Consider the following 45895-nt stretch of genomic DNA (forward strand, 5'->3'; position numbering starts at 1 on the left):
TAAACATGGAAATCTTTTTATCTGGTATCTTGACCAAAATTGGTAGCGGGACAGGGACTTGAACCCCGATTTCACAACCATTATAAATCAGTGCATTGCAGCTTATGATTAATAAAAGGTTTCACCAAAAGGTCGCACTTTAGCAGATAATTGTCAAGATTATTTATATAGAAATATCTTGTAATTACAATGCTATTAGCCCATATGGGGAAAACCATGAGGCTTTATATAAATAACACCTGCCGTAAATTTATAGCATATTTTTGATTGCTGTTAAGGATTTGAACTGGTTTCAAGAGGCTGTATATTCATATGGTAATTTCAAGTAAAATAGCAGTTGCCAATAAATGGCATAATAAAGCCCATACAGAGCAATCTTTATTATTTGATGCCTACGCAAGCAATTGGGTGAACTTGCTTCTCATGGATAAGGTATGAAGGGTTTTCATGCACGTTCAATTGGAAGTATCCTTAACCTCTAGCTAGTATAATAAAACTTCCCGATTATCCCCTTGACGCACGGAGTTGTTGCTAAGTAATAATTTTCTGTTATGTTATTCAACTTATGATAAAATAAAAGTCCCTATTGGCGTAGGGACTTAAAAATTCATTAGTAGGATAATGACATGGAAGATAATAGCAAAAATGCTTTGCCTAAACAAGAAAATATTGGATTTGAATCTATATTAATTAGATATGATGGATTGGACGCAGATAACCATCAAATTGATTTGCATGATTTAGGCGTTTCAGTACAAGGTATTTCTAAAATAATTACCACTATAGCCACTTTTTCAATTACTAAAAATTATAAAAAAGGACAGAGAAATTTAGATTGCCGAGTCGTTGTAGGAGTGCCAAAAGAAAATTGTTACTCTCTGCAAGCCTTTATAGAAGTATTAGACAAAAGCCCTTTCTTGTCTACCGCAGCAGCAGGAATATGTTCTGGGCTTACAGTATTAATATTTCAATACGTCTGGGCTTTATTATCTGGTAGGGACAAGGAAATGGACGTATTACGCACCGCATTAATTGAATCTATGAGTCAGAACGGAAAAAGAGAAGACCGTTTACTTGATATTATTGATAAAATGGCTATGGGGCTACTATCATCGGCAAAACAAGCCGTACAGCCTATAGAACGCTCCTGCAAGACTATAAAATTTGGTAATAAGGAAGGATATTATACTACAGTAGATACTGCTGACAAGAAGGTTATACATAGTGAAGATGTCAGCTTCACGAATCCACAGCCTTATAATGTTTTCATTACTGAATTAGATATGAAAAACTTTACATGCAAAGTGTCTTTAATAGAAGATTTGCATAGAAGATTTAACGCAAAAATTACCGACCCTCAAATTGAACTTCCAAACAATAAATATGTTGTTGCAATGGCTGATAAAAAGGCAATAATTGTAATTGCCAAACAAAGACTTCAAAAAGATATAGTAAAGGAGTTCATAATCAGTGATATTAAAAACGACGCTCAAAGAAGCCTTGAAGAGTGGTAAACTTAACGAGTTCATAAAAGAGCGTAAAGGCTTAACTGGTAATAAAGAGGTTTTCGATAAAGCTATTTCTTCAATGGCAAAGGGAAAGTCCCCAAAAGTTCAGGAAGCATATTCTCTGGAGAAAGACGAGAGTTAAACCTGTATTCAAATTCTGCTGCATATTTATCAAGGTGTTTACCTGAAATGTGAATATGAGTACCGTTAATGCTTGATTTTAGACGTGACCAGAAGCCTTCTAATGTGTTTACATGGCTTCCGTTTACTGAATATTGTTTAGCACCATGATTGCAACGCTTATGCGTATAACCCATGTTATCAAGCCCATTGTAAGGGCGGTATTCATCACTGTGAATAGTTGAGCCTTCCGTTACATTATAAGCTATATGCCCTTTAGAGTCACACCTTTAGTATCAGCAACAACTTTAGTCATAATATCACCATCACGGTCTAACATACCAAAAAGAATAGTTTTGCCTTCTGCCCCACGCCCTCTTTTGCCTTCTCTGTGACCGCCTATGTATGTTACATCAACTTCAATCTCACCATCTAAAGGAGCGTTACCATCAACAAAGCCCATATGTTGCCTTATTTCATGCCCCATACGCCAAGCACATTTATAAGTTACTCCTAATTGTCTTTGAAGCTCTTTAGCTGATACACCGCTTCTAGTTTTTGTGAATAGGTATATAGCAAAAAACCATAGTTGTAGCGATGTTCTCGAACCTTCAAAAAGAGTGCCAGCAGTAGGGTGTATATGATTCCCACATTTGCCACATGAATATACAGGGCGGTTTGCAAGCCTATACCACTTACTTTGAGTGTTACAATTAGAACAAGTATGTTCTTGACCATAACGCACATCAAACAAGTGCTTTAAACAAGTTGTATCATCTGGAAACTGTTTAAAAAATTGCTGTATAGTTGTTGCTTTCATGTTAATATCCTTTCGTTATAAGGATATTATATACTTACTTCTTCCGTGCGTCAAGGGGATAATCGGGTAATATAATAAATGGATTAAGTAAGTTATTCCAGTAATTAATTATATTAGCCTATTAACCAGCTATGAAGCTTACACAAATCTATCTGAATTATGGGTATTCTGATTAGCTCGTAATAAGTAAGATATGTAAGTATTTATATATCCGTCCCATGTGCTTCTTTAATAAAATCCCTTGTTCTTACTCAATCTTGAAACTCTACATCACCAATACTAAATTGCTCACCAAATTTACTTCCTAATTTTTCTGGGTTAAGGTGGTGTTCATAAGCTCTAACACAAGGCTCTATATCAAGCATGTCTAATATAGAAATTTTTACTCCGTCTTCTGTAGTGGTGGGTACAAGTGCTTTATTGCTAGCTATAGCAGCCTCATTATATACCTTATGCCATTCCTCAAAGGAGTTATATGGAAAGTCTACCATCTGAAATACTCCTTCTTTAAGGTTATGATGTACATAAGGAATGCCTTTAGCCTCAATTTTAGCTTTTTTCTCGTTCATTAAATTTAAGGATTGGTTATATAGTTCTCTAAAGTTTGATTCTATAGCTTTCTTTTTATGCCTGCTATACAAATACCAAATTACATAACTTATTAATGCTATGCTAAATAAAGCTTCCAATTTACTATATCTCCATCATTAGGTGTATTAAGGTTAATCCCCTCCAGATTAAGGAGGGGTATGGATAACAAATTATTACAGGATAGCCCTAGAACTTATAATTAAGCCCTACAGTGTACACCATGCTATCATCTGCTACATCATCAAAGTCAGCAGTCTGATAGCGTCCTATGGCTCTGAAATTAAGATTATCATTTATGTTTATTTGTCCACCTAGACCAGCTCTGAAACCAACTTCTGTTTCGTCTGCACTACCTGCACCAACTCCGGGTACGTTAAAGGTAACTTCTGCATTTGTTATCGATAGTCCAGCAGTTCCGATTAGCTCAAACCTTTCTTGTTTATCTATAGGCAAGTATCCAAGAGCATCAAGAGTAAGACCTTGAGAGGTTACATCGGTAGTAAAGTTAGCAGTGGCAACCGTTCCAGTTCCTACTGTACTACCATTAGCTATGTTCTTGCTCTCCTCAATATTATAAAAATATCCAATCTCAAACCCTACATGCTTATGAGGTCTGATACCAGCATGTAAATTAAAGCCGTTTAGAGCGTCTTCTAAGATAATATTTCCATCTACTGATGTTCCACCGCCAAACTTAGTATAGTTGCTGTTATAGTCCAGTGTAGTGCGTTGGTAGTCAATACCTATATAAGGATTAAGCTCCTTTAATGAACCTGCATTTGCTGTAGATACCATTAAACCGCCTATAGCAGTACTGATAAATAATTTCTTTAGATTAGTTTTCATATTGTTAACTCCCGTTATATTAATAAAAATAGTCACCAACTATTATGCTGGTGACTGGGAGTTTTAACACACGGCAAATAGGTCGTGCCCTCTGCTTTTACACAAAGTGCTATTACATGACAGAGGACTCCCAGCCATAGAAACTGAGAGTCCGAATACACGGTTCGGATAACCGCTATTTGCTAGGAGTGTTAAAGCTCCAGAACAGTAACACACTGCTCCGAGAGGGAATTTATAATATGTTGAGGGGTATTACAAGTCAAATGTGTTTGGCGTATATGTATTATTGAGCATAGTAGTCTCTTACAGTGCTATATATAGTATGTTTACTAATTGTATTAAGTTATATTAGTTTATTGCTATTATAGTAATACTGTGAATACTATTAGTATTTATATTCTTATTACACATAGTTATATCTTTATAGTCAATACCTATTAGTATTAATCTAGTATATACATTCAGTAGTTATCTTATGTATGTTTTACATCTGTCTTTATTTCTATCTTTTATCTATTCTATCTATCATCTATTTACTTCTATTATATACTCTTAGTAGTATTATATATGTATATAATATACTACTACTGTATGTACTACTTGTAATTACTTACAAGTTGAAACTGATACTAACTAATTATAAGGTACATAGTATTGTTACTACTTAGTAGTTAAATTAATAACCTGCTGTATTATATATTAAATGCAAAAGATAGATACAATCCACACTTAATCGTTATTTTAAAGTACCTATAGCCAGCTTTTTGTTATTGAGTTTTCTCTTAATATGGCAGTTTATGAAGTGCGTTATTAAGTTGTGATAGCTTGTAGCCTTCCTGTGCATATTTGGCAGTCATTCCCGTTGTTACAGTATGACCGAGTATAGATTGAATCTTGAATAGCTCTACTTCGTTTTGTAATAACCTTGTATTAACGGTATGACGTAAGCAGTGGAAAGACACATTCTTGTTCTTGATTTCCAATGCTGGTAAAAGGCTTTCATTAAAAAACCTGCCTAAATTTCTACCATACCCCTTTTTGCTCCATGATAGCTGATATAGCACACGCTTCTTGCCTTGCTTCTTAAGTTTCTCTACGTATTCAATAAAGCCCAGCTTAATAAGTTTCTCGTGGATAGGTATTTTGCGTTTTGATGTTTTGGTTTTCAGTTCCTTATCGCCATTATCATTTACGTCAATATACCAAATTTCCTCCGTATTCTTAATATCGCTAACTTCTAACTGTGCTATTTCATTAAGCCTTGCACCTGTGTACATAGCTATCAATATGCCCCAGTACTGATATTCCTTTTTTATACGGCTCTTAGGATAGTTATGTAGTTCAGCTAGTATCTTGCTAATGTCTGCATCACTGAAAGGATACCTGACCTCTTGTTGTTTATTCGTAATGTTCGCCTTAATGCTTTTAAAAGGGTTTGTCTCGCAATAGCTTCTACTTTCGCACCATTGGAAAAATAGGCTGTATGCTCCTATGTACTTTTTTATAGTTCCGGTGCTTATTTTTTCTACATCTTTCACCTTACTGGCTTCTAAGATGCTTAATCCTTGTGTTAGTGGGTTTGTATCTCTTCTGGAAGGTAAGTTGTAGATTGTATCTGCTACCTTTCCAGCCCTCTCTTTGTCAATGTCGTTAGTATTAAAGTTGTTTCCTAGAATCTCTTTCAATACCTCAAGGAATGATATAATTTCGTGTCTTCTGCCGTTACCCCAGTTTCTTTCAGTCTTACTAGCCTCTATGAATTTAGGTATTACATCATCAAGTTTATAAAATCCTTTTCTTACTAATGTCTTAGGCTCTCCTCTTAGACCAACATTAAAGGCTCTCTCGTTATACTCATGCAGTTCTTTGTAATAATCTGGAAGATTGCGTTTAACGTACCTATGAAGTGTCTGGAAGTCCTCACTATCTGTTTCTATGTCTATACCTGCATCTTTGATAAATTTCTCTGTATGAGGCTTAGGGTCGTGTTCTAGGCTAAGTAATGCACTGCTCCATTTGTTAATACGATTAGTATAGCATGGTGTTTTATCAATCTCCCTTTTGTATTTGTCTAACTTGTTTCTTAGATAATCACCTACTATCTGCTTGGCTTCTTGGTCGTTCACTAGGCTTTCCTTATGCTGGTTCATAATTTGGCTAGAATGATACTCTAACTTCTTGGCAAGAATCAATGCTTCTTTTGGCTCTCTTGTTCTAAGGGATAGGTAAATATAACTGGTTTGTTCTTTATTGTTAAGTAATGGATAACGAAAGTAATATACTTTATGACGTGATAGAGTAAGGTAGGACGGATTGTACATTGCGACACCTGTTCGATGCACCGCCATTTCTAAATCGCAAGCTATTGATTTTAAAAGGAATGGTGACCCCTACGGGATTCGAACCCGTGTTACCAGGATGAAAACCTGGCGTCCTAACCACTAGACGAAGGGGCCTTTAGCTAGTTGAGGCATGCTTTTTATAGTAAGTTATAGATAAAATCAAGCAAAGAATTGCGTATAGGTGAATTTTTTTGTTTTTTTATATAGAAAATGAAAATGTATTATTAATGTTTCGTTGGCGTGTTTTGGTATCATAAATTGGTATTGTTGAATTAGTATAGCTAAATAGGCATAATGTTATGGAAGGGGTTTGTTTCAGCATGGTAGAAATAAAGATTGCTATATAATTTATACAAAATCTATCAATAGTAAGTATTCCCTTAAAATCGTAAGGGAAATTAACTAATTATTAACTTGAAAATGCAATAATATTAGATTATTAACAGTAGATTTTGAGGAAAAATACATGCATGTTTATAACCCTGAAAGACCGAAGACCTGAGTCTGAGAAGGGATTTACTCTGATTGAGTTATCTATAGTAATAGTAATTATCGGGCTTATCGTTGCAGGAGTGGTTGGCGGGCAGGCTTTGGTTAATCAATCAAAGTTAAGAACAATTATAACAGAGCTTAATCAATTCAAATTCCAAATTAACACTTTTTACCTTGAATATAATGCGTTACCGGGAGATATGCCTAATGCTCATTCTTATTGGCCGAATTGTAATAGCGGTGCCACAGCGGTCCAGTGTAACGGTGATGGAAATGGAAGATAATTTATACACACAATTTAAATGATAACGAAACAGCAAGATTCTGGCAGCATTTAAGTTTATCCGGAATTGTGAGCAGACAGCTTGACGGTACTGCCGTTTTCGATAATTGCGGCGAGGACAGTTGTTATTTCTCTCGGACAGGGAAAGCAAGGTATTGGACCCATAGCAATATTGAACATTATAACAATCGTATACCTACTCTCGATCTTACTAGAGTGTTGATGTATTCAGCCGGACCAAAAGGTTATGATAATTGGTGGGAACCGGCTTATACGGTTCCGGAAGCATACAGCCTAGATGTAAAATTAGATGACGGAATAGCAAATGAAGGTAACTTTATAGCATACCATAATATAGGTGGAGGTCTAACTGTTGATGGGTGTTCGGATAATTATCTATCAACCGGTGGAGCAGATTATGTAGCAGCAAATTTAAGTGATAAGTCTACTAAAAGATGCTCTATAGCTTATGTGATTAAGTAGCAAAATTTTAAAGACGCTCTATCCGCAAAACTGCGGACAGTCCAAGCGATATAAAAAAAGAAGGTGGAATTAATCGTTATCATTTATTATAATGATACGCTTTTTAATATATAATCAATATTTCAATGTCCTCGTTAATCTTCCCGTTAATATCAAAAATAAAACCCGATGATAGCGGTTTGGTAAACGACTTTGAGGCGTTTAAGGCTTTACTTGCCGAATTGATATCATATGAAACGGTTAGTTCCCATAACAAGAATGAGGCGGAATCTACTTGTGAATTAGCAAATGATATAGCAAGTGTATTAAAGAAATTCGGAGCTAAAGTTAATCTTATTGATGCCGATTACCCGCAGGGGGTAAAACAAAATACCCTAATCGCAAGGTTTGGGGCTGAAACTGAGGGGGGAGTTGTTTTTTCAGGGCATATGGACGTTATACCTGCAAGAGGGCAAAACGGCTGGGATTCAGACCCGTTTGTGCTGACGCAAAAAGGTGATAGGCTGATAGGGCGAGGGGCTACCGATATGAAGGGGGCTGTTTGTGCATATATTGCCATGTCGGAAAAGTTACGGTCTATGCAGCTTAAAAAGCCTGTTTACTTTGCCTTTTCGTGGGGGGAGGAAATAGGGTGTTGCGGTAACGATCATTTGCTCGAAGGGTTAGAGAAAATGGGAGCAAAGCCTGATATTGTGGTCGTCGGTGAGCCTACTGACGGGCTGATAATCACCGGTCACAAAGGAGGAGGGCAGCAAAAAGCCGTATTTAAAGGCTCGGCAGGGCATTCGGCTTATCCCAAAGAGGGTGTAAGTGCAATTAAATATGCGGCTAAATTTGTTGAATCACTAACATTGCTGGAAGAAAAATTTGAAAAAGACACAGCATCGCATGATAAGGATTTTTATCCGTCATACCATACTATAAATGTCGGTGTTATAGCAGGAGGGAAGGCGGCTAATGTTATTTGCGACCATGCGGAAGTTTTGTTTAACGCAAGGTTTTTAGCTGGCAGGGCAGATGAACTATTTTGTATGATAAGAGAGCAAGCCGATATTCTTAATAAACAAATGCAGGAAGAGGCGTTGCGGGTTAAAAAAAATAAAAATCTTGATTATGCCCCTAAAGTGGGAGTCGAGCTTATAGATGTTACTATAAATGAAGGGCTTATAAAACAAAATGATAACCCTAAGTTAAAAAGGACGGTGGAAATATTCAATAAAACCGAAGGAAATAATGTTGCTCATAACCCTTTGGCAACAAAGGCTTATTTGACAGATGCAGGCGGCATATCTCATCTTTATAAAAATGATGAAACTTTGGTTATTGTTTGTGGGCCGGGAGGGATATTACAAAACGCACATGCCCCTAATGAATGGATAACGGTTGAGCAGTTTAAAAACTCTCTTAAATTTCCGATGGCGTTGGTTAGGGAGTATTGTTTGTAAGTAGTCGTGAATTTAATTTTGCTGCCCGACAACTGCCTCTTGCAATTTTTCCATTGCACGGTTTTCAATCTGACGTACACGCTCACGGGAAATATCATATTCCTGACTCAAGTCCTCTAAAGTAACGGCAGGCTCGGACATACGGCGTTTCATTATTATATCACGCTCACGCTCGTTTAATGCGTCCATTGCTTTGAAAAGAAGACTTTTTCTGTATTCCAAATCCTGACTTGCGGCAAGAACTATATCATGGCTTTCTTCTTCGTTAGCTACAAAATCTATCATTTCGCCCGAATCTTCCTCATAGCCTAGGGCAGGGGAGTTTAATGACTGGTCACCTTGGGTAAGGCGTGAATCCATCTCCAGAACTTCGCTTTCGGAAACGTCCAAATCGCTTGCTATCTGCTTTACTTCGGAAGGAGTCAGCATATTGTTGTCAAGCTTATCAAGACGGCTTTTCATCTTACGAAGGTTAAAGAATAATTTTTTCTGGGCGGCGGTAGTACCGATTTTTACCAATGACCATGAGTGAAGCACATATTCTTGAATAGATGCCTTAATCCACCACATAGCATAAGTGGAAAGGCGGAAACCTTTTGTGTGATCGAACTTTTTTACTGCTTGCATAAGACCGATATTGCCTTCTGCCACCATATCCATGATGGGAAGACCGTAATTCCTGAAGCCTGAGGCTATTTTTACAACAAGGCGTAAGTGGCTTGTAACAAGCTTGTGAGCTGCTTTAATATCTCCGTCCTCACACCATTTTTTAGCCAAATCCTGCTCCTCGTCTTGAGTCAGGTAGGGGAATTTGCTGATTTGGCTCATATAGCCGGTAAGGGTTGTATCCCCTGATAAAACCGGTAATGTGTTAGCGTTAACCATACAAAAAAACCTCTTATAAAAAAATATAACGTTCTTTTTAAAAATGACTGGAAATTTACAGACACATTATAACAGTTTGCTGTTACTATTTCAAGTCATTTAACAGATTTTCCAATTCTTTCATATCGCTTGGCAAATCACATACTATATTAATATAGTTATTGTTTGAAGGATGTTCAACCCCTACTTGCGAAGAATGTAGTGCCTGACGATTAAAACTTTGTAAAAACCTATATAAATCCTCGCTAAGAGCCTTCATTTTATTGTTATTTTTGTTGCCGTATAGAGGGTCGCCGATAAGCGGGTGTCCTTTATCCGTAAAATGTACACGTATCTGATGGGTTCTGCCGGTTTGCAGGCGACATTCAATCTTGCTGGCAATACTCTGACCGTAAATCTTTTTTACCTCATAATGTGTGACGGCGTGCTTGCCTTTATCCTCTGTCGTGGTCATTTTAAGGCGGTGTTTGGGGTTGCGGTCAATATAGGTTTCTATAGTGCCGCTATAAGGTTTTGGTACGCCCCAGCAAAAAGCGGTATATACACGCTTGGCTGTCCGCTCGGAAATCTGCTTGGATAACTTATTATGGGCGTTATCGGTCTTTGCAACAAGAATCAGACCGCTCGTGTCCTTATCAAGACGATGCACAATGCCGGGGCGTGCAACTCCGCCGACTCCCGATAAGTTATCGCCACAATATGCCATAAGGGCGTTTACCATCGTCTCGTTGTAATTACCCGCACCCGGATGAACCGTAAGACCCGCCTGTTTATTGATTATCAGGAACTCATCATCTTCATATTTTATATCTAATTTTATGTTGTGATTAGGAAGTATGTCGGAAGGCTCGGCAGGCGGTATTTCCATGCTGAAAGTTTCATCTGGTTTGACCTTGTATTTTGCATCGGTTATTACTTTGTCGCCCTTGGTTACGTAACCGTCTTCAATTAAAACCTTAACTCTGCTGCGTGAAAGTTCTATATTATCTGACAGGAACTTATCAAGACGTTTGCCTTTATCGCTTAAACTACTTGTGAATGTTTGTGTAGGTTCTTCCATAAATATATACATACTATAACAAATTTACGCTATTATACCCAATCTGTTACAATGTGCAAATTTAAAGTAGTTTTTTATCTTCCACCCGTTTGTGTCAAAAGTTAATTGAATGTTAATATTTTTCGTTGTATAATTGTGACTTTATTTATATTAGATGATACATAAAATTATTTAGTTAATTAAGGTAATTGTAATGGGAAAAAACAATTCAGCCTCTTTTAATGAAGAGTCAAAGAAGCCAAGCGTTCTTTTAGTTATTGAAGATGAGTTTGCGTCATCATACGGGCGTATAAAAAAAGAAGTGGGCGATAATGTTAGAATCGTAGGTAATGGTGAGAGGAATGTTTCCGATGATGAAATATTAGATGCTATGAAGGAGATGCAGGGAGAGAATAAGGATAACCCTGTTCATGTAATAATATCACAGCATGGTGCAGAAAAATTAAGGGAATCTAAAGGTGATTATAAACAGCATAATACGACAGAAAGAATTTCTAAGATGTGCGAACAAGGTGCGGCATCAGTGGATCTTTTTTCTTGCTATGGCGGAACTTTATTTGAAAATGATGAGCTTGCAGCAAGAGGTGCGGAAAATAATCCTCCGATAACCGTTAGTGCAAACCGTAAGAATACGGCGCCTACAATTGAAAGCGATTTAGAAATCATTGATACAATAAAAGATATAACTGAAGGCAAATCTCTGGCACAAAGGCGTATAGATAGTGTTATGCGTGACACGGAAACCAAGTATTACAGTCGAGGTGACAAAAACACAGGTCCTAAAGTAAGTAAAGAAAATTACGATCAGGAAAAGGAAGTTATAACCGATGATGAAAAATTAAAAAGTGATATTAAGCGTAGGGTGGAACATGCGGCAAAAAGCAGTAACGAACCTTTAGAAAGCGACTTGGTAACAAGTAAGAAAAAGGAGGTAGATGAATATTCTAAAGATGACGTTAATGCTTATAGGAAAAAAGTGTTTCAAACCGCTAGTTGGAGGGGAAATTCAGAGAGGGTTAAGGCTAGCTTAGAAGTAGAAGGAGTTATTGACGTTAATGAAAAAGGCAAAGATGGAATGACGGCAATCCATCGTGCCGCTTTAGAAAATCATTCTGATGTTTTAGATATTTTATTAAGTCAGGAAGGAGCCGATGTTAATGCTAAAAATGATAAAGATTTGACACCTCTGCATTTTGCTGCAGAAGCAGGCAGTGTAGATGCTGCGAGAAAACTAATAGAAAAAGGAGCGGATGTTAATAGTCAGGATTCTAACCTTAAAAATACACCGCTTCACTATGCTTCAAAATCGGCAGGCAATACAATGGAAATCACAGATGTTTTACTTGAAGCGGGTGCGGATATTGATATCAAGAACGCTATAAGAGAGACTCCGAAAGAAACTGCACAAAGAAGAGGCAATGTTGGTGTTCAGCTAAGAATTGAAGGGGCTGAGGAGGCAAGAAGGTATGAAGCGAAGCAATCTTCACCGGCTTCCGAGATTCCTCAATTTACTTTTGAGATGCCAAATTTTGAGCAGTCGGTTTTAAATCAACCGACTGTGGATATAGATGATTTATCTATTGGTGCCGATAGTTTTCTTGCAAATCTGGAAGCCGAGATGAAGGAGCTTGAATTTAATCCTAAAAAAAGCACTCCGGTCAGAGTGGAAAATGGTCATGATGTTGTTAAGGATACAAGCAATATAAGACCGAAAGCCAAAGAGCATATAGAAAAAAACTCATCAAAAATGAGAGATGTTAGTTCACAAGAAAAAGCTGCCAAACCAATCGGTACACAAAATTTGGGAAAGGAAAGCGGTAGAGAGCGTTAATATTTTTCAAGTTATTTCGAACCTAAATTCTTATCTTTATATTCGCAGAAATTTATTATATCACAGCGGTGGCATAGGGGTTTTCGGGCTTCGCAGATATATCTGCCGTGTAGGATTAGCCAGTGGTGGGCGTGTTGCAGCCATTTTGACGGAATTACTTTTAAGAGTTTTGCTCCTGTTGTGTCGGGAGTTTTTGTTTTTACCAGACCAAGGCGGTTACTAACCCTGAAAACGTGAGTATCAACGGCAATTGTGGGCTTGCCGAACGCACAGTTTAGAACTACATCAGCGGTTTTTACGCCGACTCCCGGAAGTGCCTTGAGCGAGTCGAAGTCGTCAGGAACCTGACTATTATGCTTTTCTATCAGCATGTTGCTTAAAGCCATAACGTTTTTTGCCTTTGAATTAAAAAGACCTATTGTCTTGATATATTTCTTCAAGCCTTCCTCGCCTAAGTCTACCATATCCTCTGGCGTTTGTACTGCCTTGAACAAAGATTCAGTAGCCTTATTAACACCTACATCGGTAGCTTGTGCCGATAATACTACCGCTACTAATAACGTGTAATTATTAACGTAATTAAGCTCGGTTTTAGGTTCGGGGGTCTGTTCGGAAAAAACTGAAAATATCTTATCAACGGTTTCTTTTTTCATTTTCGCATATAATATTTTATAAACTTTTTAGAAAATTCTCCATATCTTCAACCGTCTGTACGGAAGAGCTTTCTATATCACTATCGATACGCTTTACCAGTGTGGATAGCACTTTGCCCGCACCGAACTCTACTATTTTATTTATACCTTTTTCCTTCAGTTTTAATACCGATTCACGCCAGCGAACCGTTCCGGTTACCTGTTTTACCAGTAATTTCTTTATATCTTCGGAGTCTATAACTACATCGGCGGTTACATTTGCGATTAACGGGACGTTTGGGCTTTTTAAGTTAACTATACCTAATGCATCTGCCATAATCTTAGCGGCAGGCAGCATTAGTTCACAGTGGAAAGGTGCGCTAACTGCAAGTTTTATAGCTCTCTTAATCCCGTAATTTTGAGCGGCAATTATAGCTTGATCGATTGCTTTTACATCACCGCTAATTACGACCTGTCCGCCTCCGTTGTCATTTGCGGCCTGACATACTCCGTAGCCTGATACTTCCTTTGAGATTTTTGCAGCCTGTTCATAATCAGTGCCTATCAATGCCGCCATACTTCCCTGACCTTCGGGGACTGCATCTGCCATAGCATTGCCTCGTATTCTGAGCAATTTTGCCGTGTCCGAAAGCGATATTGCACCTGCGGCACATAAAGCACTATATTCACCAAGAGAATGACCGGCGACATAATGACACATATCCGAAAGCTTCTTGCCGCTTTGCTTTTCTATAGTTCTTGTTATGGCAATAGATGTAGCCATAAGAGCCGGTTGAGTGTTCCGAGTCATCGTAAGATCTTCGATAGTGCCTTCAAATATCAGGGTTGACAGCTTTTCATTAAGTGCTTCGTCAACTTCTTCAAAAACTTCTCTGGCAGATGCAAAATTGTCTGCAAAATCCTTACCCATACCTACAAATTGAGAACCCTGCCCCGGAAATACGAATGCTTTACTCATTATTTACCTCGTTATAATTTCTTACAGATTCAATGTAATAATAGATTCCGAAACTATTTGCAAACTACTAAATAGAACTTTATAAGAGTGGTTATGTTTAAGGGGACTCTTTTTTTCATTATATTCGTTATTTTAACTACCGTTAATGTGGCGGTGAGTGCAGAATGGGGCGTGGATGAAGATGACATTAAATCTCTGAAAAAATCTATAAAATATATCGAGCAAAAGAAATTTGATTATGCCGTTTATGAGGCAACTAAAACCAAAGATCACGATATTTTCGACCTTGTTCTTTGGATGTCCTATGTAAGAGGCTATGAAGGTCACGGATATGACGAAATAACGGCTTTTGTTTCGAAAAATAATACGTGGCCTAGCCTAAAGATAATACAAAACCGTGCGGAATTCTCTCTCCCTGACGGTCTTCCTCCTGAAAAAGTAGTACGCTATTTTAAAAATGAGGCTCCTGTTACCGGACATGCAATGCGTATATTGGCAGAGGCTAAAATCAAGCTGGGGCATAGTGAAAAGGAAATTAACGAGCTTATCCGGCGTGCTTGGAGGCAGGGGGATTTCGGTTATGATGAAGAAAAGAATTTTATAAAAGACCACTTAAAAAGATTAAGGGCTGAAGATCATCTTGAGAGAATAGACAGGCTGCTATGGGAACATAAGTTATCCGACGCAAAGAAAATAATACGTTATGTCAGCAGTGAATATAAAACATTGTTCACGGCAAGGATATATCTTATCACGAGGAGGAAGGGGGTAGATGCCATTATCGCAAGGATAGATGATAAATTGCAGGATAATTCGGGGCTGTTATATGACAGGATACAATGGCATATGAAGCGTAAAAATTATAACATGGTTTATCAGTATATAAAGCAAGTCAATAAAACCATGCCATATCAGGAAAAATGGTGGAAAATAAAAAACGTTATAATAAGGGAGCTTATTGACGAGCTAAAATATAAGGAAGCTTATGCTGTAGCCTCAAACCACGGAAACGAAATCGGAACTTCTGAATTTGCCGATTCTGCATGGCTTGCCGGCTGGCTGGCTTATATAATAGATAAAAAAGATGAGGCATATAGCCATTTTTACGATATGTATAAAAGCGTAAATTACCCTGTAAGCAAATCCAGAGCCGCTTATTGGGCAGGGCGTGTTTCAGAGGAAACCCAAAACAATGAAGTAGCTGAAAAATGGTATAAACTTGCAGCCGAGCATACCACGACTTTTTACGGTCAAATGGCTCATTTAAAGGTTTTTCCTAATAAAAAGCTGAAAATTGAAGCCGATTTCGGTGATGCTAAAGTAAACCGTGCAAAGTATAAAAATAACAGACTGACCAAGATAGCTTATATGCTAATCAAAGCCGGTGAGCACGGTAAGGCTAAACAGTTCATAAAAGCTGCCATAGATGAAAATAACATTGCAGGTGAGATGCACCTTATAAGTGAGCTTGGAATCGCCCTTAATCAGGTGGAGCTGTCGGTAATGGCTGCAAAAGAGGCTATAAAAAAACAAGTGGTACTGACAAATACCGGGTGGCCGGTTATAGCAACATCAAGCGAGCTATATGCTGATAAACCTTTGGTTATGGCAATAGCAAGACAGGAAAGCCTGTTTGATACTAATGCCCAAAGCGGTGCGGGAGCCAGAGGGCTTATGCAGTTAATGCCTGCAACGGCTAAATTTGTGGTAGGGGAAATCAGAAAAAGCTATAGTGCCGATAGCTTAACCGCAAGTCCCGAATATAACCTGCAACTGGGCAGTTATTATATAAACCACCTTATAAACCGGTTTGACGGTTCATACGTGCTGGCAATAGCGTCATATAACGCAGGACCTTCAAATGTTAAAAAATGGATAGAAAAATTCGGCGATCCCAGAAATGCAACAAATCATGAACAGGTAATAAACTGGATAGAGCATGTTCCTTTTAAAGAAACAAGGAATTACATACAACGTGTTTTGGAAAATGTTCAGGTTTACAGGCATATCTTTAATGATCAGTCCGTTAATCTTGAAAGAGATCTGTTGCGATATAATACAAAATTATCAAGTAATTAGATTAAAATCATTAATTGTTGTAAAATAAGGTTTCTTTTAACAGTTTATTAATAATTAATTTGTAACATTGCATTTGGTAGTTAACCGTAAATATTTTGATAATGTCAAAGAAAAAGAGTAGTGATTCTTTAAGATGTTATGGCGATGTAACGCCTGTTTTAGAGAAAAAAATAAAAAGTTCGTTAAAAAATAACCGCATGGGCGGGCTTATTTACATATCTATTGATAACCTTGCAATGATAATAAGTTCACACGGGGGGGACTACACGGAGGGTTTAATCAAAGGTATAAGTAAAAAAATCGAGAGTTTTGTAGGCGAGTCAGGTTGTGTAATAAGAAGTGATAGAAATAAGTTCAGTGTTATTTTAAGCGATTCTCCTCCGGATGTTATTAACGAAAAATCCAACGAAATGCATAAAATGATACAACATTTCGGCAGCTTTGACTCCCTTGAGCCTATACACATCATAACGACCATAGGAAGTGTCGATTTTCCGGGAAATACTCAAGACGCATTAGACGCGATAGATAAAGCTTATGTCGCATTAAGCGATGCAAAAAAAATGTACTCACACTATTGTGCGTATGAAAATTATAAAAACCATCATGTAGAAGCAAAAAACCAGATGTTGCTTGCCAATTATATTCAGGACGCTTTTTTAAATAATAAACTAAGACTTGCATTCCAGCCTATAATTAACAGTAAGACCGGTGACATAGATTATTATGAAAGCCTGCTGCGTATAGTGAACGAGGATAACTCGATATCGTCGGCAGGGCCGTTCATACCGATTGCCGAGAGAATGGGCTTTATTGATGAAATAGATATGATGGTCTTTGATCTTGTTGTAAATGAACTGGAAAAATATCCTAACCTGAAATTATCGGTAAACCTTTCAAACGTAACGATGAATAGTGCTAGCTGGCTTGCCAATGCACAAAAAATGTTAACAAAAGATATTGCTTCAAGATTGATAGTTGAAATTACTGAAACGGCAGAAGCAAGTAGTATGCATATAGTGGCTAACGTTATATCGGTGCTGCAAAGTTTCGGATGCCAAATAGCACTTGATGACTTTGGAACAGGTTATACCTCGTTTTCGCAGCTAAAAAGCCTACCGGTCGACATAATCAAGATAGACGGTTCCTTTGTTAAAGACATAGCAAGCAACCCTCAGAGTAAATTCTTTGTAAAAACCCTTATGGAGTTTAGCAAGAACTTCAATTTAACATCTGTTGCGGAATTCGTGGAAAGTAAAGAAACTGCCGATATACTTATAGAAATGGGCGTTGATTACCTTCAGGGGAATTATTTTTCTCCGGCAGTCAGCTACAGGGACTGGATGGGTGAAGAAAAAAATATAAGTTAGTCTTATACCTCAATACCGTATTTTACATGTTTAATTTTTAGTGATAGATTTCTTGTGCTAATTTAATTATTACAGGAATTAATCAATGACAACTGAAAAATATATATCTATCGGTCTTATGAGCGGCACTTCAATGGACGGTATTGATGCGGCTATAATAACTACGGACGGAGAAAGCATATATAATTTCGGTGAGTCTGTTGCAGCGGCATATGATAACGCTACTAAAGAGCTTATACGTAGTGCGATTAACGAAACGGCTGACATTCCCAAGGTTGAAAAAGAGTTAACACGGCAACATGCAAAAGCCGTTAAACTTCTATTGGACAAAGCCGGTTTATCCCCTTCGGATATCGGTATAATAGGCTTTCACGGTCAAACCATAAAGCATGATCCTGATAACGGTATAACGGTACAGATAGGTGACGGCAAGTTACTTGCACAACTGACGGGCATTAACGTAGTGAATGACCTGCGCTCAAATGATGTAAAAAACGGTGGTCAGGGTGCACCTTTAGTACCCTTGTTTCATAAAGCATTGGTACAAGACTCCGATATTTCGTTACCGGTTGCTATAGTAAATATCGGCGGCGTTGCAAATATTACCTACATTGATGAAAATAATATAATAGCCTTTGATACCGGGCCGGGAAACGCCCTTATTGATGACTGGATACTGAAAAATAATGCAGGTTCATGTGATAAAAACGGTCAATACGCATCAAACGGTGATATAGATGAAGAGATTCTTGCAGAGCTTATCTGCCACCATTACTTTGATAAAGTTCCGCCCAAGTCACTGGACAGGAACGATTTTAACAATAACCTAATTGACGGGCTATCACTTGAAGATGGAGCGGCAACACTTTCAGCTTTCACAATTTCTTCAATTATAATGGCAGAGAGTCATTTTCCACAGAAAGTAAAGTCATGGTATGTCTGCGGTGGCGGAAGACATAATGATTTCATCATGAACGGTCTTAGAGCAACAACGGAAGTTGCCGTTCACAAAATCGAAGAGTTGGGTTTAGACGGTGACATGATAGAAGCTCAGGCTTTTGCCTACCTTGCAGTTCGCAGTTTAAAGAATATGCCGCTAACTTTGCCTAGCACGACGGGAGTTAAAGAGCCGGTCAGCGGCGGTATTTTAAACGTAGCTTAAAATAATACTACCGCTCTTTAAATGACCTTCTGAACGAGTCTATTATAGGGCTTGCAAGGTAATTTAGGAATGTAGATTCGCCTGTTTTGATAAATGATTCGGCAGGCATACCCGGATATAGCTCGACATCAGCCGCTAGGTTGTCTATTTCTTCCTCATTTATTTCAATTCTGGCGAGGAAATAATGCTGTCCGGTCTGTTCATCGGTAAATCTATCTGCGGATAAATATATCACCTCTCCATTCAAGCGGGGGACAAAACGGCTTTTATATGCACTAAGCATAACTTTAGCTTCAAGTCCTTCCCTTACTATATCAATATCTTCAGGTTTTACTCTGGCTTCAACTATCAACTTATCATTTTGCGGAACTATATCCATTATCTGAGCCCCCGGAGCAATAACCCCTCCAAGCGTATGGAACTGCATACCTGTTATCTTGCCGGACTGAGGTGCTACTATAATTGTGCGTTCCAATACATCACCTGATGCCAGTAGTTTCTCACGTAGGTCTGAAACCTCTTGTTGTACATCTTTTAGCTCGGTCATCACTTCCTTTAGATATTCGTTCTGCACATTTATCATCTGCAACTGTACCTCTGAGATGCTGCCTTGGATTGTGGCTATTTCTGAAATGAATTGGGCAGCTTGACCTTTAAGCTCGGATTGCCTACGTTTTAATGCCAGCAATCTTGGTTTTTGTTCAAGTCCCTTGTCCAGTAAGTGACTTACCGTTTTTACTTCTTCACCTATAAAAGCACTTTGTGTCTTTACTTCGTTTATCTGAGCCGATAAGCCTTCTATTTGGTCATTATACTGCATGATACGCTCTTGCAATATATCCACCTGACCTATAATAGTAGCACGTCTGGTCTCAAAAAGCCTTTTCTGGCTGGCTATCACTTCTTCGCTCTTGTCATTTGAAAGACCTGCTTCATATATAGGGTTAAAATTAACTTCCGTTAAGTCATCTCTTTCGGCTACAAGCCTTGCTTCGGTAGCAAGTGCATTTCTGAGTTGACCAAGCAATAATTGTTGTTGTGCGGTTGCCGAAGTTGCGTTAAGTGTCATTAGCGGTTGACCTTTGTTGACTATATCACCTTCTTTGACTAGTATTTCACTGATAATACCGCCTTCTAAATGCTGTATGGTCTTACGGTTTTCATGAAGCACTATAGAACCTGTAGCGATAGATGCACTCTCAAGAGGAGCCAGTCCCGCCCATAATATGAAGAATCCCAGAACAAAAGCCGTAATTATCATTCCCCATTTAGATATAGGGGCGATAGATTCGGTAACTTCTTTTATTTCCTCTGCGTTATCAAGTTGAGTTGATGCTGCAAGATATGGAAACGGCGAATCATTCTTATTAGCCGGCTTTTTTTCTTTTATCGGCTTTTTATGAAAATTGAATTTGTCTGCTATTTTCTGTTTCATACTATTTTCTTTTTGCTATTTAACTTTGTACAGCCTTTAGCTTAGGCAATACTCCCTTTTCTCTCATATTATTTATTACGGTATCCCTGTCCCCGAAATCCGCAATTTTACCTTCCGACATCAACAATACCTTATCTGCTACTTGTAATATTGCAGGTCTGTGCGATATTATAACCGTAGTGATGCTTCTATTTTTGCCGTTTTGTATTGCCTTCATAAGAGCTATGTCACCTTCATTATCAAGGCTGGAATTAGGCTCGTCCAATACAACAAGCTTCGGGTGGCCGAAATAAGCCCTCGCCAAACCTATACGCTGTCTTTGTCCTGCTGATAACGTTGTGCCGTCAAGACCTATATTAGTCTGGTAATCTTCCGGCAGACGTAATATAAGTTCGTGTACGTTAGCAAGCTTCGCAGCTTCAATCACATCTTCGTCGGTGGCATCAGGGTTCATACGGGATATATTGTCTTTTATAGTACCTACAAAAAGCTCCACGTCCTGTGGTAAATAACCTACATATTTACCGAAATTATCCCTTCTCCAGTTATATACATCTGCTCCGTCAAGGCGAACATTACCCGACGCAGGCTGCCAAACGCCGGTCAGGAGTTTTGCTATTGTTGATTTTCCTGCCGCACTTGGTCCTATAACCGCCAATACATCACCTGCATTTAATTTAAAATTAACAGCCGATATTGTAGGTTTTTTAGTTCCTATAGGTGCGAAATACACATTTTCAAAAGAAATATGTCCTTTTGGCTCGGGAAGTTCGATTGACGAAGTCCTTACCGGAGAATGCTCCAGCGATTGAGTTAGTCTTTTCAATGACTTTCTTGCCGAAATAAAACCTTTCCACGAACCGATGGCGGTTTCAAACGGAGCTAAGGCGCGCCCTACAAGTATTCCGGCGGCTATCATAGCACCTACGCTCATCTGAGCTTGCAAAACATAATAAGCACCGACACCGGTCACCCCGACCTGTACGGCAAGCCTGAAAAACCTTGTTATACTTGAATATATAGCACTTTTACGACCTGCATGCTCCTGTAATATCATGGACTTGGTATTAGATTCCTGCCATATCTTCGTTACATTATCTAACATTCCCATTGCTTCGATAGCTTCAGCGTTTCTGGCTGCCGTATCTGCATAGCTTGCACTTTTTATACTATGCTCTCCTGCCGACTCGATTGCCGATTTAGTGGAAAACTCATTCATTATGGCTATTATGAATAAAAACACACCGCCTATTACCGATACAATCCCGATTGCAGGGTGAATAAAAAATAAGAATATTATGAATATCATTGACCACGGAGCATCAAGCAGAGAACTCATTGCCTGTCCCGTGATGAAATTCTTTATGCTCGCCATATCCTGTAAATGCTGACCTGAAGATATCGTGCGTTTATAGGCGGAATTAGCGATACCGTGAGCAAATAAAACCGGTGACATTCTCTTATCAAGCCAGCTACCTAATTTTATCATCACGAACGAGCGGACACCCTGTATCAAACTTAAGCATGTTAAGGCAAGAAACGCTACCAAAGTCAGCATTACCAGTGTTTCTATAGACGCACTTGATATCACCCTATCCAACACCTGAAGTGAGTAGATAGGAATGGCAAGCATCATTAAATTGCTGATAAAGCTAAATAATAGTGAATAATAAAAAGCCTTTTTACATGCGTTCAGAGATTTTTTAAGAGACAGTAACTTTTCATTTTGATTAACTTTCATTAATAACCACCTAATTAATAGCAGTGATACTGCTTCATTGCGAACTTTAAGTCCTGCATGACAATTGTAATCTTTTATAAACTCAATTTTTTCGAGGGCAGGAATATAACATATTAAAATATTAATGTAAATCAAAGATATGTAATGCAAATTTTACTTATTCAATCAGTATCAACTAAAGGTCGAAAAAGTATCCGACAAATAATAACCGGTGGCTGATTAAGTGGTTGATATTGCATTTATAAACGCTAATTGCGTTAAGTGTTTCTTAATCATTTTGTCGTAACATTAATAATACAATATTATGTAAATTATATGACTCAAGTAGGTCATTATCGAACACGTAGTCTGTAAGTAATTGATAAAATGCGTGTAGCAGGTAACTATTATGAGTATCATACAAAGCTATATTGCAAGTGCTGTAATAGCAAGCATTAATAATACCACACAAAATCTTAATTCATCTATATTAAATCTTGCAGGCGGTGTAAAAACCAATGCAGGAGTTGCCGACCTATCCGTCGGAACAATTTTAAGGAACAACTCAAGCACACTAACACAGGCTAATATCAATGCAGGGCAGGGGAAAAGCCTGCTGGAAACGGCTAAAGGCGGTTTTGATCAAGTACTTGACTTATTGCAGGATATCAAAAACCTGACTGTTCAGGCACAAGATACTTCCTTAACTGCAAATCAGCGTGCTAACTTAAATACCGAAGCACAAACGTTAATTGATGAAATTAACCGACTGGCAAATAATACCAGCTTTAACGGCAAGAACCTTCTGAACGGCACTATAAGCGGAACAGCAACGGCAACGACTGCAACAGGACAAGCTACTGAAAATTATACTTTGCTTGACACAACGCAATATTCTTTTTCAGGTACGGTTGCAGCCGGTGAGCTTGCTACGTCAAACACTTTTGCAGCAGTAACATCGACAAATATAGGAGCAACGGCAGGAAGCGGAACTATTACCTTCACAGATGTAACGGTAACAGGTGACGGCGTATTCACCATTGGCGGAGGAACTGTAAGTTTTGGTAACGGAGCTACCGATAAGGAATCTCTTGCCGCCAATTTTGTAGCAAATGCGAGGGCAAGTACGAATGCTGACGTAAGGAGTTTTATATATACTGATAATTTAGATGGAACGGTAACCGTAACTTCCGCTGACTTAGGAACATCAGGTAACCTTATCGACTTTCAGATAACGAACGATAGCGGCGGTGAGATAACGGGCGTAACGTTCGGTTCAACCAATGTTATTTCGGGTGCTGTCGATATTACTGACGACGGAACTGTCGGAACTACACGTAACGACCCTACTTCAGCCACTGTTGATGCTAACCTTCAAGGACAACTTACCGATTTTACAGCAGCTTTAGACACTACGGGAACATATAACGCCGTGACATTCACAGTTGATATTAACGGAACGACATATACTTCGCAGGCTGTACAATTATTCGGCACAGGAGGTTTTAACTCAAAAGGTAATACAGTAAAGCAGGATCAGGTTATAACTTTTTATAACACAAGCGGTCCTACGGACGGTTCTGGCGTTTATACGGATAACGGCTTCACTTTAACGGTAGCTGCATCTGATATTACTATATCAGGCGGCACGCAAACAGCATTTGAGACAGACCTTACAAATACCGCACAGGGTTTTGCAACGCAGCTTACCGATAACCGCATTAACCAAAGCCGTGACATAGTGTTAGCTGTAGATAATGATACGGGCGGAGATTTTGACGTTGCGTCGGTAAGCTCAAATAATACATTTGCAGGAATTGAGAGCTTTGACGCTATCGGAACAAATGAACGCAAAGACATAGCTTTTGTCGGAGATCAGTTCGGTGATGACGGCAGGATAGGTGATATAGGCAGTTTTGCATTTAACGGAGCGACAAACACCATATCCGTAACCATAAACGGAGAGGCATATACATCGGATATATCCGATAATACGGCAAATACTGGCGGTATAGTAGATGGTGCGGGCAGTTATAACAGCACTACCAAACAACTTACCGTCGGAGCCGGTACTATTTTGGTTTTCCATAGTGCGGCAACTAATGACGGCAGACAGCTAAGAATAGACCTTAGCAACCTGACGGATACAACTATAGAGCTGGACGGTGCTACAAATCAGGCAACATTTACAGATGACCTTGATACGTTATTCGGTGTGTCGAACAATCCGTCCCTTTCATTTCAGGTAGGCACTAGCAGTACCGATACTATAGGTGTGTCACTTGGCAGCGTTCTAACCTCGGATATCTTCCGAGATGATGCCGGAACAACGCAAAACATAGACATATCGTCTATAGCCGGTGCAACAGAAGCACAGGAGGTTATTGACAATGCTATTAATACGGTATTGGGCGAGCTATCTACTGCACAGGCAAGTATTACAGCGTTCACATCGGCAATAACCACAAATAATATAATGATAACAAATTTCGATGCAGCAAGTTCGGCATTGCTTGATACCGATTACGCACTCGAATCAACGTTATATGCTCAATATACATTGCAACTAAATTCATCAATTTCAGTCTTGGCACAAGAGAGCAAAAGGCTGCAAAACCTGCTACAGCTACTTTCATTTTAGGAGGAGTTATAATAACAAGGCATTGCTGACTAAATATAGTTAATACTCCTTAAGTTTCGTCATTCCCCGAATTTACGTAAGTAAATTATAGGGGAATCTCCGGCAATTTGAACCGGATTACCCTATAATTTTGTTACACAAAATTCGGGTAATGACGTAAAATTATTTTGGTTAGCAATGCCTAAAAATGACATAAATATTTTCCGCGAAGTACGCAGACTAAAAGTCAAAACAAGTAAGTTTTCATAAAATATAACAAACCACAGGAGGGGGGATAATGACCTATTCAAACCCATATGCGGCATATAGCCGTGCAAATGAAACAAAAAGCCATGCAGAACAAATATTTCTGCTATATTGTGGAGCTATATCTTTTGTACAGCAAGCAAAAGAGGCACATCAGGAAAACGACCACGACAAAAGATATAGGCTGATTGACCGCACAATGCAGATAATAAGGGGGTTAAGGGCATGTCTTGACTATGAGGCAAACCAAAAGGTTGCAACGGCACTTAATGATTATTACAAAGACATAGATACACTCCTTGTAGCAATTCAATGCGAGGATAATAAAGAAGAAATTTGTGATAAGGTTATAGAAAACCTAAGAACTATAAAAGAAACATGGGCGGAAATAAATCCGGATATAAAGTCGGTATTGGAACCTGAAAGATATTTACCTCTGAATGGCGGAGAGGCTCAGGCTAGTTACAAGCCGAATGATTTTTCCGTATAACGGGCGGCAAAATACATGTTGCACAAGTTCCTATAGTGTTGTAATAAACCTAAAAAAGGTTTGAATATTATGACACAACCATCGGAACAAGATGTAAATTCTCAGGAAGATAGAGCCGTGCGTATAATGCGTTCTGTTGTAATAAATATGGGTATATTACTTGTTATAGGCACTATAGCTTTATTTGTTGCGGTAATAATGAAATCTAATTCATCATCTGATAAAAAAGCGGAATCCAAAGCGACCACACAAGATGAGATATTTAAGCAAGGAGAGTGTATGGCATATAAACAAGTCGATGTGCCGCTAATGGGTAAGGTTATTTCATCTGATACACATAATAACATTCTAACAATAACCACAACGGATCAGGTTATAGCATATAACTTATGTACCGGAAAGGTTATAGCTAAGTTTCAGTCAGTCGGAAATAATTAGTAATTACGTTTTGTTAACGTTAGATGTAGTGCCACTATACATCTTGGAATGGTTTCCGATATCATATATTCCTCATTATCACCACCTGCACCATCAGTACAGTTGCTGTCATATGCCGAGCCATCATAACCTGCAAGACCGATGACCCGACCGGTATAAGGTCTGCCGTCATCCATCTTATTATCAATGCTTTTAGCCTGAGAAGGAGTAAACAAAGAACCGTAAGAACGCTGATTCGGAACATGTCCGCCTATTATAAGTTGATTTCTGACCGGAATTGTATTTTTCCATCTATCGTCCGAATTAAATACCCAGCCGCCCTGTCTTGACGATTTAAAAGCCGATGCAGGTATATTAAGTCCTGCTAACATAGCATTTGGCCCTCCGGTGTTGTTATTACCGGTGTATGCTCCTTCTATCAGACCGGCAAATCTTAGATGTGTCCAAGCAATAAAATTCTCATGATTGTCATATGCTATACCGTTATTCATATCCTGCCAATGAATACGGTCATTGCCGCTTCCGTTGCAGTCATAAGGCGCACCGGAGCAGTTTACTCCCAGTGAATAAGCCGAAGCATTAGGCATATCACCTAAAATAGCGTTATATTCCAGATGGAAAGTGCTAGAAGCAGCATCATATTTATTGAATTCCGATATTACGGCACGTATTTTTGCCTGTGTTACAAGTTTTTGTCCTCCTACTATACCTGCTACTATCAAACCTATAATAACAATAACTATAGAAAGCTCTATCAGAGTAAAACCGGATTTTTTAGAAATAGCCATAACCTTAATATAAAAATAATTCAATTATTACAAAGAATAAATTTTAACATAACAAGATTTATAAACCAGAAAAATATTTAATTTTTTTGTTTAAAGGGTAATATTGAAAAATTATTCAAAATAACTAACTACTGATCTCTAAAATAACAACTTTTTTTCTTTTTTCTTGCTTCTTACCGGCTACATTAGGATCTATAACACCTATCAATCGCCCTATGCCTGCTGTAAAAACGAACGAAAAAACAAAAGCCAGTGTAATAACCAGATAAATATCGGCTCCCGAAAAAATAGCTACCGTCATAAAAAAAAGAAATATTGCTACTATAAGGGCTTCTAATAATAGAACTAATAAATAGAAAGGCGATAGAATACCTGCAACAAGCCATATTAACCTTACTCCACGATTCTTAAACTTTGAAAAAAGTTTAAATGTGGTTAAAACTTCTTTTCTTTTACCGTATATACGAAAAACAAGTTTATCGTCTTTTTCGTATATATCGTAAAACTTACCGGATACATCATTGTTTGTCATAATAGAACATTATATCACAGTTTTATTGCAAAGTATATATTAAATGTAACAAATTCTTCATAATGCCGCACGGATTGCATTGCATGTATTGCAGAAGGCTATTAGCTTAAAATAATTTAAAAAAACCGATATAAATACCTATTGTATGATACGTGATGCATTATATGAAAAGTCTGAGTATGATTAAAGGTCTGATTAAAAAATAAAATATACAACATGTCGCCAAAGCGTTACATCAACTTCAATATACGATATATATCACATTGTTTGTTGGTGCATAGTAAGCGTTTTTCAAGGCTGCAACTATCTTCATTGAAGCATTCAACCTCGCAATATTCCTGCAACAGGTCAATGTCGGGTATTGTGATTTCCCGTCCCTGAAAGTTAATGTTTAGGTCTTCGTTAAGTCTTTTCATGGCTCTTGAGAAAGTTTCAGGCTTCATACCGAGTCTGGACGCTACGAGATATTTATTATACGGTAGCTGCAAATTAGTCTTATACTCCCTATCCATTGAAAGCTTTAGCAAAAAACAGCCGACACGCTGTGAGGCGGTCAGCTTGCTTATATGTTCGTATGTAAGGCTTAACTGGTTATTGTGGTGTGATATGGAAGCCAGCATTTTTAATGCGATATTCGGATTTTTCCTCACTTCCTCACGTATTGCACAAGCCTCCAATAACAATACTTTTGCACCGCCGCCCACAACTTGTGTGCTATACGGATAATCAGACCCTTCAAAAGTTGCTGCCTCACTAAAGGCATCGCCTATAGTAACAAGAGAGATTACCGTTTCGTCACCGTCTTTGTTAACCCTGTATAATTTTACCCAGCCTTCAAGGATTATAAAGAACTTATCGGCAGGCTCTCCGTAATGAAACATCTGCCGGTTTTTTTTATATTCCTTTTGTTGCAGCTTACTAACAAAATATTCCAACTCATCGTTAGATAGTCCTGTAAAAAAGGGAATGGTTTTCAGTAGGTTAATATGTTTCATTTTTAATGCTCTAAAACTTAAAAAAATCTTGATAGTAGTCAAGGAACTAATTGTCCTTTTATATAGTTTTATACTTGTTTTTTATAAAGCTATGTGTTTTATAAAACTTTTAATATATTAGTTAGTGATGTCCATGCAAAAACAAAAAACTTCATTTCCCCAGCGTACACTCGGTCCGGTTTCAGACTTGGAGCGTCATCTGCCTTCCGAATGGTGGAAAAGCCTTTTCAACTCCCTTTATCTAAAGACTGACGGAGATGTCGTTGAAAATCAGGAAAATACCAAGCGTGATGTAGATACGTTAATTAAAACCCTCGGCTTAAAAACGCAAGACCGAATTTTAGACTTATGCTGCGGTCAGGGTCGTCACGCTATTGAGCTTGCCGGTCGTGGTTTTAATAAAGTAACAGGTGTGGACAGGTCACGTTATCTGGTACGCCTCGCACGTAAACGTGCCTTGAATATGAATCTGCCTATACAATTTTCAGAAGGCGATGCCCGTAAATTCCGTTTGGGCGATAATAGTCAGGACGTTGTATATTTAATGGGTAACTCGTTCGGTTATTTTGAACGGGAAGAAGATGATTGCGAGGTGCTGGAGTCCATTAAGAAAACATTGGTATCTGAGGGCAGGATAGCACTTGATATCACAAACGGCTCTTGGATGCGTAAATCATTCGAACCACGTTCATGGGAATGGATAGACCAAGACCATTTTGTGTGCAGGGAACGCTCCTTATCCTCTGACGAAAAGCGGATAATTTCTCGTGAAGTTATAGTACACGCTGAAAAAGGTGTTATTGCCGACCAGTTCTATGCAGAGCGTCTGTATGACGAATCGCAGATAAAGGAATTGCTGGAAAAATTATCGTTCGATAATATTGAAGTTCATAACAGCATAGAAACCAGTTCTACAAGGAACCATGATTTAGGTATGATGGCAAACCGCCTGTTTGTTACGGCTGTTTCGCCTGTTAAGAAGTCAAGACCTAAGACAAAAAAATCAGAACGTGAAGTATTGGTATTGTTGGGCGACCCAAGACTTGCCGATAGCGTTAAAAAAGGCGGAACATTTAACTCGGAAGACCTTGAAACGGTTGACAGGCTTAAAAATACGCTAAACGATATTGAAGGATATAAATTCCAGTTCCTCGATAACCACGCAACATTTTTACGTAACCTTCCGAATAAAACAAATTCTTTTGTTTTAAATTTCTGTGATGAAGGCTATTTAAATGATGCATTTAAAGAACTGCATGTGCCGGCTCTTCTTGAAATGCTTAATATCCCGTATAGCGGTGCAGGACCTGCATCTTTGGGATTATGCTACAACAAGTCGATAATACGCTCTATGGCTATAAGCCTTGATATTCCGGTGCCTGAAGAAACATATTACGACCCAAGCGATCAGGCTGCATCAATTCCTTCTATTTTTCCGGCCATCTTGAAGCCGAATTACGGTGACAGCTCAATCGGTATAACTAAAGATGCCGTTGTATCGAATGCCGAACAGTTAATTGCGTATCTTGAAAACTTACGGGAAATACTGCCTAACACTCCTATACTTATACAGGAATTTTTGGCAGGGAACGAGTACAGCGTCGGAATTATCGGAAATCAGGGTAATTATACGGTGTTGCCGATATTGGAGGTGGATTACAGCAAGTTGCCTAAAAAATTACCTAAAATATTAGGTTATGAATCAAAATGGCTGCCTGACTCGCCATATTGGAATGATATAAGCTATATAGAATCAAATCTTGACGAAGAAAATAAAAGAAAATTAATTGACGCATCAATATCTTTATTTGAAAGAACCGGCTGTAGGGATTACGCACGTTTTGATTTCAGGGCTGCTAAAGACGGCAAAATAAAATTGCTTGAGGTAAATCCTAATCCGGGTTGGTGCTGGGACGGAAAACTTAACCTTATGGCAGGTTTTGGGGATTATAGTTACAAGGATTTATTACAACTCATTTTAAAGTCATCGACGGAACGCTATGAAAGCTATTGCGAACAAAGTGATATGCAAAGCGGTACTATCGCAGCCTAGTGACTTTAATATTGACTATGTATGCAACCGGATTGAACAAACAGGTTTTGCCCATATTAAAAACTTATTTCCCGAATCCCTTTTAAAATCTTTATACAAAGAAATAAAGGATTTAGATGAAAACCGTCAATTGCAGCCTGCCGGAATAGGTCGGGGTAATGCTCATACGGTTATTAAGTCGGTGCGTCGTGACAAAATACACTGGATAGAAGGCTCAACCCTTGCTCAGTGCCGGTTAAATGAAGCACTCGAAGATATAAGGGTAGATATAAACAGGCGTTTAATGCTAGGCTTATTTGATATAGAATCGCATTTTGCCGTATATAGGGAAGGGGGTTTTTATAAAAAACACCTTGATAGATTCAAGGGGCAAAAAAACCGTGTATTATCGATGGTAATTTATTTAAACCCGAAGTGGCGTAAATCCGACGGCGGTTTATTAAACGTTTTCACAAATGAGAATATTTTATCCGTAATGCCGCAATGGGGTAATGTAGTTATATTTTTAAGCGAGAGCATTTTGCACGAGGTAACCGTTACAAAGTGCAGTAGATATAGTATAGCTACATGGTTCAGGTGCAATAGTGATAATCCGTTGGAAATATTATAATATTTCCTCACCTATCCTGTATGCCAGCCATTCTTTATGACGCTTACGCTCCTGATAGGCAATGAAACTTGTGCTGGCAACTATTATTATACTGCCTACGATAGTAGGGAATTTTATAATTTCTCCAAACGCTATATATGCCATTACGGAAGTAAAAACAAGGCTCATAAATGCAAATGGCTGTATTACCGTTAGAGTGCCTATGCTGTAAGCATATGTCAGTGTTAGCATATTAAATATAAAAAATACCCCTATCAGCAGCATAATGCATAATTGGGTAAATGTCGGGGTTATCCAAGTAGATACTACAAAAGGCAATAGCATCAAAAAGCTGAATAACGAGAAATACCATGTTATTTTAATCGTATCGGATATAATTCCCATTCTCTTTATGATTATATCGGTAATAGACCACAAGATACAGGCTCCGATAACCATGAATGACTGAGTCTGGAAAGAGTCACTTGCAGGCTGAACAATTATAAGCATTCCAAAAAAACCCAGTGATAACGCCGGATAATAATATTTACGCATAACTTCTTTCAGGATTACTATTGCAAGAATAATAGTAAATAGAGGCGTTGAAAAACTTAAAGCCGTTGCCGAGGGCAAAGATATCTTATCAAGGCTCATAAAGAACAATGCCGTAGCTACCAACCAGAAAAATGCACGTGTAATATGAGCTAGAATTGATTTTTTCTTAGGAAAGGGCATTAATTTTTTTCTGTTGAATAAAAACAGGGCAACGCATGCCGTACCTGTTTGAAAAAGCAATATCTGAACTATGCTCAAGCCTGATTGCATCGCATATTTTGTCAACACGCCGATGCACGAAAAAAGAAAGCAGTGTAATACAAAATACGCAATGCTTTCTAGTGAACGTCCATTATAGTTTTCAAAGTTAATTAGATTTTTTATAACGTACCCCTACCTCATATTAACATATTAAAATAGAATGATTGTAGGAAAATGCCAGAAAAAACTTGACCGCCATCAAGTTTTTTCTTTCCAAGACTAGTAATGTTGCTTTTACCGTAACATAATTTATGAGAAAAAAATGACTTTAAAATCTTTGAAAACTTTGTTGGCTGCCGGACTTGTATGCGGTTTATTTTCTGCCCCTGCTTTAGCTGAGGACGCTGAGGTTTCTTCCGATAACAAATACGATCTGGCATATAATAAATGTAGCGATGTTGCCGATAACCAAGAAAGCTACGAAAGCTGGGACGGTGTATTTAATAACTGCATGCGTCAGGAAGGTTTTGAACCTGAAACTGAAGTTGAAACTGAAACTGAGCAACAGTAATTTTATCTGTTATTCATATAAAATCTAAAAAGACATGCCGTATTCCAAGTGTTTACGGCATGTTTTTTATTATACTTTTTGTGTATGGGGTTATTTATTATAATTTCCGGCACAATCTCTGTGAACTTCACTTCAACATTCTATAATTAAAGTTCACAATTGAAAATTCTACCTATAGTTTATCCTGAGAACATCAAAGAAACATTAATTTTGCATGATTGTTTGTTGAAGTGACTGAAAGAGTTAAAGAATAATTTGTGTAGCTGTTTTTTGTCAACGTTAAGGAAGTGTTAATACTTATTTGTTACGCTTAAGGTAAGTGTTCAAGAAACATGTGGGTTAGCTATGCGTAAGATATTTATACTGGTAAGTTTGTCTGTTTTTGTCACGAAGCCTGCTTTGGCATGTGACCTTAAAAACGTTTTATTTGGAACAAGTGCGAGTCATGTTGTTGATCAATATGATTTCAACCCGTTGGAAACGGAAATAGGTGAAGTGCCTAAAAAAGGTGAGTTTTCTATAAGAGAATTCGGTAATGTCGTATGTAAGAACCTTCCCGATGGGTCTTTTATCGAGTTTTCGTTCATTGATGATAGTCTTGTAAAAGTTAAAATAGAAAATAATAGCCGCTCGCAGCCTGTTCTAGATGAGTTAAAAAAGATTTTTGGTGAAAGTGACGATAAAGACAGAAAAAAATCACCTGATGGGAAGACAAAAGTAGCAATGTGGGATATCGGTGAAAAAATGTCGGTATTGTATATGCTTGGTAACGACCCTAAGGGTGGCACTGTTGAAAGTGTGGATATTAGCTCAAAAATGCATCACGCATTATTTCAGGATATAGTTGAACAAAAAAATAAAGCAATCGATAAATACCTTCAAGAAAATAATCTAGGTAAGTACAATACTTCTTACAAAGGCGGTAGCAGTTCGTCAGGTGGAAATTCAGGAGCTTCCGGCGGTAGTTACGATCCTTATGCTCTGGAGAAGTTAAAAGACGGCTATGATAAGGCTAATGAAGCATGGAAGGAAAAAAATCAGGATAACCCTAGGAAAGGCAGATAATTAAGGGGAATGGTCATGTTTAGAAATATTTTTGCACTATTGTTGTTATTCGTTTTTGTTTCTTCACAAAGTTGGGCAAAATCACCACCTCCGGGAACAGGATTTCAGGACGTGCCTACGAGTGTGCTAATAATGCTGGATACATCCGGTTCAATGGCTTGGAGTGCTTCGGGTGCGGAAACGGATTATCCGTACGACCTTGTGTTTGATTCTGCCGGGAATAGATATGTCGCAAGTTACTACAGTGTAATAGAGAAATACGATTCATCAAACAATTTTGTAACCAGTTGGGGTGAATATGATAATGGTGGTGCCACAAACGGTCATTTCCGTTATATTTACGCCATAGATATTGATAGCAACGATAAGTTATATGTTGCAGATTATCAGCGTGGACGTGTGCAGATATTTGATACTGACGGTAACTATCTGGATAAATTTAATGTATCGACTTCATATGTAAGAGGGCTTGCAATTGACAGGTCGGATCCTGCAAATAACCGGATATATGTTATAAATGATGACGGAGATATTGAGGTATATGATACTTCAGGCACGATGCTTAAAACATGGTCGGTAGATAGCGATGCATATGCCGTAGCGGTTGATAAAGCTAGCCCTGCTAATGTTTATGTTACACTAAGATCTGATGAAGAAGTTCATAAATTTGATTCTGACGGTAACCCTGTAAATAGTTTTGACAGTGGAACTAAGAACTATTTTCGAGCAGGCTTAGCTCCCGGATATACAGACCCACATGGTATAGACATCGATAGTGTGGGCAACATATATATAGGTGACAGAGGGTCTCCATATGGAGTTTATAAATATAATCCGGCAGGTGTTTTACAGGAATATTATGGTGCTACAGGTTCCGGCTCCAGTTTGGGTAAATTCTCTAATATAAGAGGCTTATATGTTGACTCAAGTGATAATGTTTGGGTTGCGGATGCCGGTAATGATAGGATACAAAAATTTGACGGTTCGGAAGAGTGGCCCGGTTCAAATGAGTCACGCCTGTCTCAGGCAAAAAGTGTAATTAAGGATATCGTGTCAAACAGTACATTGACAGATGGAGCGGACTTCGGATTACTTGAGTGGAATAACGGAAATAGTAGCGATACTAACGTTATTGTCCCGATATCAAGCAGCGGTGCTTCAACAATATATAGTACTATAGACAGCTTAAGTGCCGGTGGTGGAACATATCTTGACTTTGCAATGGCTACTGCAAACAGCTATCTGAATTCTAACGGATACTTAAATACCAAAAATTGGTGTCAGAAAACCGTTTTGATAGTTATAAGTGATGGTGAGTGGGTGGATAACTCTGCGTCAGCACTTGCACAGCAAATGTATAATAATGCAGGGGTAAAAACTTTCGTAGTAGGATTTACCGTGAGTGAATCAAGTTCAGGTGCGGCAAACTATGTAACAATCGCACAAAAAGGGGGAACATATCCTGACTCTCCTGTGTTTGCTAATGATTGGCAGACTTTATATGAGTCAATATCAGACTACATATTACAAACCATCAATTCTACGTTGACGTTCAGTACTCCTACAATTATGCCGGAAGTGACAGGAAGCGATCACATAATACAAGCTACTTTCAAGTATAAAACAGGACATCAATGGAAAGGAAGCCTTAATAAATACTCCCTTGATGCTAACGGTCTGTTAGGCTCGTTGCAGTGGGACGCAGGCGAGGTTTTGGCTACGACAGCCGCTGCTGACAGAGATATCTGGACGGTTGGTAACGGTTTGACCGCAACGGATTACAATAATTTTGTAAAGGCTAACCTCGTCGAGTTAAGGCAGGCTTTACTGGAAAACACCGCAACTAACTATTCGGATGCCGAGTTAGAAGGGCTTATAGACTATGTAAGGGGAATAGATACATATGGCGAGTTTTCGGGCGGTCAAGATGACGAGGGCGATACGATAGTAACGGGCGAGCGTTGGAAATTAGCCGATGTATATCACTCAAGGGCCGTAGCGGTCGGTACTCCGTCTGCATTTACTTCAGAAACGGCTAATTCAAAAACAGAAGCCTATTATCGTTATACAAACGGATATAATACTTTCAAAACAACAGGTTCTGCTGCAACAAGGGATTCTATAATATATGTAGGTTCTAACGGAGGTATGCTGCATGCTTTCAATTCCGATACGGGAGCTGAGGAGTGGGCTTTTGTGCCTCCTAGCATAATACCTAACTTCAAAGATATTATATCTACTACGGCAGGTGAAAGTAACAGTATTTACGGTGTTGACGGTTCACCTGTTGTTAAGGATATATATTATGGCGGTAGTTGGAGAACTGTTTTGATGGTAGGTTCCAGACAGGGAGGACACACATATTCCGCTTTGGATATTACCGATCCTGACAATCCTTTACACTTATTTACTTTTGCCCATAATAAAATTACAGATGAGGTGAGTTATTGGGACGCATCGGGGACTAGAACCGACTATAGTACGGCAACAGCCATACCTGCCGAATATGACTTTTCAGAACTTGGTGAGGCATGGTCGAGACCGCTTATGTTACTCCTTCCTGTAGGTAGCGGAGGTGCTATGAAGTGGACGGCAGTGTTCGGTGGTGGTTTTAACGCTGCGGTAAGCGATGAATATGGTGCGAAACTGTTCATAATCGATCTTGAAGATGGCGGTAAAATAATCAATAAACTTGATATTGCCGATGATGATAGCGGTAATGGCATTGAAAACTCGGTTCCGCCTAGGTTAATGGCTATAAATGCGGATTCCAGTACTTTCTTCCAAGATAGTGCCGAACCGAACGGCTCAATAATATATTTTAGTGATTTGGAGGGTAAATTATGGAAAATAAACCTTACCGATCAGGGTACTTTATATGAAACGGTCAGGTTATTTGATGCCGAATCGGATAATAGCAATACAAGGCTAATGTTCCATGAGCATGCCGCATCTGTGGATAGCAACGGATATTTGTGGCAATATTACGGCAGCGGTGACCAACAGTCTTTAGGTGATATTGATGCTAATATCGCAAATAGGGGATATGCGTATATGCACTCTACTCCTATGACGGATTTTTCGGCAACCTCAATGCATACAGTATCGGATATGGCTAATGTTTCGCTTGGAAACTGCCCTACTGATGCTCAATTCGGCTGGTATATAGACCTTGACGCTAATGAGAAAGTTACCGCTAAGGCTACCGTATCAAACGGCTATGTATATTTCTCAAGATATACGCCAAATGTAGGGGATATCTGTTCGTCGGGTACTGCTAAGATATCCGAGCATAATTATACCTGCGGAAGTCTGGAAGCCGAGTTTGACCTTGGTTATGGTGTTCCTACGGAGTCTATCTTGTATAAGAACAAAATATACCTTGGAATCAGTACCGATCAGGTTGTAACAACCCTGCCTCCGGGTTGGGTGAAATCAGGTAACCTTATCATAGGTGCACCATCGGAGCTTGCTACAGGTAAGGTTGAAGTAGAATCTTGGTGGGAAGACTTCTAATTAGAGCGTTGATAATAATTGCTAATTGAACTTTGATGCTTGATATATACTCACGGCTGATAAAAAAATATTGTTGAATATGATAATTTTGATTATTGTAGCTTAAACAATTATTTAAAAAATTTATAGGTAGTGAATTTATGGGATTGCATCTTAAGAAGGATTATTCTTCAATACAGCCAAGACAAAAAAGAAAATTGAATGTTGGCGAGCCTAAAATATTCGATATTACTACCGATGATAATGTTAAGCTAAAATTAACAAGGTATAAAGGCGGCAACAAAGGTCCTGTAATGATGGTTCATGGTTTGGGGGTTGCTTCTACTATCTTCTCTACCGACATGATAGATGAGAATCTGTTAGAATATCTCTATAAAAATGAATATGACGTTTGGCTGCTGGATTTAAGGGTCAGTATCGAACTGGAAGCGGCCGCAAAACAATGGACGGGTGATGAGCTTGCTAAAAATGATTATCCTTGTGCTATAAAATTTATTAAACATAAAACGGGAGCTGATTCAGTGCAGGCAGTGGTGCATTGCTATGGTGGTACAACGTTTTTTATGTCGATGCTGGCAGGCTTGGAAGATGTGCGTTCTATAGTTTGCTCTCAGATAGCCACTCATGCCGTGATTCCGAAAGCAACGCAATTAAAAACAGGGCTACATGTTCCGTCATTCTTGGGAAAGCTTGGCTTTGACTCCCTGACTGCCGAAGTGGACGGTGATGAAAATTTCTTTGAAAAGCTGTATGATAAGGCGCTGGGTATTTATGCACTATCTGAAGCTCAAGGCAAATGCAGCAATCCTACCTGCCATAGAATTACATTCATGTATGCCTCTTTATACCGCCATGACCAGCTAACGCACTTGCTGCATGATAACCTCAATGAGTTGTTCGGTGAGGCTAATATGAAAACTTTCCAACACCTTGCGGAAATCTGCCGTAAAGGTTTCATAGTCGATTTTGACGGTAACGATGTTTATTTAGGCAATCTGCATAACCTTGATTTGCCCATATTGTTCATAAGCGGTGAGAATAATGAGTGCTATCTGCCTGAAAGTACGGCAATAACATATGATTTGCTAAGGCAGAATTACGATAAAGAGCAATATTCGAGAAAGGTAATAAAAAATTACGGTCACATTGACTGCATATTTGGAAAAAATGCAAATGTAGATGTGTATCCGCATATATTGGAACATTTGGAAAAAACTAAGTAAATTTAAAAGTATTAAAGGAATAAAGCATGAATAATCATGGGCTTGCGAATAAGTATTATGAAGTGAAAGACCGTTACGACGTTATAGTTGTGGGGTCGGGTTATGGGGCTTCAATAGCCGCCGCTAGGTTTAGCAGGGCAGGGTATAATGTATGCGTGTTAGAACGGGGAAAAGAATATTTACCCGAAGATTTCCCCAATACTGCCGTGGGAGCAACCCCTGAAATGCATATTGAATCTGCTGAAGGGATTGTATCTAAACTTCCTGAGAACCCTCTGGGGCTATATAATTTTCATATAAATAAAGATTTAAACGTATTGGTCGGGTGCGGACTGGGCGGAACTTCGTTGATAAACGCCAATGTGAGTATAAAACCCGATCCCAGAGTCTTTGAAGACACGGTTTGGCCTGAGGCTATCAGGAATGATATGAACGGCTTGAAAAAAGCATATGATGATGCCAAGGATATGCTAAAAGCCACTCCTTACCCTGTCGGGGAAGCCGGATATCCTGAATTACAAAAAACAAAAGCTTTGTTTAAATCAGGTGAGAAAGTCGGCTATCAAACAAAATATCTTGATTTGAACGTAAACTTTGAGGTTAGCGGCAAGAACCATGTGGGAGTGGAGCAGCTGCCTTGTAATAATTGCGGTGATTGCTGTTCGGGGTGTCGTAATAAGGCTAAAAATACTCTGGATAAAAACTATCTGCCTGATGCAAAAAATCATGGCGCGCATATTTTTACACAAATGGAAGTGCGTCACATAGAGAAAAATGCTGACGGCTCATGGAGTGTCCATTATCTACAACAGCCGGGCATGCCTTTGAAAGGAAATCCTAAAACAAGCTTTATCAGAGCTGATATCGTTGTAGTAGGAGCGGGAAGTCTGGGTTCTACCGAAATCTTAATGCGTTCTAAGGAAGAAGGGCTTGCTATATCAAGTAATATCGGGCGTAGTTTTAGCGGAAACGGTGATGTTCTGGCGTTCTCTTATAATACTGACGATGAGGTTAACTCAATTGGCTTTGGTGACGATAATCCTTCTAAAAGAAATGCCGTCGGTCCTTGCATAACGGCGGCTATTGATGCCAGACCTGCCGATAAGCCGTTATCCGAAGGTATGATAATAGAGGAGGGGGCAGCACCCGGAGCTTTAGGAGCGTTGCTTCCTAAGCTTTTCTCATCTGCCGCATCTGCGTTCGGGGTGGATACCGATAGCGGTTTCCTTGATAATACTAAAGAAACCTACCGTCAGGCTGAGAGCCTTATTCGCGGATATACGAAAGGGGCTACGTATAATACCCAAACATGCCTGATAATGTCCAATGATGACCAAGACGGTAAGCTTGACCTTAAAAATGACAGGATTCGGGTATTATGGCCCGGATATGCAAAAAAGGAGATATTCAAGCGTGTTAAAGAAAATATGATAAAGGCAACATCAGCGTTGGGCGGTACATATCTTGAAAACCCTATTAGTGAAAGGTTTTTTGGTGAAAAGTTGATAACAGTTCACCCTCTTGGCGGTTGTGCTATGGGGGAGGATTCGGGCAGTGGTGTAGTTAACCATAAATGTGAAGTGTTCGATGCCGCCTCTAGCGATAAAAAAGCTGTGCATGAAGGTTTATATGTAATGGACGGATCGGTTATACCGCGTTCTCTTGGGGTTAATCCTTTGTTTACCATATGTGCCGTATCGGAGCGTGCCGCAGCTATTGCCGTGGCTCAAAGGGGAAGGCAAACTACATATGATTTTCCTGCCGCAAATTTGGAAATTGAAGATAAATCAAAAGTAGGTGTTACTTTTACCGAAGTTATGAGAGGTTTTGCAAGTAAAGATGCCGATGATTTTGAAGACGGGTTCAAAAAAGGGAAGATGCAGGGTAAAGCTAAGGCAGGACTGCAATTCCGCCTGACCGTAACTATGGACGATATGGACGAGTTTATTGCCAATCGTGACCATTTAGGCAGTCTGACCGGTTATCTGGAGTGTCCGTTATTATCTGATGAGGCTTTGTCGGTATCGCAAGGTAAATTCAATCTTTTTGTTGAGAAAAAAGGTGATAGCACAATAAAGAACATGGATTATTCTATGGTGCTTACCTCTAAAGAAGGCGAACAATTCTATTTTGTCGGCAAGAAAAATGTCAGAAGCGACGGCAAATTCTCAGTTGAAGAGATTTGGGAAGACACCAGTACCTTATATGTAACGATATATGAAGGTGTTGATGAAAACGGAAATGTATTTGCTAAAGGTATTCAAAAAATATTAATAGCCGATTTCGTGAACCAGCTTGAAACCTCAAGTGCCACAAGGATTAATGACCCTAAAGAAGCTGTTAAGGCTCTCGGCAAGTTCGGTGTGTTCTTCTTCGGAGAATTGTGGGAGACTTATGTAGAGAAGGGTAAGAAGAAAGTGGCGTAATTGGAGCTGCCGTCATTCACCGGCTTGACCGGTGAATCCACACAGGATAGCATGGATTCGCCGATCGGAGTCGGCGAATGACAACAGAAATATTACTATAAAAACAGAGGACTTTATAAACGTTCAAGAGTGAAAGTGCTTTTTATAAATAACTTAACAATCTTCTTAAGCGTAGCCGAGGTTATATAATTACTCGTAATACTATGGCTTGACCATAGTATTCAAGCAATATAATGATGAATGCACTTTGTGCATACTTCTTTTTTTCGTGGATTCGAAATAAAAAAACGGAAGTTATTTTGGAACACTATGATTCAAAAATACCTAAATTACAACTTCTCCTTCAATCTATATAAAAGCTCCAGTGCCTCTCTTGGAGCTAGGTTGTCAATGTCGGTTTGCTCTAATATTTCTTCTACTTCTGAAATATGTTGTTCATTTTCATTACTTGCCTGATTCGAGAAAAACAGCGGCAGGTCTTCGGCTAATTTAACTTTTGCACTGCCTGTATCGGATTCTTGCAAGGTATGCAATACTTGTTCCGCCCTTTTTATTACCGCTTTTGGAATTCCGGCAAGCTTGGCTACATGTATTCCGTATGAGCGATCGGCAGCACCCGATATAACTTCATGCATGAATATAACATCTCCCTCCCATTCTTTTACTTTCATAGTGTAGCAGACAAGGGCAGACAGGCTTGCTCTCAATGAGGTCAGTTCGTGGTAGTGAGTAGCAAATAAAGCACGGGATTTATTGCGGTTATGCAGTTGCTCAACAACCGCCCATGCGATGGATAAGCCGTCATGCGTCGCTGTTCCTCTGCCTATTTCGTCCAATATTACAAGCGAGCGGTCTGTTGCCTGATTCAATATCGTAGCCGTCTCTAGCATCTCAACCATAAAAGTTGATTGCCCGCGAGCCAAATCATCAGATGCCCCCACACGGCTGAATAATTTATCAACACAACCGATATGGGCTTCGTCGGCAGAAACATATGAGCCTATCTGTGCCATTAGAGCTATAATAGCATTTTGCCTTAGATAGGTACTTTTACCTGCCATATTAGGACCGGTTAACAGCCAAAGCCGTTGGTTTGCTGAAAGATTTACATCATTTGCAACAAATTCTCCGTTCAACTCGCCATTGATATTTGCCTCAACAACAGGGTGACGACCGCCTTTTATATTGAATTCCAAGGAATCATCAATATGAGGGCGTGTGTAGTTATTTTCTACCGCAACCTGTGCCAGTGCAGACAAAACATCTATTTGTGCAATACTTACCGCCGCAACCGCTATTTCATTTGCACGCCCCTTTATATCTTCAACTAACTCATTGAATATCATCACTTCCAGCTTTAATGCCTCGTCACGGGAATTTATGATATCGCTTTCTAATTTACGTAGCTCATCGGTGCTGTAGCGTATAGCACTTGCCAGCGTTTGGCGGTGATTGAATTTAGGGTCTGTTACTTTTGAACTTTGGTTGGGGGTGACTTCTACGAAATATCCCAAAACCCCGTTTTGAGATATTTTTAAGGTGTTTATTCCTGTTTCTTCACGATATACGTCACGTAGTTCGGTAATCTTGCTGCGACCGTTGTCACGTAACTGCCTGAACTCATCTAAAGTAGGGTGATAGCCGTTTTTTACATAACCTCCGTCACGAGCCAAAACTCCAACCTCACTCTTAAGAGCTTCTTGTAACTTATTGATAATAAAATCATGTGAACTAAAGTCATTTAGCTGGTTGTGGATAATATCCGGTGTATCTAACGCACCTGAAAATTCTATTATTTCGGTTATTACAGTGGATTCGGCAAGCCCGTCACGTATGGCCGCCAAATCTTTAGGTCCTCCTTTACCTATGCATATTCTGCTTAAAGCACGCTCCATATCGGGAACTCTTTTTAAAGTATCCCGTACCTGCTGCCTTACATGCTCATTTTCAATAAAGAATTGTACCCCGTCCAGCTTATTGTTAATCGGAAGGGCGTTAGTGTATGGGGTTGTAAGGTTATGCAACTGAAGCCTTGAGCCTGCTGCCGTTATTGTGCGGTCAATGATATTTAGCAGGCTGCCTTTTTTTTCACCTGACATTGTTGAAGTAAGTTCAAGGTTGCGTCTTGTTGAGGCATCTATCTGCATAAAATTCTTTGAAGAGAATTTTTGCGGTGGGTTAAGTCTTGGTAAAATACCTTTTTGTGTAAGCTCTACATACTCAATCAATGAACCGCATGCGGAAATTTCTGCTGTTGTGAACTTGCCGTAAGAGGCGAGGGACTTCACACCATAAAATTCTTTCAACTTGTTCTCGGTTTTTGCAGGGTCGAACATGCTGGAAACCTGAGGTGATAAAATAGATTTATAATCCCTCAATATCGGCGAAAGCTCGGCATCTATAAATAATCTGTCCTCAATAAGCAGCTCTTTGGCATTTAGCCTTGCAAGGTCTGACGATATGCTCTCACGTGTAACTGGGCAGGCGTGAAACTCGCCGGTAGACATGTCTATCCATGCCAACGACATCTTACCTTTTATATCAACTAACGATGCTAAATAATTGGATTCTCTTGCATTTAGTAACGCATCTTCTATAAGTGTGCCGGGGGTTATGATGCGGACTACTTCACGCCTTACAACGGATTTATAGCCACGTTTTTTTGCCTCTTCAGGGCTTTCCATCTGTTCGCATACTGCAACTTTATAACCTGAGTTTATCAGTTTGTGTAAATATGATTCGTAAGAATGGTGCGGAACTCCGCACATAGGTATGTCCTCGCCTTCTTTTTTCCCGCGTTTGGTAAGGGTTATATCAAGGACTTTGGCGGCTATAACCGCATCATCTAAAAACATTTCATAAAAATCACCCATGCGGTAAAATAATATGCAGTCTTTATATTGCTCCTTAACATTCAGAAATTGCTGCATCATCGGTGTGACGGCGGGTGTTTGCTCAGCTATTAATTCTTTTGCCATATGCATTCCATAATTGCTTTTTTTCAGGCAAGTTAGCAGTTATCTATTAATTTTTCTAATGGAATCTTGTTTTTTATGAGAGTTTTCAATAAAAATAGATTTTGTCATGCTGAATTTATTTCAGCATGACAAAAAGTTGAGGATTTCAGTGCTATTTGTACAAAATCTATATTTACCGAACGCTATCTTTTCATTATCTTTGTTTATAGTTTCCATGCACATGGGCGGCGTATTTTTGAACGTTGTTAACGATATTTTGTTGTGATTCTTTATAAGATTGAAACTCCTGCTCGGCATTTTTATTGTGCTTGTCGGGATTGGAGTCGTATTTATCTTTTTCAACTCCGTATAATTCATGTATGTTAGCGGAACTCAATAATAACGAACTGTCACTTTCAACTCTTTGCCTCATTGTTTCCGGCACGGTATAGAATTTAACATATTTATCTGCTTTGCCGCAATCCTGATTTGTTACGGCTGTTTCAGCCTGCATCATAAAAGAACCGGATGATTTATCATCATGTTGGTGTAAGCGGTCGGTTCTATGTTGTTCTAAAATTCTTTTTAAAAAGTTATTTGCCATAAACATAATCGAATCTGATTTTTTACATTTTATAATTTTATATAAGTTACCTTTATATAGACCTATTGTCCATACTGTTTTCACTATCAAGTTGTTCCTGATATAAATGATGCGGTTTTTTGTATAGAGCAATACGGTCTTGTTGTGTTGTTTTTTTGTAGCTATCTACCAGATACTCTTTTGCACTTACAATTTGTTCCTTTCCTTCTTTTTGTCGGCTTTGTTCAACGATTTTTTGTAGTTCTGAAGGTGTATCGGTCTTTACGAATACGAACGGCTTTTCCCCCTCATCAAAATGACTACCCTGAATATGGGCTATTTTTTGTATGTTGTCGATTGCCGGCATCAGGTATTCATGCTCAAAATTTGTTTTTCCATAAGGTGTTACGGCAATATTAACCGGTATTTTGTGACCGCCGTAATAATCAAGAATTTCATCTCCTATATCCCACAATGACATATCCACTCCGTCAAGCCCTCGGTTGCGACCCGGAATTTCCTGAAGTGTTTTATCAAGCCCAAGCACTTGTTTGTCCAACTCTTCGGTGTTTAATTTGTGGTCTGTTATTTCATAGGTTGTTTTATCGGCTCCCATATAGGTATGAATAGTAGGCACTCCTAATATTAAGTTGGCTTCGGGTTGTTTTTTAGCCACATCAAGTAATTCTTGTTTATTAAACGAAAGGAAGTAAATATCTTTATAATCAATCTTTTCTTCATCACTTCTCATGAAGTTAAACATTGCAAGCTGACTATCTACAAGTTGTCCTGTTCCGATGCCTTTTAGCTCCATATTAAGTTTTACATTCGGTAGACCGGATTCGTGTCTTTTTATATTTTCCTTAGAAACTTCGGCAAAAAGATTTTGGAGTGTGGGAATTTTTTGATAGTCCCTTTCATATACCGCTTTGTCTTTATCATATATATGTTCTCCTGTGTCTAAATCATGATATTTATAAGTGCTATTGTCTATATATTCTTTTGCACTTATGTTTGATATGTCAAAATAATTTTGTACCACTTCAGCCGTTTTTTTTGAAATTAAATGCTGACCTTCTTCCGGCTGATCGCCGTGTTTCGGGTTTTTAAACAGTGAATATACGGCTAAGTCGTTACTATGGGTAACCATCAATTGATTATCGACAGACTTGTAAACATCAAATTCAATGCATTCTACGCCGTCTTTAAAAGCTTTTTTAAATGAAGCCAGAGAGTTTTCCGGTGTTCTTTCGTCTTCCGGAAGTTCATATTGTGTTTCGTTTGCTCCCGAGCCTCTATGTCCGCTATATATTATTCTTAAAGGTGATGAAGTTTGCTTTTCAGGTTCACCGGTATTGCTTATCTCTTCTTTAGCTTCTTCTACCAAAGGTGAGGCGGTATTTTCCACCTGTGTATCAGGTTTTTCTTTGCGAGATTTGCGTCTAAAAAATTTACGAAATTTCATTTACATAATGCACTATTGGTTAAAATTTTAATAATACACAAAAAAGCATGTAATGTAAATGTTTTGTAACTTAAGCGGAGCGGTTTATTTAATTTTTAAATTATGTTAATTGCATAAAAATAAAGAAATTTGCAAAAAACACAAATTAGGGATTGTCTTTTTTACTAAAAACATATATTAACTCATGCCTTCCTTATGGAAAAAGATGTGCGGGTGTAGCTTAGTGGTAAAGCTCCAGCCTTCCAAGCTGGCTACGAGAGTTCGATTCTCTTCACCCGCTCCAAGGTCGGTTCACCGGCGAGCCGTACCTTTTTACCCATTTAAGTGTAAGTGGTAAGGTTTTTAAAGAATTGTAGGATTTTATTTTTATTGTTGAGGATTTTATAGGATGTCTAAGGAGAAATTTGCACGTACAAAGCCGCATTGTAATATCGGAACGATAGGTCACGTTGACCATGGTAAGACCAGTTTGACAGCG

The 45895-nt window shown here is 38.8% G+C and carries 36 protein-coding genes, 2 tRNA genes and 1 pseudogene; 20 read left to right on the forward strand and 19 right to left on the reverse strand.

Translation table 11 applies throughout. The features are described 5' to 3' along the window. Positions 1–626: 626 nt before the first annotated feature. Positions 627–1514, forward strand: coding sequence for a hypothetical protein (locus O2942_11145; protein MDA0782804.1), 888 nt, complete (start codon positions 627–629; stop codon positions 1512–1514). Between the two features lie 62 nt (positions 1515–1576). Here O2942_11145 and O2942_11150 read toward each other — a convergent pair whose 3' ends face one another. From O2942_11150 to O2942_11175, 6 genes are all read right to left on the reverse strand, one after another. Continuing rightward, positions 1577–1867, reverse strand: a complete 291-nt coding sequence (locus O2942_11150) for an IS1595 family transposase (GenBank protein MDA0782805.1) — start codon at positions 1865–1867, stop codon at positions 1577–1579. A 26-nt stretch (positions 1868–1893) separates the two neighbouring features. Further along, a complete protein-coding gene (locus tag O2942_11155) occupies positions 1894–2448 on the reverse strand; it encodes an IS1595 family transposase (protein ID MDA0782806.1) in 555 nt (184 codons plus the stop codon). A 251-nt stretch (positions 2449–2699) separates the two neighbouring features. Continuing rightward, complete coding sequence (locus O2942_11160) at positions 2700–3137, reverse strand: hypothetical protein (protein ID MDA0782807.1); 438 nt, start codon at positions 3135–3137, stop codon at positions 2700–2702. Positions 3138–3225: 88 nt separating this feature from the next. Beyond that, entirely contained in the window at positions 3226–3885 is a 660-nt protein-coding gene (locus tag O2942_11165) for an outer membrane beta-barrel protein (protein ID MDA0782808.1), read from the reverse strand. A 782-nt stretch (positions 3886–4667) separates the two neighbouring features. Beyond that, positions 4668–6233: a site-specific integrase gene (locus O2942_11170; GenBank protein ID MDA0782809.1), complete on the reverse strand. Its 1566-nt coding sequence runs from the start codon at positions 6231–6233 to the stop codon at positions 4668–4670. Between the two features lie 33 nt (positions 6234–6266). After that, a tRNA-Glu gene (locus O2942_11175) sits at positions 6267–6341 on the reverse strand. Between the two features lie 356 nt (positions 6342–6697). On the opposite strand from O2942_11175, the gene O2942_11180 reads away from it, so the two are divergent. From O2942_11180 to O2942_11190, 3 genes are all read left to right on the forward strand, one after another. Then, the gene (locus O2942_11180) at positions 6698–7003 is read left to right on the forward strand and encodes a prepilin-type N-terminal cleavage/methylation domain-containing protein (GenBank protein ID MDA0782810.1); all 306 of its coding nucleotides are present in this window, start codon (positions 6698–6700) and stop codon (positions 7001–7003) included. A 68-nt stretch (positions 7004–7071) separates the two neighbouring features. Then, on the forward strand, positions 7072–7485 hold the full coding sequence (locus tag O2942_11185) for a hypothetical protein (GenBank protein MDA0782811.1): 414 nt from the start codon (positions 7072–7074) through the stop codon (positions 7483–7485). A 125-nt stretch (positions 7486–7610) separates the two neighbouring features. Then, positions 7611–8930 carry a M20/M25/M40 family metallo-hydrolase gene (locus O2942_11190; protein ID MDA0782812.1) on the forward strand — a complete coding sequence of 440 codons (1320 nt, stop codon included), beginning with the start codon at positions 7611–7613 and terminating at the stop codon, positions 8928–8930. Positions 8931–8942: 12 nt separating this feature from the next. Here the strand turns inward: O2942_11190 and rpoH are convergent, their stop codons facing one another. Both rpoH and O2942_11200 read right to left on the reverse strand, forming a co-directional pair. Further along, the gene (gene rpoH / locus O2942_11195; GenBank protein ID MDA0782813.1) at positions 8943–9815 is read right to left on the reverse strand and encodes an RNA polymerase sigma factor RpoH; all 873 of its coding nucleotides are present in this window, start codon (positions 9813–9815) and stop codon (positions 8943–8945) included. Between the two features lie 85 nt (positions 9816–9900). Next, positions 9901–10875, reverse strand: coding sequence for an RluA family pseudouridine synthase (locus tag O2942_11200; protein ID MDA0782814.1), 975 nt, complete (start codon positions 10873–10875; stop codon positions 9901–9903). Positions 10876–11068: 193 nt separating this feature from the next. Between O2942_11200 and O2942_11205 the strand changes: the two genes are divergently transcribed. Continuing rightward, positions 11069–12706: an ankyrin repeat domain-containing protein gene (locus O2942_11205; protein ID MDA0782815.1), complete on the forward strand. Its 1638-nt coding sequence runs from the start codon at positions 11069–11071 to the stop codon at positions 12704–12706. Between the two features lie 11 nt (positions 12707–12717). Here the strand turns inward: O2942_11205 and nth are convergent, their stop codons facing one another. Both nth and fabD read right to left on the reverse strand, forming a co-directional pair. Continuing rightward, complete coding sequence (gene nth / locus O2942_11210) at positions 12718–13359, reverse strand: endonuclease III (GenBank protein ID MDA0782816.1); 642 nt, start codon at positions 13357–13359, stop codon at positions 12718–12720. Between the two features lie 16 nt (positions 13360–13375). Further along, positions 13376–14317 carry an ACP S-malonyltransferase gene (gene fabD, locus O2942_11215; protein MDA0782817.1) on the reverse strand — a complete coding sequence of 314 codons (942 nt, stop codon included), beginning with the start codon at positions 14315–14317 and terminating at the stop codon, positions 13376–13378. 93 nt (positions 14318–14410) lie between these two features. On the opposite strand from fabD, the gene O2942_11220 reads away from it, so the two are divergent. The 3 genes from O2942_11220 to O2942_11230 all read left to right on the forward strand — a co-directional run bounded on the left by O2942_11220 (position 14411) and on the right by O2942_11230 (position 18928). Then, complete coding sequence (locus O2942_11220; protein MDA0782818.1) at positions 14411–16396, forward strand: lytic transglycosylase domain-containing protein; 1986 nt, start codon at positions 14411–14413, stop codon at positions 16394–16396. A gap of 101 nt (positions 16397–16497) precedes the next feature. Beyond that, the gene (locus tag O2942_11225) at positions 16498–17766 is read left to right on the forward strand and encodes a GGDEF domain-containing phosphodiesterase (GenBank protein MDA0782819.1); all 1269 of its coding nucleotides are present in this window, start codon (positions 16498–16500) and stop codon (positions 17764–17766) included. Between the two features lie 85 nt (positions 17767–17851). Further along, positions 17852–18928: an anhydro-N-acetylmuramic acid kinase gene (locus tag O2942_11230; protein MDA0782820.1), complete on the forward strand. Its 1077-nt coding sequence runs from the start codon at positions 17852–17854 to the stop codon at positions 18926–18928. A 7-nt stretch (positions 18929–18935) separates the two neighbouring features. Here O2942_11230 and O2942_11235 read toward each other — a convergent pair whose 3' ends face one another. Then, on the reverse strand, positions 18936–20363 hold the full coding sequence (locus O2942_11235; GenBank protein ID MDA0782821.1) for an HlyD family type I secretion periplasmic adaptor subunit: 1428 nt from the start codon (positions 20361–20363) through the stop codon (positions 18936–18938). Positions 20364–20382: 19 nt separating this feature from the next. Further along, positions 20383–22104 carry a type I secretion system permease/ATPase gene (locus tag O2942_11240; GenBank protein MDA0782822.1) on the reverse strand — a complete coding sequence of 574 codons (1722 nt, stop codon included), beginning with the start codon at positions 22102–22104 and terminating at the stop codon, positions 20383–20385. Positions 22105–22492: 388 nt separating this feature from the next. On the opposite strand from O2942_11240, the gene O2942_11245 reads away from it, so the two are divergent. From O2942_11245 to O2942_11255, 3 genes are all read left to right on the forward strand, one after another. Continuing rightward, a complete protein-coding gene (locus tag O2942_11245) occupies positions 22493–24724 on the forward strand; it encodes a flagellin (protein MDA0782823.1) in 2232 nt (743 codons plus the stop codon). Positions 24725–25001: 277 nt separating this feature from the next. Beyond that, a complete protein-coding gene (fliS, locus tag O2942_11250) occupies positions 25002–25460 on the forward strand; it encodes a flagellar export chaperone FliS (protein ID MDA0782824.1) in 459 nt (152 codons plus the stop codon). A gap of 69 nt (positions 25461–25529) precedes the next feature. Then, positions 25530–25898 carry a hypothetical protein gene (locus O2942_11255; GenBank protein ID MDA0782825.1) on the forward strand — a complete coding sequence of 123 codons (369 nt, stop codon included), beginning with the start codon at positions 25530–25532 and terminating at the stop codon, positions 25896–25898. Here the strand turns inward: O2942_11255 and O2942_11260 are convergent. The 3 genes from O2942_11260 to O2942_11270 all read right to left on the reverse strand — a co-directional run bounded on the left by O2942_11260 (position 25895) and on the right by O2942_11270 (position 28213). Then, a complete protein-coding gene (locus O2942_11260) occupies positions 25895–26686 on the reverse strand; it encodes a prepilin-type N-terminal cleavage/methylation domain-containing protein (GenBank protein ID MDA0782826.1) in 792 nt (263 codons plus the stop codon). The genes O2942_11255 and O2942_11260 overlap by 4 nt on opposite strands. A 124-nt stretch (positions 26687–26810) precedes the next feature. After that, positions 26811–27218 (reverse strand): hypothetical protein, encoded by a 408-nt coding sequence (locus O2942_11265; GenBank protein MDA0782827.1) that lies wholly within the window; start codon positions 27216–27218, stop codon positions 26811–26813. Between the two features lie 230 nt (positions 27219–27448). Further along, positions 27449–28213, reverse strand: a complete 765-nt coding sequence (locus tag O2942_11270) for a Crp/Fnr family transcriptional regulator (GenBank protein MDA0782828.1) — start codon at positions 28211–28213, stop codon at positions 27449–27451. 133 nt (positions 28214–28346) lie between these two features. Here O2942_11270 and O2942_11275 point away from each other — a divergent pair, with 133 nt between their 5' ends. Both O2942_11275 and O2942_11280 read left to right on the forward strand, forming a co-directional pair. Beyond that, positions 28347–30266, forward strand: coding sequence for a methyltransferase domain-containing protein (locus tag O2942_11275; GenBank protein MDA0782829.1), 1920 nt, complete (start codon positions 28347–28349; stop codon positions 30264–30266). After that, complete coding sequence (locus O2942_11280; protein ID MDA0782830.1) at positions 30214–30876, forward strand: 2OG-Fe(II) oxygenase; 663 nt, start codon at positions 30214–30216, stop codon at positions 30874–30876. Before O2942_11275 ends, O2942_11280 begins: the two co-directional genes overlap by 53 nt. Here the strand turns inward: O2942_11280 and O2942_11285 are convergent. Continuing rightward, positions 30871–31743 carry a DMT family transporter gene (locus tag O2942_11285; protein MDA0782831.1) on the reverse strand — a complete coding sequence of 291 codons (873 nt, stop codon included), beginning with the start codon at positions 31741–31743 and terminating at the stop codon, positions 30871–30873. The genes O2942_11280 and O2942_11285 overlap by 6 nt on opposite strands. 190 nt (positions 31744–31933) lie before the next feature. On the opposite strand from O2942_11285, the gene O2942_11290 reads away from it, so the two are divergent. From O2942_11290 to O2942_11310, 5 genes and pseudogenes are all read left to right on the forward strand, one after another. Next, the gene (locus tag O2942_11290) at positions 31934–32182 is read left to right on the forward strand and encodes a hypothetical protein (protein ID MDA0782832.1); all 249 of its coding nucleotides are present in this window, start codon (positions 31934–31936) and stop codon (positions 32180–32182) included. A 345-nt stretch (positions 32183–32527) separates the two neighbouring features. Next, positions 32528–33247: a hypothetical protein gene (locus O2942_11295; GenBank protein ID MDA0782833.1), complete on the forward strand. Its 720-nt coding sequence runs from the start codon at positions 32528–32530 to the stop codon at positions 33245–33247. 15 nt (positions 33248–33262) lie between these two features. Next, positions 33263–36763, forward strand: coding sequence for a PilC/PilY family type IV pilus protein (locus O2942_11300; protein MDA0782834.1), 3501 nt, complete (start codon positions 33263–33265; stop codon positions 36761–36763). 233 nt (positions 36764–36996) lie between these two features. Continuing rightward, positions 36997–37986: pseudogene (locus tag O2942_11305) on the forward strand (choline dehydrogenase). 26 nt (positions 37987–38012) lie between these two features. Next, positions 38013–40412, forward strand: a complete 2400-nt coding sequence (locus O2942_11310; GenBank protein MDA0782835.1) for a GMC family oxidoreductase — start codon at positions 38013–38015, stop codon at positions 40410–40412. 329 nt (positions 40413–40741) lie between these two features. Here the strand turns inward: O2942_11310 and mutS are convergent, their stop codons facing one another. The 3 genes from mutS to O2942_11325 all read right to left on the reverse strand — a co-directional run bounded on the left by mutS (position 40742) and on the right by O2942_11325 (position 45417). Next, the gene (gene mutS, locus O2942_11315) at positions 40742–43390 is read right to left on the reverse strand and encodes a DNA mismatch repair protein MutS (protein ID MDA0782836.1); all 2649 of its coding nucleotides are present in this window, start codon (positions 43388–43390) and stop codon (positions 40742–40744) included. Positions 43391–43583: 193 nt separating this feature from the next. Then, positions 43584–43973, reverse strand: coding sequence for a hypothetical protein (locus tag O2942_11320; protein ID MDA0782837.1), 390 nt, complete (start codon positions 43971–43973; stop codon positions 43584–43586). A gap of 52 nt (positions 43974–44025) precedes the next feature. Beyond that, positions 44026–45417: a glycerophosphodiester phosphodiesterase family protein gene (locus tag O2942_11325; GenBank protein MDA0782838.1), complete on the reverse strand. Its 1392-nt coding sequence runs from the start codon at positions 45415–45417 to the stop codon at positions 44026–44028. A 209-nt stretch (positions 45418–45626) separates the two neighbouring features. Between O2942_11325 and O2942_11330 the strand changes: the two genes are divergently transcribed. Beyond that, positions 45627–45700 (forward strand) — tRNA-Gly (locus tag O2942_11330). 105 nt (positions 45701–45805) lie between these two features. After that, the coding region (locus tag O2942_11335; GenBank protein MDA0782839.1) for a GTP-binding protein at positions 45806–45895 on the forward strand (90 nt) is incomplete at its 3' end.

Source organism: Pseudomonadota bacterium, from assembly GCA_027620075.1.
In the GTDB taxonomy this organism is placed as follows: domain Bacteria; phylum Pseudomonadota; class Alphaproteobacteria; order Rickettsiales; family UBA6187; genus 1-14-0-20-39-49.

Excerpts from the sequence above, each read along its gene's own strand:
- O2942_11145 (MDA0782804.1), top strand. The coding sequence starts at position 627 with ATGGAAGATAATAGCAAAAATGCTTTGCCTAAACAAGAAAATATTGGA.
- O2942_11155 (MDA0782806.1), bottom strand. The coding sequence starts at position 2,448 with ATGAAAGCAACAACTATACAGCAATTTTTTAAACAGTTTCCAGATGAT.
- O2942_11165 (MDA0782808.1), bottom strand. The coding sequence starts at position 3,885 with ATGAAAACTAATCTAAAGAAATTATTTATCAGTACTGCTATAGGCGGT.
- O2942_11170 (MDA0782809.1), bottom strand. The coding sequence starts at position 6,233 with ATGGCGGTGCATCGAACAGGTGTCGCAATGTACAATCCGTCCTACCTT.
- O2942_11180 (MDA0782810.1), top strand. The coding sequence starts at position 6,698 with ATGTTTATAACCCTGAAAGACCGAAGACCTGAGTCTGAGAAGGGATTT.
- O2942_11190 (MDA0782812.1), top strand. The coding sequence starts at position 7,611 with ATGTCCTCGTTAATCTTCCCGTTAATATCAAAAATAAAACCCGATGAT.
- rpoH (MDA0782813.1), bottom strand. The coding sequence starts at position 9,815 with ATGGTTAACGCTAACACATTACCGGTTTTATCAGGGGATACAACCCTT.
- O2942_11200 (MDA0782814.1), bottom strand. The coding sequence starts at position 10,875 with ATGGAAGAACCTACACAAACATTCACAAGTAGTTTAAGCGATAAAGGC.
- O2942_11205 (MDA0782815.1), top strand. The coding sequence starts at position 11,069 with ATGGGAAAAAACAATTCAGCCTCTTTTAATGAAGAGTCAAAGAAGCCA.
- nth (MDA0782816.1), bottom strand. The coding sequence starts at position 13,359 with ATGAAAAAAGAAACCGTTGATAAGATATTTTCAGTTTTTTCCGAACAG.
- fabD (MDA0782817.1), bottom strand. The coding sequence starts at position 14,317 with ATGAGTAAAGCATTCGTATTTCCGGGGCAGGGTTCTCAATTTGTAGGT.
- O2942_11220 (MDA0782818.1), top strand. The coding sequence starts at position 14,411 with ATGTTTAAGGGGACTCTTTTTTTCATTATATTCGTTATTTTAACTACC.
- O2942_11225 (MDA0782819.1), top strand. The coding sequence starts at position 16,498 with ATGTCAAAGAAAAAGAGTAGTGATTCTTTAAGATGTTATGGCGATGTA.
- O2942_11230 (MDA0782820.1), top strand. The coding sequence starts at position 17,852 with ATGACAACTGAAAAATATATATCTATCGGTCTTATGAGCGGCACTTCA.
- O2942_11235 (MDA0782821.1), bottom strand. The coding sequence starts at position 20,363 with ATGAAACAGAAAATAGCAGACAAATTCAATTTTCATAAAAAGCCGATA.
- O2942_11240 (MDA0782822.1), bottom strand. The coding sequence starts at position 22,104 with ATGAAAGTTAATCAAAATGAAAAGTTACTGTCTCTTAAAAAATCTCTG.
- O2942_11245 (MDA0782823.1), top strand. The coding sequence starts at position 22,493 with ATGAGTATCATACAAAGCTATATTGCAAGTGCTGTAATAGCAAGCATT.
- fliS (MDA0782824.1), top strand. The coding sequence starts at position 25,002 with ATGACCTATTCAAACCCATATGCGGCATATAGCCGTGCAAATGAAACA.
- O2942_11255 (MDA0782825.1), top strand. The coding sequence starts at position 25,530 with ATGACACAACCATCGGAACAAGATGTAAATTCTCAGGAAGATAGAGCC.
- O2942_11260 (MDA0782826.1), bottom strand. The coding sequence starts at position 26,686 with ATGGCTATTTCTAAAAAATCCGGTTTTACTCTGATAGAGCTTTCTATA.
- O2942_11265 (MDA0782827.1), bottom strand. The coding sequence starts at position 27,218 with ATGACAAACAATGATGTATCCGGTAAGTTTTACGATATATACGAAAAA.
- O2942_11270 (MDA0782828.1), bottom strand. The coding sequence starts at position 28,213 with ATGAAACATATTAACCTACTGAAAACCATTCCCTTTTTTACAGGACTA.
- O2942_11275 (MDA0782829.1), top strand. The coding sequence starts at position 28,347 with ATGCAAAAACAAAAAACTTCATTTCCCCAGCGTACACTCGGTCCGGTT.
- O2942_11280 (MDA0782830.1), top strand. The coding sequence starts at position 30,214 with ATGAAAGCTATTGCGAACAAAGTGATATGCAAAGCGGTACTATCGCAG.
- O2942_11290 (MDA0782832.1), top strand. The coding sequence starts at position 31,934 with ATGACTTTAAAATCTTTGAAAACTTTGTTGGCTGCCGGACTTGTATGC.
- O2942_11295 (MDA0782833.1), top strand. The coding sequence starts at position 32,528 with ATGCGTAAGATATTTATACTGGTAAGTTTGTCTGTTTTTGTCACGAAG.
- O2942_11300 (MDA0782834.1), top strand. The coding sequence starts at position 33,263 with ATGTTTAGAAATATTTTTGCACTATTGTTGTTATTCGTTTTTGTTTCT.
- O2942_11310 (MDA0782835.1), top strand. The coding sequence starts at position 38,013 with ATGAATAATCATGGGCTTGCGAATAAGTATTATGAAGTGAAAGACCGT.
- mutS (MDA0782836.1), bottom strand. The coding sequence starts at position 43,390 with ATGGCAAAAGAATTAATAGCTGAGCAAACACCCGCCGTCACACCGATG.
- O2942_11320 (MDA0782837.1), bottom strand. The coding sequence starts at position 43,973 with ATGGCAAATAACTTTTTAAAAAGAATTTTAGAACAACATAGAACCGAC.
- O2942_11325 (MDA0782838.1), bottom strand. The coding sequence starts at position 45,417 with ATGAAATTTCGTAAATTTTTTAGACGCAAATCTCGCAAAGAAAAACCT.